Genomic DNA, 57,671 nt, shown 5'->3' with positions numbered 1-57,671 from the left:
CCTTAAACCAGTCGGGATGCGATTCTCTTGTTACGTCAAGCACTTCACCCGTGCCAGCTACGATCTTTACCCCAACCACCTGTGTCGAGATGTTGCCAAAGCTGATTCCCGTCCCATGCGTGCCGGTGCTGACCGCTCCCGCAATCGACTGCACGTCGATGTCGCCCAAATTTTCCTGCGACAGACCATTCTCGAACAGCAGCTCGCCAAGCAGCTTCAGCTTCGTTCCAGCCCATACCGTGGCAGTGAAGCCTTCCGGATCGACGCCAACGATTCCTTGCAGCCCATCCAACGAGATTAACAGTTCATCCGTGGCTGCGATCGGCGTAAAAGAATGGCCCGAGCCGACGATCCGCAGCCGCCGGCCCTCCCGTCTGCATACGCGCACCGCCTCCGCCACTTCGTCGACGGAACGCGGCATCCGGATTTCCTGCGGGCGGGCCGTTACCGAGCCCGACCAGTTCGACCAGAGCTTCCCGTTTGCCGGACTACTCGTCACTGTGACGTTTTTTGCAGCGGTTCTCTTATCGCTTCGCGCATCGATACTCATAAGAAGCACTCTCCCATTCCGCGATACGTTGCGTACTCGTCGACGACACGCCCTTGCGAGACCGCGTACAACTTCGTAAAACGCTCGCAAAGCTCGCCTGCCTTCGCATGGCGGAAGAAGACCGGATCACCCGGCTCCAACTGCAGACCGGGCGGCACTAGCAGCGGCGTCTGCACCTCTCCGGCGCCTTCCAGCGAGAACAGCTTTAGCCCTTCCGGCAAGTAAGGCTTCACCTGCTTATCGGCCGCAATCGGACCGGAAGCGGTATAACCGCCCCCCATGCAGGTGACGATATCAGCTCGCGGCCGACGTATGACTTCGACCGCGTAGCCGGCCGCCGGCTTGTATCGGAATTTCTTATAATTATCGAACAGCCCCGGCGAATAGAAGCCCGAACCAGCCGTTATTTCCGTCACCCAAGGCTCCAGCCGCGAACTGTCCATGCTGCCAGTCCCTCCTGCATTGACGAAGCGAAGCGTTTCGCCCTTCAGCGCCTCGTTCAGCTGCTCGACCGCATCGCCGCGCCGTCTGGCGGACAGTCGTACAGAACGCTTTTGAAGCATGCGAACGATACCGTTCTTAAGCGCATTACCAGGCGCGTTGTCTCCAACGCCGGCAATTTGCGCCTCGTAGCCCATCAGTCCGTCGAGCTTGAGCCAAGGCGATCGAATGATATAGTCGGCAACCGGCAATAGCTGGTGGGCCGACTGCAACGGCGAGCGCCAGACGCCGAAATGCAAGCCCGGGTAATCGGATGACATATCAAGATCGAGACAGAGCGGAATGGGGACATGCACCTTTCTCTCTTCCGCAAGCCGTTCAATTTGCCGCACATGAGTGATGGAATCGACCATAAACACAATCGTCCGTCCCTCTTGAATCAACGTGATCAGCTCGGCGATCGCCCCCGGTTCCCATTGGGGATAGCCGAGCAGCAGATCGTCGAAGCCTTGCTTGGCGAGAAATGCCGCTTCTCCAGCCGTGTAGCACATGATTCCTTGGAATGCGGGATCGATGTTCAGCAGCCGGCGCAGTACATCAACGGAACGGATCGACTTGCTCGCCAGCCGCACTTTTTTATCCCCGGCCGCCTTGGCGATCGCCCGCGCGTTATCGTCCAGCTTATCCAAATCGACGAACGCAAACGGTTTCGGTATGCCTGTAAACGCTTCCTTATATTTGTCGTAAGTCGCCATTGCCTCAAGCTCCTTCCTGTATTAAACAACATATTCTGGCAATGGACGAAATATCCTGCAACAGATTTAAAGCGGACAACGACAAAATATACCGTCGCTCGACCTCTGCGTCCCCGTTCAATGCTTACCCTCGGTAGAAAAAGCAAACAGCCCGGCGAATCATCCATTCACCGGGCTGTTTCTATATGGAAGTCTCGGGCTGCTGCGCCGCTTGGCCGCAGGCTCTCGAGAGCCTCAGACTTATCGCTGGCATTGGCGTGCAGGCTATTTCTGCACAATCCGCAAGGCGGCGTCCATAGCGCCAATCACCTTGTCGGTCCAAACGTCGAATTCTTCGTCAACCGTTTGCAGCTCTGGATGAGCCAAAATATGATCGATTGTCCGCTTCATCCCTTGGTCCAGACGAACCGTTGCAACGAAATCGGGCACGAGCCGCTTCAGCTTGCTATTGTCGAACACGACCGTATTCGATTTGTCGCCAAGCAAGCCTCCACGGTAATCATCCAAGCCGCATGCAGCCAAAAACTCGGAGGCTACGTGCACCGCTTTCAGCTCCACGCCAAGCGAGTCAGCTATAATTTCGTAAATTTGATTCCACGTTACCGACTCGTCGGACGTAATGTGCACCGTCTCTCCTAGCGCGTGAATATTACCCATCAGGCCGATAAAGCCTTTGGCGAAGTCGCTGTTATGCGTCATCGTCCACAATGAAGTGCCGTCGCCGTGAATAATGACCGGTTTGCCCTCCAGCATCCGCTTCGCAACCTGCCACGTTCCGTTCCTGCCGTGCACGCCCATCGGAATCGTGCGCTCGTCGTACGTATGGCTCGGACGAACGATTGTGACCGGGAAGCCGTGATCGCGATACAGCTTGTTCAAATAATTCTCGCAGTCAATTTTGTTGCGGGAATATTGCCAATACGGATTGGATAACGGTGTCGATTCCGTAATCCGGTAATCAGACAGCGGCGTTTGGTAAGCGGAAGCCGAGCTGATGAAGATGAACTGCTTCGTCTTGCCGTTAAACAGCCGGTAATCGCGCTCTAAATGAGGCTGCTCGAAGGCAATAAAATCAGCAATGACGTCAAATTTCAAATCGGCGATTAGCTCAGCTACGCGAGCCTCGTCGTTAATATCAGCTTGCAGGATGCGCGCGCCTTCTGGCAGCTCGGCATTGCGGCTGCCCCGGTTAAGCAAGTACAGCTCAGCGCCCTGCTCGATCAATTGTCTCGTTATGGCCGAACTGATCGTGCCCGTTCCGCCGATAAACAATACTTTCATTTCATCCACCTCCGCACATAGTCAATGGCAGCGTGTACACGCTATCCTCTTAACGATAGCACGGATGAACGCCTATTGCCACAGACCTCAAGGACCCTGCTGCCACATCTCGGATCAAGCTTCCTTAAGCAGCAACCAGCTACCCCGCTTCGAAGCCGAGATTGACCGGCGCTTTCGGCAGCGATTCTTGATTAGAACTGTCGGTTGTCGGCGTCTTCTCATCCACTTCCACAAAAGCGAAATTATCGGCCCACACTTTGCCGCTGCCGCTCAGCAGCACGCCGAAGGCGATGGCATGACTGTTCTCCGGCACGTCGAGCACGACCGCATACTGGTTCCAATCGGCCGTTCCCCGTATAGGACGATCTTGCATATTATCGAATTTCAAAGAATCGCCGTTCCGGTTGTCTACGCGCATCCATATCCCAGCCCAGCCGGACTCGACGCCCTCCGCCTTCGCAAACGCCGTTAGCTTCAGCCGCTTCCCGGCGTACGCCTCAGCGCTGAACAACTGCATGAGCGTCACAAAGCCGCTTGTCTGCTTGCCATTCGCCTGCAGCAGCACCGATGCTGTTCCCATATGCGCTTCCTTCGCGTCCACCGAGACCGAATATCCCTCCACCTGTTGCCCGGTTACCATCCACCCTTGCGGCACTTGTCTTTGATCCATCTTTGTAGGCTCTCCCTTCGTTTTCGCCAGAGATCTCGAGTAGCTGCGATATTGCCCCGGTGTCAGCTGGAACACTTTCTTAAATGCTCTCGTGAACGCCTCTTGCGACTGAAAATGGTAGTTGAACGCAATGTCCAAAATGCGCTCGTTCGTATGCGCCAAATCGGCGGCTGCCTTCGTCAGCCTACGGTTGCGGACATATTCCGCCACGGTATGGCCGACAAGACGGTAAAACAGCCGATAAAAATGCTGTTTCGAAAACAATCCCGCCTTCGACACCTGCGGAAGGCCGATCGGCTGCGACAAATGCCGTTCGATATACGCAAGCGACGCCTGCACCTGCCGCCTATGCCGTTCTTCGTTCGTCCCCATGTCCGCTCCCTCCCCGTTTCATTTCCCGCCTTAACCTTACCATGGATGGAAAAGTTCTCTTTTGATTTATTTTCTCATCTTTCGGCTCAAAACCGAAATCAGTGCTTGACTATAAGTGAGGGGAAATACTGCGGGTCAGAGGGTTCTTCCGATCGCCATTAAAGCCTGATTCCTTTATTTAATAGAGGTTTGAGGTAGGAATCATGCTTTAAAAGCGACCACTGCCGTTTCTCCAGAATCCCTCTGTCCCTTCGCTACTCTCATCTTTGCCGTCAAGAACTGATTTTGATGTAGAACCCATCTTTCGTTCATTCCTTTCTTGTTTGTACGTTCGGCTTTCGCCAACGGATGCACCCGAGCATAAAAAAAAACGGCCCCGCGCTCAGGGGCGCAGAACCGTTTCAATCATTATGGAAGACAGCAGTCGCTATCGTGTTGGCACGCAGCTCAGGCGCCAGACGCTTGTCGCGAGATGCGTTCTTCTTAAGCGGCCGCCTCTTCGGCTGCCTCCTCTTTCTTTTTAGAAAGGAGCAGATTCAGTACAATCGCTGTCACTGAGCCGGACACGATGCCGTTTTGCAGCAGCATTTTCGCAAAATCGGGCAGCTGATTGAAAATTTGCGGCATGGCCGCGGAGCCGAGACCGACGGCAATGCTCGTTGCGGCGATGAGCAGGTTGCGCTCCTTACGCAGGTTCACTTCCGACAGAATCGCAATGCCCGAAGCGGCGACGGAACCGAACATGACGATCATTGCGCCGCCGAGAACCGCGCTTGGAATAATAGTCGTGATCGTTGCAAGCTTAGGCAACAGACCGAGAATGACCATAATACCGCCAGCCGCAAAAATAACGTCGCGCGACTTCACGCGAGTGAGCGAAATGAGGCCGACGTTTTGCGAGAACGCGGTGTAAGGAAAGGCGTTGAAAATACCGCCGAGCATAATCGCCGCGCCTTCCGAGCGAAGGCCGTTCACGATTTGCCGCTGTTCAACCTTCTGATCGGTCGCCTTGCCGACAGCAAGGTAGACGCCGGTCGACTCGACCATGCTGACAATATTGACGATAATCATCGTCACAATCGCCGTTATGCTCAACTGAGGCGTACCGAAGTAGAACGGCTGAGCCACGCTGAACCACGATGCTTCGCCTACCGGAGCAAAGCTGATCATCCCCATTGCATAGGCGACAACCGTACCTGCCACGAGTCCAACAAGAACGGAAACAGCGCGCAGAAACCCTTTGGCAAAACGATTGACCAGCAAAATAACGACTAGCGTGATGAGCGCCAGCAGCAGATTCTCAGCACTGCCGTACGATGGCGATTTATCATCGCCGCCCGCCACGTTGTTCATCGCCACTGGAATAAGCGACAGACCAATGATGGTCACAACAGAGCCGGTTACAATCGTGGGGAAAAACTTAAGCAGCTTGCCGTATAGCGGCGCGGCCAGGACGACGAATATACCCGATATAATGATAGCTCCGTAAACCGTCGCCAGATTGGTTGCGGATGCGATCGCAATAATCGGACCTACCGCCGTAAACGTACAGCCCAGAATAACCGGCAGTCCGCTGCCGAAATATTTCGTGCCCATTACCTGCAAGATCGTCGCAAGTCCGCATGTAAACAAATCGGCCGCGATCAAATACGCCATTTGCGTAGGGGTCAGGTTGAGCGCGCCGCCGACAATCAAAGGTACGACTACCGCGCCCGCGTACATCGCCAGCACATGTTGAAAACCTAGTGTAACAACTCTCTGTTTGCTTAACATCCGACTAAACCTTCTCCTTTATGGCTGCAGGGCTGTCCGCCTCTGCAAAATGAATCTCGCCCGGCGACATTTTAGTGATTCGGGCCAGCGAATGAACCTCCACACCCATCTCCTCAAGCAGTCCCCGGCCTTCTTGGAATCCTTTCTCGATCACGCAGCCTACGCCGGAAAGCGTTGCTCCCGACTCGCGCACGATGTTGACTAGGCCAACCAACGCAGCGCCCGTAGCGAGAAAATCGTCGACGATCAGCACATTATCGTCCGGTCCCAAGTATTTTTGCGAGATGCTTACCTGATACGTTTCTTGACGGGTAAACGAATGAACCGGAGCCGTATACACCTGCTCCGCCAGCGTCACCGCTTTTTTCTTTTTCGCATAAATGAACGGTACGTCAAGCGCAATGCCCGTCGCCATCGCGAATTGGATGCCGCTCGCTTCAATCGTCAATACCTTTGTGATTGGCTTGCCTGCGAAAATCCGCTTGAACTCCTGGCCGATTTCAAGCGCCAGCGCCGTATCAACCTGATGATTCAGAAACGAATCGACCTTCAGCACCGTGTCGGACAAAATTAATCCTTCCCGGCGAATTCTTTCTTCCAATGCTCTCATTTTTCGTGCCGTCCTCCTTTTTCTTCAAACAAAAAAAGGACAAACTCCTCGAGCCTGCCGCTCAAGATAAGCCTGTCCCTACAAATACTATTCTTCATGAAGCACACATTCCCGCTTCTCGCACCCGGTTTTCGAGCCGAAAAAGAACGGTGGCCTAAGCCAGAACGCGTACTCACTCATAGTCGGACAATTGCATTGGTTATCCGGTAGAAACTCATGGGCCATATTCCCAAAATTATATGAGAGCCGCGCCGTTCCAACGAACGGCCGCGAAAACACATTCTTTATACTACACACTCTTTCCATTGCTTACAAGTGGAATTTATTATTTTTCGACATTTTTCGCCGATCGTCATCGTTATTGTGCTTTTAAGTAGTCCAGTAATATTCTTTTCATTAAAGCGAGCTGTCTGTCCGCCTCCACATCAGGCTCCAATTGCATGATGCTGCGCTGCTGCGACAGCTTTTTTGCAAAAATAGCGTAGTTGTTGACGACGGTCGTGAGTGTCTCGTACACTGCAATATCAGAACGAATCGAGCCGTCCTTTATTCCCGCTTCAATAATACCGGAATAGGCGGCCGACACTTTTCTGTAAATGACATTGAATTGCTCCATGCCTTCCAACGCTTGTCCCGCATGCGCGGCATAGCTGTCGAAGTTCTCCAGAAATTTCGTATAACGGTCTGTTCCGCCAGAAAGCGGCGCGGCAAAGTAGTCAAACAGCTTTTCCAATTTCTCCAGGCAGGTCAGCTCCAGCTCGTTGATCGACTGAAATTGCTCGTAGACCGTTTCCAGCATGCCGGTCGCTACGGCAACGATCAGCTTCTCCTTTTTCGGAAAATAACGGAACAGCGTCGCAATGCCAATACCAGCCTCTTCCGCAATATGATGCATGGTCGTTTTCTCAATGCCTTTATCGGTAAATAAACGCTCGGCCGTCTCGAGAATCCACGTCTCCCGCTGCTGTCTATTCTCGCTTAACTCTCGTTCATATCTTTCTCTCGGCTCCAACGCCACCCTACCTTCCTGTATCCAATTGGAAATTGCCCACCTATTATATCCTCTTATTCTTTCGGTTTGCAACATTTCGGTAAATTGGGAAAATGTAAATAATATGCTTATTATCGACACGATACGTCTTATATCAAAGTGTTTTCCAAGTGATTCATTTCATATAGAAAAGAGATGTTGATATCGCCGTATCAAACCGGACTGTGCTGGATTTCGTGCAATTCTAAATCATTATCCGATTAAAAATGCCACCGACCTGCTGCTTCTGCTGGTCGGTGGCATCCTTCGTTTAAAGAGTCTGATTTCACTGCTAGCTGCGGTGATAACGTTTAAGGAGCAGATTTAGCCAAGGCGAACAACCTCATCGCCTGCTCGGCCGTTTTCTCCAGCAATTCGGCCGTTCGTTCCATCGCTTCCGCAAGCGGCATCGGCTGGTCGAGAATGCCAAACACAGCGGTAATACCCCGCTCGTGCAGCTCTGAAATCCCTTCGCCGACCGATCCTGCCAATACGATGGCCGGTACACCGTGAGTCGCAGCTATGCCAGCAACGCCAAGCGGCGTCTTTCCTCCGGCGGTTTGCGCGTCGATTCGCCCTTCGCCAGTGATGACCAGATCGGCGTTTGCGATTGCTTCCTTCAAGCCGATGCTGCGGGCGACAAGCGGCGCTCCCGGCTCCAGACGCGCCTTCAGAAATGCAAGGACGCCTCCCGCCGTTCCTCCAGCTGCGCCGGAACCCGGTATGGCGTGAACGGATACACCTGCCGTTGCTGCAATAATGTCTGCAAAGCGAGTTAATGCGCGGTCAAGCTCCGTCACCATCTCCGGCGTTGCGCCTTTCTGCGGCCCAAAGACAGCCGACGCTCCATTCGGTCCAACAAATGGATGATCGACGTCACAGGCGACTGCAAATTCGCATTCCGCCAGCCTGGCATCGAGATTTTCGGAGCGGATTTCAGCCAGCTTGTTCAGCTCGCCGCCGCCATAGCCAATCTCTCGGCCTTCATCGTCCAGCAATTGCAGGCCAAGCACCTGCAGCATGCCCGCGCCGCCATCATTCGTTGCACTTCCGCCTAGCGCTAATATAAACCGGCGAACGCCATCGTCAAGAGCTTGGCGAATCAGTTGTCCAAAGCCGAATGTGGTTGTACGAAGCGGATTGCGGTCCTCTGGATCCAACAAATACAAGCCAGACGCTGCCGCCAGCTCTACGACCGCCGTCTCCCCGTCTCCCAGCAACCCGTAGTGCGATTCCGTCGGCGCGCCTAGCGGGCCCGACACTCTTACCGGAACCAGCTTTCCATTGGTAGCTGCGATAAGGCACTGCATCGTCCCTTCGCCGCCGTCAGCCATCGGCAGAATGATCGTCTCGCTGTGCGGGGCTGCCCGCCTTACTCCCTTTGCGATGGCTTCGCCCGCTTGAGGAGCGTCCAAGCTTCCTTTGAAGGAATCGGGAGCGATTACGATACGCACCATTTAATTATAGCCCCTCTCCTCTGCGCTGTTGACGATAGCATACCCATTACATGTCAATTCCTCTATCATTTCCGTTAACTATTACAGCTCAGTTGCTGCAGCGCGACCGGCGGAGCGGCCGGAGAACAGGCAACCGCCAAGGAAGGTGCCCTCCAGCGCGCGATAGCCGTGCACTCCGCCGCCGCCGAAGCCGGATGCTTCGCCCGCGGCATACAGGCCCGAGATCGGCTGCCCTTCCGCGTTCAGCACACGTCCGGACAAATCGGTTTGCAAGCCGCCCAATGTTTTGCGGCTGACGATATTTAGACGGACAGCGATAAGCGGCCCGTTTTTCGGATCGAGTAATTTATGCGGCTTGGCGGTACGAATAAGTTTATCTCCGATATAATGGCGGGCACCGCGAATGGCGGTCACCTGCAAATCCTTCGTGAACTTGTTGTCCATCTCGCGGTCTCTCGCGATCAGCTGTCGTTCAATGGCCGCCGGATCGAGCAAAGACTGGCCGCTCAGCTTGTTCATCCCTGCTACAAGCTCCCCAATGTTCCGGGCAATGACAAAATCCTCACCCTTATCCATGAACGCCTGAACCGGACCAGGTGCGCCAGGCAATACCCGCGACAGCACCTTGCGCACGCTTTTGCCCGTCAAATCGGGATTTTGCTCGGAGCCGGACAACGCAAACTCTTTTTCGATAATTTTCTGCGTTAAAATAAACCAAGAGTAGTCATATCCGGTCCTCTGAATCGCCTCCAGCGTTCCGAGTGTATCGAAGCCTGGGAAGTTGGGAGCCGGGAAGCGGTTGCCATTGGCGTCCAGCCAGATGGAGGAAGGTCCCGGTAAAATGCGAATGCCGTGATTGCTCCAAATCGGATTCCAGTTGGCCAGCCCTTCGGTATAATGCCACATCCGGTCGCGGTTGACGATTCGGCCTCCCGCCTCCTCCGCAATGCCGAGCATCCTCCCGTCTACGTGAGCAGGCACGCCGGACAGCATACGGGCGGGCGGCTGGCCTAACCGGCTAGGCCAGTTGCGCCGCACCAGATCGTGATTGCCGCCGATACCGCCGCTCGTAATGAGCACAGCTCCGGCCTCGTACTCAAACTGTCCAATTACCTCCCGCGAGCTTGCCTCACCGCGCGCCGCATCGCTCGGTTCCAGAATGGAACCGCTTGCACCAATGATCGCGCCATTGTGCTCCGTCAAGCTGTCGACCCGGTGCCGCGGACGGTATTCAATTCGCCCAGTCTCCATATGGCTGCGCACACGCCGTTCGAACGGCGCCACCAGTCCCGGTCCCGTTCCCCAGACGATATGAAAGCGAGGAACGGAATTGCCGTGGCCTTCAGCCAAATAACCGCCTCTTTCCGCCCAGCCGACAACCGGAAAAAACCGGACGCCCATCCCGTGCAGCCAAGCCCGCTTCTCTCCCGAGGCGAAATCGACGTACGCCTCGGCCCATTTCCGGCCCCAGAAGTCTTCATCCTCCTCCCGGTCGAAGCCGGCCGAACCGAGCCAGTCCTGCAGCGCCAGCTCCTTCGAATCCTTCACGCCCATCCGCCGCTGCTCCGGCGAATCGACAAGGAACAGCCCGCCGAACGACCACCACGCCTGGCCGCCAAGAGATGCTTCCGGCTCTTGATCGAGCAGCAGCACCTTTTTACCCGCGTCGGCGATTTCAGCTGCTGCCGCGAGGCCTGCAAGTCCTGCTCCGATTACGATCGCATCTGCACGAGCCGATACATTTGTCTGCGCCACCTGAACTCCCCCTCATTCATCTTCTGACGTTCTCCAAATTCAGCCTTATTATACCTAAATTTCTCCAACCGGATAAGCCTTTTTACTTTCTTTCCGCCTAGCAGGACATATACCCAACCCATTCCCGCAACCGCAACATAGTCTAATGTGTACTCAACATGCAAGGAGGTGCATTTCATGTCCGGTTTCGTTGGCGGCGCTTTTACAAACACTGGTGTTATTCTCGTTCTGTTCATCCTCTTAGTCATCATCGCATGCAGCTGTGGCATCTTTGGCGGTGGCTTCGGCTACTAATTTCATACGCTTAATGCCTCCGTGCGCAGGAATCGCCTTTTTGCCCCTGTCATAAAATAAGCAGAAAGCCCATCCCGAAATCGATTCTCCGTTCGTCTTGAAGCGCATCTATTGATTGCGCTTCAAGCCTGCAGAGGAACGCCTAGGGGTGGGCTTTTTGTGTCGTGCGCAGCCCCTTCCTCCGCATTATATTCGGTGACTCGAGCATGATAACTTAATAACCCATTAGGAATATGCTTACTTTTATTGAGAAACATTAATTTATATAGTATAATAAAATCAATCATAAAGGAGGCGACCTAACATGACCGAATCGACACCAACTTTTGAAATAGGAATCAGTACTTTTTTAGAGGCGCTGCCTCATCCGGCTACAGGCCAAACCATTTCTCATGCCGAGCGATTGCGCAACGCCGTCGAAGAGATTAAGCTAGCCGACGAAGTCGGCCTCGACGTCTACGCGATCGGCGAGCATCATCGTCCCGATTATGCAGCATCGGCTCCCGCTGTCATTCTGGCCGCGGCCGCTTCCGTCACGAAACGCATCCGGCTCTCCAGCGCGGTGACGGTATTGTCGTCTGACGATCCCGTACGCGTCTATCAGCAGTTCTCGACTGTAGACGCACTGTCCAACGGGCGAGCCGAAATTATGGCTGGCCGGGGCTCTTTTATCGAATCATTCCCTCTGTTCGGCTACAATTTGAACGACTACGACGAGCTGTTCGAAGAGAAGCTGGAGCTGCTGCTTAAAATAAGAGAGACGGAACGCGTATCATGGCGAGGCGGCCATCGTCCCGCTATCGACAACCTTGGCGTCTACCCGCGCTCCGTTCAAGAGCCTCTGCCGGTCTGGGTCGGCACAGGCGGCAATCCGGAATCGGCGGTGCGCGCAGGTATGCTAGGCCTGCCGGTTGTATTCGCTATTATTGGAGGTATGCCGGAACGATTCGCTTCGCTGGTTCAGCTCTATAAAGAAGCGGCGGCGAAAGCCGGTCATGACCCCAGCAAGCTGCAAATTGCGACTCACTCGCACGGCTTTCTAGCTGATACAACCGAACAGGCAGCATCGACCTTCTTCCCTTATACGTCGGCGCAAATGAATAAAATCGGCCGTGAGCGGGGCTGGCCTCCATACAGTCACGAAGCTTTCGACGCGGCCCGCAGCCTGCGCGGCGCGCTCTATGTCGGCGATCCCGAGTACGTAGCCGAGAAGATCGTCCTGCTTCGCAAAAACTTGGGTATAAGCCGCTTCTTGATGCATTTGGATGTTGGAGCGATGCCTCCTCGCGAGATGCTTCATGCAATCGAGCTGCTCGGCGACAAAGTCGCTCCGCTTGTACGCAAAGAGCTAGCGAGAATCGAATCGACGAAATAAATCGGCGTCGACGAAACGCATTATAAATTAGAAAGACGCACCCGACTTCGTTTAACGCGAAATTGGGATGCGTCTTTCTTTTTATGGTGCTAGCTTGTTTGAACTCTCCATCTGGCTGCGAACAGCATTTGCAGAGACAACCCGCTCGTTCCCCTCATCTAGATTAATATTTAAGCAGCCGGCGCTGCCCCCTCAGAGTTCATTAAAAGGAATAAGATCGAAAAATCATACATAATTTTGCGAAAACCGGAATTTTGGACGATTATATTCGAAAATTCATACATAATCGACGCTTTTGACCAAATCCCGTAAATTATATATGAAATTTCATACATATTGAAAAAACGGCCTCTTTCGTTTCTCCAGAAGCCCTCTGCCCCTTCGCTGCTCTCTCCTACTCAAACAAACACTGATTTTAAGTTTAAGCCAAGAAACCATAATGAAAAAGAAGACCGTCATTATCGTAACCGACGGGTTTTTCTCCAAATTCGAAAAAAGCGAATGCCAATTGCATCCGCTTCTTGCGTTAACCGCCCCCCTTAGGATACGGACGCGCCCACTGATTCGTTTTTCCCGATTAACACATTGTTGATTTCTTCTCGTCCCGCCCTATGCACCGTATTGCGCCCTCCGTCCTTCGAACGGTAAAGCGCCCGGTCCGCCGCTTTCAGCAGCCGATCGATCGCACCCTCCTCTTCATAAGGAAAGTCCGATTCGGCAACGGCAATACCGAAGCTCGCCGTCAAATAGACGGTGTTCATCGGAATTTGCAGCGGTTGTCCGGCAATCCCTGCTCGCAGCCTGTGCGCGGCCGCCTCTGCTTGCTCGCCCGTCAAGCCCGGCATCGCAAGCACGAATTCCTCGCCGCCGTAACGGGCAAATACGTCCTCCGGCCGCAACAGACTGCGGCATACACCGACAATGTGCGTTAGCGCGCGGTCGCCGGCATCATGACCGAATTCGTCGTTAATCCGTTTGAAGTGGTCGATATCGAATAAAACTAGTGCAAGCGGCGTTTGATTAGACGAAGACCGCCACAGAAGCGATTCGCTTAAATGAATGAAATGCATCCGGTTATATACGCCGGTCAGGCCGTCATGATAAGCGAGCTTGCGAAGCTGCTCCTGCAGACGCACCATCTCCGTTACATCGATCAGGACAATCAGACGGCCGATCTGCTGGCCATTGCGATTTCGCACAGCCGAGACGCGCACCTGATAATGCATCGACTTATCTCCGAGCCGCCATGCAATCTCTTCCTGCCCGCCCTCCGTCAAATCGACGGTCTCGACTGGAGTCATATCCAGCGCCACATCAGTGTGCAAGCGCCACAACGGCTCCAACGAACGACCGACTGCTGCAGGCTTCAGCTCCGGCATAATGAGAGCGGCGGCTTTATTATAGTCAACCAGCCGATTGTCGTGATCCAGCACAAATACACCGTCGCTCATGCTCTCAAACAAATAGTCACGGGCAATGGGAGCGACGTTCAGCATCCCCTTCGACGCAAGCGCCCACAAATAGAGCGCAGCCGTAACGGCCATGATAACCGGAATCGGATCCATGCCTTGAGGCGTCAAATTACCCAAATAAGCAAAGTCGCCAATAATCGGAAGCAGCAAACCGAGCATCATCGAAATGTGCTGCGGACGATAGCTTGATTTCATCCGGTTCCAATGGACGAGCAGCAGAACAAGACCGCCAATCATACAACCGAATGTATACGCGCCTTGAATGATGTACCATGGGCCTGCATCCAGTTCCACCCTAAGAAAGGCTACTCCTGGGCTTACCGTCACCGAGCGGTAATAAAAATGATGCCATTCGTTGGTCAGCACGAGCGCTATCGTGATGATCGGCATCACAAACATGCCCTTTTTGAGAGCGGGCTTTAGAAAACGATCCATGCCAAGAAAATGAATAATCAGCAGCAGGCTGAGCGGCGGCAGCAACGGCATGCCTAAATATTCGAACTTGATCCAAAGCATAACCTCGGCGAGCGTATCGGCCGACTTCTCCAGTGCCGAACCAAACGTATATACGGCGGAAAACAAGCTAAGCGCGATAAAAGCTTTCGCCATCGGCTGCTTGGAGCGATTGAACCAAACGTAAATGCCCATGATGAGATTGATAACGCCTGCCGTTACCATGAGCGTAATAACAGCGGAATAAGGGGTTCCCATGCGCAATCACACTTCGCTTTCGAGCCGGACCCGCGCCGTCCGAGGCACTGGGCGGGCTAATCCCGAATCTATTGATTTGATCCTATCACAAAAGGATGGGATTGTGGTAGAACGTTGTCGATTTATGAAAAATAATCCATTAAAAAATACTCATTTCTTTCGCAATGAACAGACACATATCCGTGACAATCTCGGTCTCAAACAGCCTATAAACTTTGATTGTAATCTTCCGTTCACGCTCCGTTCATCTAACAGCCTTACATTCGGAAGGCAAGGGGGAGGGAACGTTATGATAATGGCTTGGAAAGAAATGAAGCGCAGTAAAGCAAAATTTATGATTTTAGGCTCTATCGTGTTTCTCGTCAGTCTGTTGACCTTTCTCATCTCGGGATTGGCCAACGGTTTGTCGCAGGATAATTCGGCACTCATCAAGGATTTGCCGGATGGACGCTTTTATATGGATAAGGATGCGGAAGGGACGTACTCGTTCTCGCGGATCGAGCCCGCTGCGCAAGAAGCGGCAATTAAGGAAGGAAACGGAGCGGCTGCGTTATCGATTCAAATGGGCTTTGTTGTTGATAAAAATGGACGGCAGCACGGAGCCGCTTTTGTCGCCTCGACTGAATCCGAGCAGTTCTTCCGCTCGAAACCGGGCGAGATCGTCCTCGACCGTTCTCTTGAAAAGGAAGGCATTCAAATCGGAGATCGGCTGACTAATCGCCAATCGGATGGGGAATGGACGGTAACAGGGTTTGTGGACGGCAAAAAGTTCAGCCATGCCCCAGTCGCTTATATTGCCGTTGAAGATTACCAAAGCATGTACCGAGCGGAGGGTATGCAGATGCTGTTCGTTCCGGATAAAGACGGGCTGAAGACCGTTCCGGACGGCTTGCAAGCCTACTCGAACAAGCAGTTTTTGGACTCTATTCCGAGCTATAAAGCGGAGCAAATGTCGCTGAATATGATGATCTGGTTTCTTATTGTAATTAGCGGCATGCTGTTCGCTATCTTCTTCTATATGATGAATGTACAAAAAATCGGTCTGTACGGGATTTTGAAAGCAATCGGCGTTCGTACGAGCACGCTGTTCGGCATGATATGGACGCAAATGCTGATTGTGACCGTCGCCGCTCTGGCGCTGTCCATCCTGCTTAGTCAGTTGTTCGATCTGTTTGGCCCTGAAGGAATGCCTTTCCAACTAACGTTGAACGCTACTGTTATGCTATCGCTGCTGTTTCTTGTTATCGGGCTGCTCGGCGCTACGCTTTCCGGCTGGCAAATCCGGAAGGTTGAACCTCTGACAGCTATTCAGCAAGGGGAGGTGTAGACGGATGAACGCATTTTCGATACAAGATGTGACAAAAACGTTTGCCAGCGGCGATACCGAGGAGCAGGTGCTGAAGGGCGTGCGGCTAACGCTGCAGATGTCGGAGGTTACCGCCCTGGTAGGTGCATCAGGATCAGGAAAAAGCACGCTTTTGACCATTGCGGCGGGACTGCAAAAAGCCACCTCCGGCGAGGTTCGCTTCGGAGACCGCAACCTGACGGCAATGACGGAGACAGAGCGCCGGGACGTTCGCGCCCGCGAATTCGGCTTTATTTTTCAATCGGCGCACCTGGTGCCGTTTCTAACCGTTGAGGAACAGCTGCTGCTCATGCTGAACGTCTCCGGCAACCGAAGCGGCAAGCGCGAGCAAAAAGAAGCGGTCGCCCGGATGCTGGAACTGGTCGAGATGACTCATCGCCGCAGCGCCTATCCTTCCTCCCTGTCTGGCGGGGAGAAGCAGCGCGTCGCCGTCGCCCGCGCGTTAATCCACCAACCGAAAATCCTGTTCGCTGACGAGCCGACGGCCAGCCTCGATTCTCGCAGATCACGCGACGTTATGACACTGATTCGCGATTTAACGAAGCGCCTCGGCATCGCAACACTGCTCGTCACCCATGACGAGGAAATGCTCCCATTCGCCGATCGCGTCATCGCGATGAAGGACGGACTAATCGTACGGCAAGACGGGCAATAGCAGGAAGAGAAGGAAGAGAAGGAGGAGGGCTGAGCCCTCCTCCTTCTCCTGTTTTCTGCACCGTGCACACCTTCTGGGCGAGCGATGCTATCGAGGCACGCTGTGCTCAGTCACACTTTAGCGGTCAAATCTGGATTCAGTACATGTTCCATAATGTTCACACACCAACTTTTAGCATGCTCCACCACCACTCCACTCACTCTAGCAACTAAATAAATGCAGTTTGGCAGTTATTCAATTGATTTTCTCTACTCAGTAGCGCAATAACTGCTTTTTTGCAGTTATTTCCTGCCTCGGACCTCCATTTGCGCATATATCCCAACCAATAACTGCCTTTTAGCAGTTATTCCTTCTCTACGGGTCAGAAAAAGAAAAATAACTGCATTTCAGCAGTTATTTCGGTCCATTCCTTTGCCCAGTCGGTGTTACACAACGACCGGCACCTTAGTCGTTCGTCAAGATTGGCGCTGGATGTGACGGCAATGGCAACAGCAACGAAACGGCAGCATTATCAGCTGGAGCTACCTTTACAGCAATCTCAGAGCTCGAGCACCCGCAGAGCACCCTAAGAGAACCCACAGAGCACCGCAGCCCGCCCTCACTGCTTCATCAAACTCTGCTGCGTCGAAGCTTGAATTGGTAGGCGATGTAAGGCATTCCGGTGAAAATGAGTCCAATCAGCGCGACGAAGCCTAGTCCCCAGCCCACTAGATTCACCCAGTCCGGCAGCCAGCCGCTCAATCCGATTTCCCTCACTGGCCAGAATACGAGGACCGCGATCAACAGAGGCAGCGCGGCCTTGCCAACAACGTTTATCTCCCGCTCGTAACGCTCGATCACTGATGCTTTATCCGTATAGATCGGCTGCGTCCCGGTCGGAGCGCGGAAAATATGAAAACTCTCGCCCGCCGAGCATACATGCGTCCAGCCTGCGGCCTCGAAAATGGCATAATATTCTTCGTCCGGCTTTTCGCAATAGTCGACCTCGTACACCACTTCCAGCGCTTCGCTTTTTCTCAACCAATAGCCAAACGGCGCAAAGCTCTCCAGCACCCAGCCCTTTCGAGCATATTTGCCCAGTTTGCGCATATCGCTCTTCTCCGAGAACGCCAAACCCCCGCTCGATACATATTTCCTCGTTCTCATCCTGCCTCTACCGCCCTTCTCCTTTTAATAACTGCTCGGCATGCCGCACCATTTCACGGCGCCGTTCCGTCTCGCTGTGCAGCAGCGCAATGCCTTCCGCCGTAGCACCGTACGTTTTCCTTTTCTCATCGCCGTCCTCCTCCAGCCGGATAAATCCAGCCGCAAGCAGCTTCTTAATCGTCGTATACAACGACGCAGGCCCCACTGTCAGTCGGCCTCCGGTCATCGACTCAATTTCTTGCATAATGAGATAACCGTGCTTGGGAACCACAACGGACAGCAAAATGTAAAAAGCCGTATCCGTCAGCTCGCCCATTTCCAGCGTATCGTTTCTAGGCATCGTCTTTTCCCTTTCTATATCGTTAAATGATATATCGTTAAATGTAATATATCATTTAACGATATATAAAACAATAAAAAAATGCCCATTCCGGTAAACCACAAACCGGAAATAGACATTCTGCTTTTATATAAGAAGGACGGGGGCTGTTAAATCGCTTGTAGCCACACGCACGGGCCAGATCGGCTATCTGGCTCGCCGTTTCAAAACCGCCGGTAAATCCAGCCCTGACCAGCCCCTGTCACAGCGCCAAGAAAGCGCCTTTTCCAACAAGCCGACGCCTGTTTCTAACGATTAAACAAAGCGGCAGCACCGATAATACCAACATCGTCCTTCAAATCGGCCGGAACGATGTCGTACGTGCCGCGATAAGGCTTCATGACGCATTCCTCCGTCTTCTTCCGAAGCGCCGAGAACAGCAACTCGCCCGCCTTACTGACGCCGCCGCCAATGACGATGCGGTCCGGATTAAACGTATGAACCGCGTTCGCCAAGCCGATCGCCATATAATCCGTCGTCTTGTCGATCACTTCAACCGCGACAGCGTCACCGCGCTTCGCAGCTTCGAATACATGACGAGACGAGATCGGCTCCCCGCTTGCGACCGCAAGCTCGGCGATAAGCGAAGACCGTTCGCGCATATGCCGCAGCGCGGCATCACGGATCGCTGTGCCGGACGCAAAAGCTTCCCAGCAGCCCTGTCTGCCGCAGCTGCATACCGGCCCGTCGGGATCGACGGTCAAATGCCCGAGCTCTCCGGCAAACGAATGAGTTCCGAACAGCAGCTTGCCATCCATGACAATGCCCGCTCCGATACCGGTGCTGAACGTCACATAGACCATATTGTCTGCGCCTTTGCCTGCGCCCCTCGCATATTCGCCCCAAGCCGCGGCATTCGCGTCGTTCACGACCTGCACTTCGACGCCGAGATCGGCTTCCATCCACTGCTTGAGCGGCACGTTGTCCCACTCGGGCAGGTTGGTACCGTTAATAACAATCCCGTCACGGCTGTTCACCGCGCCGGGAGAAGCTAGGCCGACACCGATAAGCGGCTTGCCGTCCGCAACGGAACGGACCAAGCCAGCCATTCGTTCAACAACCTCTTGTGCGGTACGGGCTCCTGCCGTTTCCAGCTGCTCCCGCTTCAGCACCATGCCATTGCCGTCGAGCAGCGCCGCGGCGATCTTCGTACCGCCCAAGTCGATGCCGACGACATAGCTTTGTTCGTTTTGCATAGCAATCTTCACCTTTTTCTGTCTATTTCCTCTAGCATGAGCGAAGACTGTCCGCTAAGTCGCGCAAAGCGACGGGATCGATTGGCGATAACGAATCGCCGCCGTATCGAACTGCCGATCCAAAATGTACCTCTTCCACTCCCGTTGTCTCTATAAATGACTCAATACCTTGCCGTTTCAAACCGCTGCCGGCCAATATTTGCACATGCCCGTCTCGCGACGCTTCGACCAGACGGCGCATTGCCGGCATCGATTGCGGCGCGGGAGCCGGACCGGCTGAGGTCAATATCCGCTTAATAGACGGATACTGCCAAAGCGTGCGCAAGCCGGCCAATTGATCCTCCAGCTCGTCGAACGCCCGGTGGAAGGTCACGTCGAGGCTGCCCGCAAGCGGCAGCAGCCGATCCAGCGCGCGCTCATCGATGCGCCCTTCCGCCGTTAAAGCGCCCAGCACAATGCCGGACGCCCCGCTGTCCGCGATCGCCCGAACTTCCGCTTCCATCGTCTGCAAATCCTGCTCCGAGTAAACAAAGGAACGGCTGTGCGGCCGGACCATTGCAAACACGGGAATGCTTACCGTCTTCGCCGCTTGCTGGACGAGTCCGATCCCCGGCGTCAAGCCGCCTTCGGTAAATGCCGTAATCAGCTCGAGCCGGTCGGCACCGTTTGCCTCGGCGACAATAACGTCATCCATGCAAGTTGAGATCACTTCCAGTTTCATCTGCTCTCCATCCTTCCGTTCACACAGTCGTCCGGCTGGCCTCCAGCACGGCGTAATCGGCGAGCAATCGCGCGCCATAGCCGGTCGCGCCCGCTTCCGAATAGCCAGCGTCCTGCTTGTACTGCACGGTATTAGCCATATCGATATGCGTCCACTTCATGCCGCTCGCGACAAAACGGCGAATAAACAACGCCGCGATAATCGCTCCGCCATAAGGCGATGTGCCGACATTTCGCAAATCGGCATAGAGGCTGTGAAGCTCGCTCTCGTATTCGTCCATTAAAGGCATCGGCCATAGCCGTTCCCCGTTACGCTCGCCGATCGATACAAGACCCGCCGCCATGTCCGAATCGCCCCAAATGCCGGCGATGCCAAGACCGAGCGCCGAACCTACGTTGCCGGTCAGCGTAGCGATATCGATGACTTTCTCAGCGCCGATATTGGCAGCGTGAAGCAGCGCGTCAGCAATAATCAATCGCCCTTCGCCGTCCGTGTTCGCGATCTGTACGGTCAAGCCATTCGGATAGCGGATAACGGAGGACGGCAGCGTCGCATTCGCATCGGGCACGTTTTCCACCACCGGAATAAGCGCCGTCACGTTCACCGCAGCGCGCGAACGGATCATAATATCCATAGCCCCGACGACTGCCGCCGCTCCACCCATGTCCATACGGGCATCGCTAATATCGCTCGCTGTCTTCGCGTTCATGCCGCCCATATCAAATGTTACGCCCTTCCCGATCAGAGCGAGCATCGGAAGATCGGCTCCGCCCTCGTAACGGATTTCAACGAGCGCCGGTTCATACTGACTGCCTGCTCCGACTGTCAGCAAGCCGTTCATCTGCCGCTCCTCAAGCTCGCGACCGCGGTAAACATGGACATGCACGCCTTGTCCGAATTGACCGAAATGCTCCTCCATCCATGCCGCAAAACGCTCCGGATGAAGCGTACCCGGCGACTCGTTGACCAGGTCACGGGTCAGCATCGCCCCGGCAGCGCGGATGCGGGCTTTTTCAAGGACACTTGCCATAACATCCTTGCTCAGCTCAGGCCAATCATTCGACTGAAGCCGTAAGGCGACCGTCTCGTCCGAACGCGTCTTATTCCGATAAGGCTGGAAACGGTACAAGCCGAGCTGCCAGCCTTCAATCCATGCTTGCAGCCAGTCAGCGGAAGCCAAGCCTTCGCCGCCACGCCCATAGGCGGCCGCGTCCCGAACCAAAGCAGCTCCGGTCCGTCCTTCTCGCAGCATCGCACGGGCGGCGCGGCCGCCAGCGCGGCGAACCGCCTCCAGCGTCGTTCCGACGCGTACACCCATGCCGATTGCGACGATATCCGGCTCTCCTTCAGATCGCCCGAACAGCCAAGTTACGCCGCCTTCGCGCTTATGCGCTTCAGCCAGCTTATAAGGAAAGCTTTCGCCCTCGTATGCCAAATGAACGAGAACATCCGCCGAGTCGGCGGAATCGATCCAGATCGTCATCCTAAACCCTTCTTTTCGTTAAGTTTCGTATTCCGTCAGGGGCTACTCGTTGTACAAATGGCAGGCAACCTCGTGGCCTGGCTCGACTTCCCGGAAAATCGGCGCTTGCGTCTTGCAAATTTCCATGCAGGACGGACAGCGGGTATGGAACCGGCAGCCTGTAGGCGGATCTACCGGACTCGGGAGATCGCCTTTCAATATGATCCGTTCCTTTTTCAGACTTGGATCGGGTACAGGCACCGAAGACAGCAGCGCCTGCGTATAAGGATGCAGCGGCTTGTCATACAGCGCGTCCTTGTCTGCGGTCTCGACCAGCGAGCCCAAATACATGACGCCGATTCTATCGCTAATATGCTCAACGACGCTGAGGTCGTGGGAGATGAACAGGTAAGTCAGACCGTACTCCTCCTGCAAATCCTGCAGCAGGTTCAGCACCTGAGACTGAATCGATACGTCGAGCGCCGATACCGGCTCGTCCGCTACAATCAGACTCGGGCGTACCGATAGGGCACGAGCGATGCCGATCCGCTGGCGCTGCCCGCCGCTGAATTCATGCGCATAGCGCTCGGCATGCAAGCTGTTCAAGCCAACGGTCTCCAGCAGCTCGCTGGCCAGCTTATCGCGTTCGCCGGGTGTCAGCTTCGTATGAATGAGCAGCGGCTCGGCAACGAGATCCTTTACCTTCATGCGTGGATTAAGCGAGGCGTAAGGGTCCTGGAAAACCATTTGAATATTTCTTCGAATCGGCCGCATCGCGTTGTCGGATAAGCCGCTAATATTTTGACCGTCGTACCATACTTCACCTTCGCTCGGCTTAAGCAGCCGAGTTACAAGTCTTCCAGTCGTAGATTTGCCGCAGCCGCTCTCGCCAACGAGACTGAAGGTCTCGCCTTTGCGGATCGCAAACGAAACGCCGTCGACCGCCTTCAGCAGCTTCTTTTGCCCGAGAAAGCCTTTCTTGATCTCGAATGCTTTCTTCAAGCCTTTCACTTCAATTAGCGGAGTTTCCTTGCCGTTTCCATTCATCCCTTTCTCCCTCCTTCCGAACTTGCTTCCATCGCCTGCTCCTCCGTCAGGAAGCAGCGGCTTTTCCGTCCTTGTCCGCCTTCGATCGCCAGCAGCGCCGGCTCTTCCGTTTGGCAGCGTTCCATTGCAAACTGGCAGCGCGGCGCGAATTTGCAGCCCGCCGGCATTTGCGATAGATCCGGCACGTTTCCTTTAATGGAATCAAGGCGGCGCACCTTCTGGCGCAGCTTCGGAACGGATTGAATCAATCCTTTCGTATACGGATGCTGAGGGTTCTCGAACAGCTCCCGTACTGGCGCTTCCTCTACGACGCGGCCCGCGTACATGACGACCACCCGGTCGCAAAGCTCGGCCACGACGCCAAGATCATGCGTAATGAGCAGCATGCCCATATCCTGCTCTTCCTTCAAACGCTTCATCAAATCGAGAATTTGCGCCTGAATGGTCACGTCGAGCGCCGTCGTAGGCTCGTCGGCAATTAGCAATTTCGGATTGCAGGACATCGCCATCGCAATCATCACCCGCTGCCGCATGCCGCCGGACAGCTGATGCGGATAGTCGTCAAACACCTCATTGGCGCGCGGAATGCCAACCAGCTCCAGCATATGCACCGCATGCTCCCGCGCTTTTTTCCGGTTATAGCCCATATGAAGCATGATCGGCTCGGAAAGCTGCTTGCCTATGCGAAGCACCGGATTCAGCGACGTCATCGGCTCTTGGAAAATCATCGCCATTTCGTTGCCGCGAATGCGCCGCATGTCGCTCTCCGGTATTTTCGTCAAATCAGTTCCTTCGAACGTCACCGAGCCTCCGGCGATTTTACCCGGCGTGTCCTTCAACAGCCGCATGATCGAGAGAGAGGTTACGCTTTTGCCGCAGCCGGATTCGCCGACAAGGCCAAGCACCTCGCCTTTTTTAATATGAAAGTCCACGCCCGCAACGGCCTGAATGCTGCCGCCGCCGCGCTTGAACTCGGTTTTTAACCCTTGCACTTCCAGCAAATGTTGAGCCACGTCTCGTCCCTCCTCAGTTTTTCATTTTGGGATCAAGCGCATCGCGCAATCCATCCCCGACCAGGTTGAAGGCCAGCACCGTCAAAAATATCGTTAAGCCTGGGAAATAGACGATATGAGGAGCAATGCTCAAATAATCGCGTCCCATGCTCAGCATCGCGCCCCAGTCCGGCTCACTCGCCTTCGCGCCCATGCCGAGGAAGCTGAGTGAAGCAGCGGCAAGAATCGCGCTGCCGATCCTCATCGATACGTTAACGATGATACTCGATACCGTCTCCGGGAAAATATGACGCCAAATAATACGACTGTCCTTTGCACCCATCGATTTGGCCGCTTCGACAAACAGCGTCTCCTTGGCGGAAAGCGTTACGCTTCGGATGATGCGGGCAAACGACGGCGTGCCGAATACCGCAACGGCGATGACCACATTGGTCGAGCCGGGACCAAGAATCGCTACAATACCGATCGCCAGCAGCAAATCAGGGAATGAGAACAACACGTCGCTGCCACGCATAATTAGCCGATCCAGCCAGCCGCCATAATAGCCGCTGAGCAAACCGAGAATCGTGCCGAGAACAGCAGCGATCAGAACGGCGCTCAAGCTGACGGCGAGCGTCAGGCGTGTACCGTCCATTAAGCGGCTTAGAATATCCCGTCCGTATTCATCCGTGCCGGCCCAATGCTTGGCAGAAGGCCCTGCCATAAGCACGTCGTAATTAGGCTCTTCCGGGTTGTACGGTGTCAAGAAAGGTCCGATCAGCCCCACGATGAAAAGCAATATGATAAAGCAAGCCGCTACGACGGCCATTCGTTGTTTGCAAAATTTGCGGAAAAACTGTTTAAATCGGCCCTTTTGTCGCTCCGGGGCCGTCGCTTCTGCGGCTAAGGGAGAACCTGCTCCCATTGCCTGCGAATTGTCGCTCATGCTATCCCTCCTAAGCAAATCCGGCAGCCTTCATCAGGAGTACCTGATTTTCGGGTTAAGTACGCCGTACAGCAAATCGACGATCAAGTTAATTAGAATGAATTGCGTTGAGAAAATAAGCAGCAAGGCTTGAATAACGGTATAGTCTCTGAACAAAATGGAATCGACAAGCAGTCGGCCAATTCCCGGAACACTGAATACCGTCTCGACCATTACAGAGCCGCCAAGCAGGAAGCCAAATTGCAAGCCGGCTACCGTCACGACTTGAATGAGCGAGTTACGCAACGCGTGACTGCCGATAACGATAAACTCGCGCAAACCCTTCGCACGGCCGGTCCGAATATAGTCCTCACGCATCGTCTCGAGCATCGACGCTCGCGAATAGCGCGCCAGCATCGACATAATGCCCGCTCCAAGCGTAATGGACGGCAAAATGTAAGATTTCCACGAATCAACGCCGCCGGTCGGGAACCAGCCCAGTTCGACGGAGAACAGCTGAATGAGCACAAGCCCTAGCCAAAAGCCTGGAACCGACATCCCTGAAATGGCAGTCAGCGTGCCGACGTAATCCGGCCAGCGGTTGCGGTACACGGCCGAAATAATGCCGATCGCGAGACCCAGCACCGTCGCCCATACCATGCTAAGCAGCGTAAGCCAGATTGTCGGCATAATGCGGCTCGCCAGCATTTCGGTAACCGGCAGACCCGAACGGATCGACTGACCCAAATCACCTTTTAGCAAGTCGCCCATATAGTTGATATATTGCTGCCAAAGCGGCAAATTAAGGCCGAGCTGTTCCTGGATGCCTTGGATTTCTTCCAACGTAGCATCCTTGCCGGCAATCAAGCGCGCCGGGTCGCCCGGAATTAAGTGGATGAACATGAAGACGAGAACGGATACGACGAACAACAGCGGAATGACCCCGAGAAGTCTTTGCAAAGCATATCTACCCAACCCTATTAGCCTCCTTCCGTTTCGACCGATGATATAGCGGGGCCGCTCCCGATGTCCGGGAAGCGGCCCCTTTTTTTAAAGCCTGTTTGACGTAGACGATTATTTCACTTCTGCCTGACGAATGTTGATGGAACCGTCTGGATAAACCTTCACGCCGTTCAAATAATCGCGGCTGCCGGATACGATTTGATCGACGCCCATGAACGCCCAAGGCGCGTCTTCCCAAATCGTTTTTTGAATGTTCGCGTAGATATCTTTCGCTACTTTCGGATCAATCGACTTGTTCGCTTCAGCGATCCATTTATCTACGTTCTCGTTTTTGTAGTAAGCGGTGTTAGCGCCTGCTGGCGGCCACATTTCACTGCTGAACAGACCTCTTGTTGCACCATCGGCATCGCCGGAAGACGGCGACCAGCTAACGTACCACATTTGAATTTTTGCTTCTTCAGGCGTTTTTGCAGAGTTGATCATGTCGGACAGCGTGCCGCCCTCCATCGATTTCACTTCTACTTTGATGCCGACTTGAGCAAGCTGTTGTGAGATGAACTGCATGCCTTTAATGGTCTCGGAATCGTTCTCGCCCCAGATTTCCGCTTCAAAGCCGTTCGGATAACCCGCTTCGGCAAGCAGCGATTTCGCTTTCTCCAGGTCGAAGTCATAGCCGTTTTGCTGCGAGTAGTGCTGCGTTTTCGAAGACATGGTCGAGTCCAGCTTTTTGCCGAGGCCCGATTTTACAACTTTAATGTAAGCTTCTTTGTTGATTGCATAGTTGATCGCTTGACGTACCTTCAGGTCGTCGTACGGTTTCTTAGTTGTGTTCAGCGTTACGTAGCGAACGATTGTGGAATCGACTTTGTTGATTTTGATGCCTTCCACGCCTTCAACCTCGGATACTTGCTCCGTAGGCATCGGATAGATGAAGTCAGCTTCGCTCGTCTTCAGCATAGCGATACGGGAACCGTTCTCTGGCACCGGACGGAACGTTACGCTGTCCACTTTAGGAACGCCAACTTGCCAGTACTCTTCATTCTTTACAACGACCAGACGGTCGCCTTGTACCCACTCTTTAAATTTGAAAGCGCCTGTGCCAACTGGCTCTTTGACGATATTCTCGCCTTTCTCTTCCAGTGCTTTCGGGCTGATCATACCAGCCATCGCCACTTTGTTCAGGAACGCGTTGTACGGCTCAGTAAGCGTGAATACAACAGTTTTCGCGTCAGGCGTTTCGACTTTTGCTACTTTCGCAAAGCTTTTGCGCAGGCGCAGGTTGTTCTTCTCATCTTGAATGCGGGCAATGTTGATTGCTACCGCTTCGGAGTTGAAATCAGTGCCGTCATGGAATTTCACGCCTTCACGCAACGTGAATGTATAAGTCAGGCCGTCGTCGCTGATTTTATATTCTGTAGCGAGTGCCGGCGAGAGGCCCATATTCTCGTCAAAACCGAGCAGACCCTCGTACATCGTTCTTGCGCCGCTGATCGAATTGGTGTCGCTCGCATTGTGCGGATCAAGCGTAATAAAGTTGGCGTTAACCGCGATCACGACGTCTTTATTGTCTTTGGTCGACGTCTTTGTTGTTCCTGCGGAGTTGCCAGGTTGCGCATTGCCGCCAGTGTTCTTGCCGTTGCCGCCGCCACAGCCCGCCGCAATAACGGCGATAATGAGCGTCAGCATCAGTACGGACCATACTTTTCTTCCTGCTTTCATGTTCTCCACTCCCCGATGTAAATTGATGTATTAGAACAGCCCGCCGTATGGTCATATACCTAACCTTAACGTCGAGATTATTCTCGTCTCTGCTGCCTTTAGGACTGCAATTGGAAAACCGCTTTGCGTTCGCCGACGACAGTTCCGCCGTCATTGACGATAACATTCGGCACAAGCGCATACAGCCGGTCGATCGTTTCCTTGTTCTCGTAGCCAATCCGCTCCAGAATCGAAGCGATGATGCATGGCCACACCAGCTCGGAGCCATCAGATACTTTGAGCGAGATACCGATCCGTTCCTTGCGGAGACCGATTCCGTAGACACCTTTCGCTCCGCCTTTGGCCGACAGATTGTCGTCCTTCAGCAGCGCCGAGCAGACGAACTGCCGGTCAGCGATCATATCCGGATTCTCGTTCATCACCCTGCCCGTCAAAGCGAGCGCCTTCCGCACTTCTTCATCCGGCACTAGGTCCGGACAAGCCAGTTTCAGGTAGGAATACGCAATTTTATGAAGCGGCAGCGCAAAAATCGGCAGTCCGCATCCGTCAATGCCTTGCGGAATCGACGACTGAGGCACTTCAGCAATGTAAGCCATCGCCTCCATAATTTCTTGCTGGACCGGATGCTCCGGTTTGTAGTACGACTCCACGTCCCAGCCCATTTGCTTGCTCAGTCCCATGAGACCTGCGTGCTTGCCGGAGCAGTTATGGAAAATCCGGCGTTTCGCCTCCTGGTTGCGGTGACGCTCCGCTTTCGCATCCTCGTTCAAAGGATAGGTAGCGCAGCAGTGCAGCTGCTCCTCGCTTAGCCCCATCTTCTGAAACATCGATTCGAGTGCTTCAATATGGTACGACTCTCCGCGGTGAGAAGCGGCGAACATTGCCGTCTCGGCTCCCGTCAGCCCGTATGTCCGGTCAACTCTTCTCTTCATGACCGGCAGAGCCTGAAAAGGCTTTGCTGCCGAGCGCAGGAAGGTCATATGCTCCGGGTTGCCCGCTTTATACAGAATGCGTCCCGTTTCGTCGACGACGCTGACTGCGCCGTAATGAACATTTTCCAGCACGCCCCCGCGATATTCTTCCACCAATGTTGTAAATGACATTTGGGTATGCCTCCTAATCATTCGTTCGTTTGTTTCTAATCCAGTGCGAAAAACCGGTTTTGCGACAACAGTCCGGAGCCGATCATAACGCCTCGCTCGTTCAGCTTGGAACGGTGAAAGGCGTAAGATCCGCTAAGCGGCGCCCATATATAGCGAGATAGGTAAAGCCGCTCCACTTCTTCGTAAATCTCAGGGAACTTGTCTACCAGCTCACCGCTTAAAATGACGCTGTCCGGGTTGTACATGCAGACGATGTTGTTGACCGTTATGGCCATATACATGAGCGCTCGATCGATCAAATGCACAGCCCAATGCTCGCCCGCTTTTCTCGCTTCGAACAGTTCCTCGATCGTGGCGACCGGGCGGATGCGATTGGCTTCCGAAAGCAACGAGCTGATGTTGATATAGGTCTGCAAGCAGCCTGCCTTTCCGCACTCGCACATCATGCCGCTTGGGTCGACCGTCGTATGCCCAATCTCGCCGGCGCTGTTCATCACGCCTCGGTAAATCTCGCCCTCGAGGATAACCGCTGAACCTACACCGTGACCGAAGCCCAGCAGAGCCGTTCGGCTGGCGCCGACCGCTGCGCCCTTCAAATGCTCAGCCAGCGCTCTTACCTTCAATTCATTGTCGACCGTTATCTCGTAGCCGGTCAGTTCCTTGAGCTTTTCAGCCAGCTGGACGTTTTTCCAGCCTAGCTGCACGGAGAAGACGACGACGCCCTCTTCGTTGTTCACAATGCCCGGAAGTCCGACGCCGATGCCGACTATACGACTGTTGTCGATAGCATACTGACGGGTCAGTTCCTCAACTGCTTCGCTAATCCGAATGATCGTCCGTTCGGGACTTTCGTCCGGCAAACGCGAATAGCTGCCGCTGCACAAGAGCTTGCCTTGCAGATCGACAATACCGACGCTCATCACGCTGCGATCCAGCTCTACGCCGACGGAAAGTACTGAAGCGTTGACTATGCCAAGCAGTGTCGACTTGCGGCCAAGTCCCTCGGATACTTGATCGGAATGGAGAAGATAGCCCTCTTCCGTCAGTTCCCCGACGATACGGCTGACAGTCGTCGGACTCATACCGGTTTGCTTGGCAATCGATGCGCGCGAAATCGGATGCTGATCTTTGATGATTTCGAATACAGTTCGCTTATTCTGCTTCTTCATAAAATCTTGATCATGCTTTTTCACGGGCAAGTCTCCCTATTATTTTCACCAGTGGATTAATTGTAGTTCAATTCGACTAGTTTAACGAATTTTTCCTTGGAATTTTCATCATAATCAAGTAATCTTGTAATTAGTTTCTCCAATGATGGTATTAATAATATATGGAGATTAAAAGGGTGTCAATATAAATAACATATATTTTTGTGATCTTTTTGCATTTGAAATTTGTAAGCGGTTAACCCTTTTTATATATGACACACACCTTACATGTTTAGTAGGACATTTGTTTTTTCGGTCATTTATACTTTGAAAACTGCATAAAAACGGTATTTTTGAGCTTCTGTGTCTTTCGACCAATACAGTGGTTGGTAATAGGATATCTGTTCACACCGGAACTTTTCTCTTTTTCCAGCCGTTTTGCATTACTCCAGTGGTGGGAATAATAGCTTCTCGAAACCATTTGATAGTAAATCGAAGAAATGCGAGCCTGATATTCACCACAAATAAAAAGAGACCCGCCCCCGCTTTACAGCGGAATGCAAGGTCCCTTCACGCAACATGATCTCATTAAAAGTAAGGGTGGATCGATCACTTCTCTCAAGTAGGATCAAAGTTCCTCATTTCGTTCACTAGTCTTGTGTTTGTTTGTTCTGCTCCAAATAGCGGCTCAACAATTCGTCGATTCGGACGCCGTCGATGGTCAGACCAGTAATGTCGCAGTCCGACAGCGCTAAATGGCTTAAGTTGCAATTTTCAAGCTTTCCGTTGCTCAGATCGCAATCGGTTAGGCGCACGCCGACTGAATGAGGCTTCGACTCCGGGTCTCCCGGATTGTAGTAACCAATGTGCTGAAAATGTGCGCCGCCCCATTGTGCTCCACTCACCTCGAACTCACTCATATTCGCGTCGATAATTTTCATGCCCGTCAAATTAACATTATTGAAAGTAGCCTGTGCGAGATTGCAGCATTCGAAGCTCATTTTTCCCGCATTGACGTTGTTAAAGCTCGATCCCGCCACGTTTGATTCGGACACTTCAAGCACTTTCATTTCTCTTACGATCTTCATCATTATTCCTCCTTGTCATTTTGAGGGTCTAGCACTGGAATCATTCATAGGTAATTCGCTGCCTGCCGGTTAGCAAGTACCATCCCAATTAAACCGCCTTCCAAGACATGATGAGGCCGATTCATGATGCCATCTTTAAAAACTAGTAATTTTTTACTTCTATTCTATCTTAAACCTTAAAGTCGCTTTGCTGTCAACATTCCGTTTCGGAGCAATTCAATGGAATCCAACGCCGCCTCAAGCAAAGGGCAGGATTAACGGATCTCCTATCGAATACACTGTATAGGCGAGGGGCTCGAAACGAGGGCTACCATCCGCTTACGAAATTTGATAAAGGCAGGTGCGCAACGTGAAATTTACCGAATACCCTTATGCACGTCCCGATGTAAAACAATTCGAACAACAGTTTAAAGAGCAGCTTGGCGTTTTTGAATCGGCGAACAACGCCGATGAACAAGACCGCGCAATGACCGGCATCAATAAGCTGCGAAGCGAATTCGATACGATGCAGCAAATCGCAAGCATTCGCCATTCCATTGATACGAATGATGAATTTTACAAAGCCGAACAGGATTTCTTTGACGAAAACGGACCTATTGTGCAAGAGTACATAACCGACTACTATAAAGCGCTTGTTGGTTCGGCTTTCCGTACCGAGCTGGAAGCTAAGTGGGGCCGTCAGCTGTTCCGGCTGGCCGAGCTGTCGCTTAAGACGTTCAGCCCCGAAATTATCGAAGACCTGCAGCAGGAAAATAAGCTTTCTACCGAGTATTCCAAGCTGATCGCCTCGGCCAAAATTATGTTTGAAGGCGAAGAGCGAACACTGCCGCAGCTGTCGCCATTCCAGCAATCGACTGATCGCGATGTACGCAAACGGGCCTCCGAAGCCTCCTCCGGCTTTATGGCCGAGCATGAAGAGGAATTCGACCGCATCTACGACGAGCTCGTTCAAGTCAGAACGAGAATGGCGAAGAAGCTTGGCTATGCCAATTTTGTCGAGCTCGGATACGCCCGTATGAGCCGCACCGACTACACCGCCGAGATGGTTGCTAACTTCCGCAACCAAGTGCTGGAGCACATCGTTCCCGCGGCTACGAAGCTGAAAGAGCGCCAGCGCGAGCGGATCGGCGTCGACCAGCTGTTCTACTATGACGAAAACCTTGCCTTCCTGTCCGGCAATGCGAAGCCGAAAGGCGATCCGGAATGGATTGTCAGTAATGGCGCCAAAATGTACAGCGAGCTCTCGCCGGAGACAGATGCGTTTTTCCGTTTCATGCAGTCCAACGAGCTGATGGATCTGGTCGCGAAAAAAGGTAAGCAAGGCGGCGGATACTGTACCTATATCAGCGAATATCAGGCGCCTTATATTTTCTCCAACTTTAACGGTACTTCCGGCGATATCGACGTGCTGACTCACGAAGCCGGACACGCGTTCCAGGTGTACGAGAGCCGCAGCTTCGCCGTTCCGGAATATAGCTTCCCAACGTACGAAGCATGCGAAATTCATTCGATGAGCATGGAGTTTTTCACTTGGCCGTGGATGGACCTGTTCTTCAAAGAGGATGCCGACAAATATCGGTTCCATCACTTGGCTGGTGCGCTCCTCTTCCTGCCGTACGGCGTCACCGTCGACGAATTCCAGCATTACATCTATGAGAATCCGGACGCTTCACCAGCAGAGCGGAAACGGGCATGGCGCGAAATCGAAGCCAAATATCTTCCGCATCGCAATTACGAAAGCAACGTTTACTTGGAGCAAGGCGGCTTCTGGCATAAGCAGGGCCATATTTTCGGCTCGCCGTTCTACTATATCGACTACACGCTGGCGCAAATTTGCGCTTTTCAGTTCTGGAAAAAGATGCACGAGGATCGCGACGCCGCCTGGGCCGCTTATCTGCATCTGTGCAAGCAGGGCGGCAGCCTCAGCTTTACAGAGCTCGTTCGCGAAGCCGGTCTCATCTCGCCGTTCGAGGACGGCTGCGTCACGTCGGTTATTGGCAGCATCGAAGGCTGGCTGAACAGCGTGGACGATAAAGCGCTGTAAGCAGTCCGCTGGCTTGTCCGGCTCTGGCTTGGACAGATCACCTCATTCATGCAGGCTCATAGTGTGTGCGGCTTCCGTCGCCACGTGCTGCGTCCTGATGCATGGCGTCTTCGGGCGCTATAACACGCGCTGGTAAGCAGTGCGCTGCACAAGCGAGAACGAGAGCTGAGCCCTATGCTTGCCTTCGTCAAGGAAAAGAAATCCCCTTTGCCTAATTCGGCAAAGGGGATTTTTAGGAGAAGTTTGACCGCCGAAGTGTGACCGAGCACCTCACTCCGGGAGGCGCACGGCGGGTATGCTGCTGCTTTACTATTACTTACCCTTGCCCGAAACCGGAACCGCGTTCCAGTATTCCTCCAGCGTAATATTCTCTTTATAGATTTCGGCAGCGACTTCCGTTCCGACGTAACGGAGATGCCACGGCTCGTATTTGTAACCGGTAATTTTCTCTTTACCCTTCGGATAACGAATAATAAAGCCGTATTTATGGGCGTTTTTAGCGAGCCATTTCGCTTCCGGCTTATCGGCGAAGCAGTCGGTTGCACTGCATTTTCCGTCTGCACCGGCAACGTCGATCGCAAGTCCCGTCTCATGCTCGCTCGTTCCTGGGAACGCGCTGTACGTCATCGCTTTCTCCAGTCCATCTTTCTTCACGTACGAGTTAAACAGCTGCTTTTGCCGCTCATGCGAGCGATAAGCGGAAACGCCAGCCAACGGCTTTCCGTCTTTTTTTGCTGCCGCAAACAACTTCTCCAGCGCTTCTGCAGCTTCCTTGCGCATCTTCCGTTTATCAATTTTCTCGTTGAACGTAAATTTAACGTCAGGATAAACCAAATCTTTTGGCACATATTTTTCCGGCAGTTTGTTCTGCTTATTCACCAGTGCAGTAATCGATTCCGGCTTCGCTACGGTTGCACGTTCATTGGAGGAGGCTTGTCCTTTAGAATCCGACGATTTTGAAGTTGACGATGAAGAAGATGAAGATGATTTCGTATTTGAATTGGAAGCAATCTTTACGTCAGGCTTATCCGTAGCCTTTACTGGCGGATTGGTCGGCGCCTGCGCCTCAAATTTACCTACGACTTCGCTGCCTTGAATCGTTGCGGGCTCCCCCGCCCCGCATGCCGTCAAAGCAAGGCAGCCCACAAGCAGAATGCCCGTCCACAGCTTTTTATTCATTTTGATTTCCCCTCTCTCTCGATGCAGTCCGGCTCTAGCTGCCGAACTATTTTCTAAACCTATTCTATCTACTAGATGTTTCGAGAAAGAAATAGGTTGCGTCTATTTTACAAAAAACTTGTTTCTATCTTGTAAAATGACAGCGCCCTTCGACAAAACAGACAAAAAAAACAATCCCCCTCGGCTTCGAGGAGGATTGTTTTACAGCTGTTTATATTAGGCTGTTATAGGCGTCTTACGCTTTGTTCGAGGAACCGAACTCGCGGATTTTACCGATAACTGTTTGTTTGATCGCTTCACGGCCAGGGCCGAGGAATTTGCGCGGATCGTAAACTTCGGAATCAGTCGTCAAAATTTGGCGAGCCACTTTCGTGAACTCGATTTGGTTTTCCGTGTTTACATTGATTTTAGCCGTACCGAGCGAGATCGATTTTTTGATTTGATCGGTAGGGATGCCAGTACCGCCATGCAATACGAGTGGCAATTTGATTGTTTGGCAAATTTCTTCCATTTCTTTGAAACCCAGGTTTGGCTCGCCTTTGTAAGGACCGTGTACGGAACCAAGAGCTGGAGCCAGGCAATCGATGCCTGTGCGTTGAACGAGCTCGAAGCACTCTTTTGGATCAGCATAGATAACGCCGTCAGCGATAACGTCGTCTTCTTGGCCGCCAACCGTACCGAGTTCAGCTTCAACGGAAACGCCTTTTGCATGTGCGTATTCAACGACTTGTTTCGTCGTCGCTACGTTCTCTTCGAACGGATGGTGCGAAGCGTCGATCATAACGGAAGTGAAGCCTGCGTCGATAGCCGCTTTACATTTGTCGAAGCTGGAACCGTGGTCGAGGTGGATTGCAACCGGAACCGTGATTTTCATTTCTTCGATCAACGAGTTCACGATAGCCGTAACGACTTTGAAGCCGCCAATATACTTAGCAGCGCCTTCGGAAACGCCCAGGATAACTGGGGATTGCTCAGTTTGAGCCGCATCCAGGATTGCTTGGGTCCATTCCAGGTTGTTGATGTTGAATTGACCAACCGCGTATCCTTCTTTCAGCGCTTTGTTCAGCATGTCTTTCATCGATTCTAATGCCATAATATATAATCCTCCTTTGAGTGTAACTGCCGATAACCGTATATTGCTTGGACACTTTATTATACTACTAAACGGCCGCCGTTTTCCATACTCTTTCTGGTGCAGCCGGTTGTCCGCATCCTTCCAGCAAGCTCTTGCAGAACCCGGAATTGCATGACAATACTGCTATTAAACCATAGTCGAGAGCCGTTTTCCACTCCATTTTACAACGAACAATCCATTCTAAAGCGAATCGAAACGTTCCGCTTTTCCTATTTTCCTTGCCATTGCTGAAAATGAAAACGCTATACTTTTAAATGAAGCTGCTTATTACGATCTGTCGAATAACAAAAAGCGCACACCTCTGGCGCACGCTTTACATCGTTTTTACCTTTTGCGAAACTGTTTGATCCGAGAGATTTTTTTATCCCCGTCTTCTCCATCTTCGTCGCCTGCCGGCTGCTTAATTAGCGCATAGGCAATGTAGCCGACCAATCCTAGAAATAAACCGGTTCCGACTACAATATAGACCATCGTAAAAACTTTTCCGAGCACGGTTTGCGGCTCAAATGTCGGATGTCCGACTGTGCTCAGAGTCGCTACACAAAAATAAAGCGCATCGATAACCGATAATCCTTCTTGTCTCACATAAAACATCGTTCCGGATAGCAACATAATAAGAACTAAAATAAATAAAGCCTGAAAATTTTTCATTTTAAAAGCTTTCCATAGCGCTTTAATCAAACGCTGCAGAGTGAGTAGAAATGAGACCACGTTGCGCAAGTTCCCTTCTTAGTCGGTGTCGTATGGCGTTCGCTTTCGTTTTACCTGCCGTTAACCACTCGAGGCTAAACGGCCTTTTGTCTTTGCAAGTCCGTACGTCAATTATATCAGAGCGATTTTATTGGAACCAGCCTGCTTGCAGCTGCCGGCAAAACGAGTACTTGACAATAAAAGCGCTCGCCCTTATATTCGTTGTACATACAAAGTTTAAACAATTATTCGATCCGAAAGGAGTCTGCTGTATGACAACCTCATTGCCTGAAAACGGGCAACCGGCGCAGCCCACTCTCACCTATGACGACTCGTTCACCCGAACTTGCCTATACTTCACAACCAATCGGTTAAGCCGAGCGATTACCCGTATGGCAGACGATGCCTTTGCCCCTACCGGATTGACGCCTGCATACGGCTATGTCGTACGGCTTGTGATCGGAAAACCGGGCATTACGCAGAAAGAGCTGTCGGATACGCTTTCGATTGCACCGTCTACGCTGACCCGTTTTATAGATAAGCTTGAAGTAAAGAAGCTCGTGGAGCGCAAAGGACACGGAAAAACAGTGCTCGTGTACCCGACAGACAAAGGAAACGAGCTTGGTCCATCGATCCTAGAGGCTTCCAAGCGGCTGAAAAAAAACTATGAAGAAGTTCTAGGCAAAGACGTCGCCGCTATGCTGACCAGCAATCAGGAACAAATGAGCGATTTAATGGAGCGTTCTTGATCTGGGATGGGATTGCCATTGTCATGAGCCAGTGCTTTTGAGTTGTCATGGTGTTTGCTTCAACGCTCTGTGATTATAGTTGTGAGCGACGTTGGTTAATTACGCTCTGCGATTAGGCTTGCTTGGGCTTGGCGTTTTGGCGCTGAGCTTTCAGAGAGCTTGCGGCTTGAGTATCATATACTGCTCGTCTTTATAGCAGTATTCGTTTTTGCATTATATTTTGTATGTACAAGCAAAATATACAAATAGAGGTGTATCCGATGTATCGTTCGACTTTAACTACCACGGAACAAAAGACTCCGCATTTTCACTATGGATGGATTATTGTTCTATTAACCTTTGCCACCCTGCTCGTTTCGGCGGGAATCCGTTCCCTGCCCAGCGTCCTGCTCGTTCCGTTTCAAAATGAATTCGGTTGGAGCCGTGGCAGCATATCCGGTGTTGTTTCTATCGGTATTTTATTATATGGCTTGGTTGGACCGTTCTCAGCAGCGCTGCTGCTTCGTTATGGCATTCGCAAAGTCGTTATTTTGTCGCTAACAGTGCTGGCGGCAAGTATGGCCATTACTCCTTTTATAACAACTTTTTGGCAGTACCAATTGCTATGGGGCGTCGTATCGGGATTAGCTACAGGAATGATGGCCAACGTGCTCGGAGTTACGGTTAGCAACCTGTGGTTCGTTCATCGAAAAGGATTAGTAATCGGCCTGCTGACGGCGAGTGCTGCGACTGGACAGCTGCTGTTTTTGCCATTGATGGCTAAACTAACAACCGATTTTGGCTGGCGAATTTCGGTCTATACAGCTGTCGCCGCTATTATTGTCATTCTGGCTGCCGTCGCAATTTGGATGCGCAATCACCCGTCAGATGTCGGCGCTGCACCCTACGGCTCAGACGAAATCGTTGCCCCAACTGTTTTCCGAGGAAACATCTTCCTCGCCCCGCTGCAAAGCTTGCGGCATGCCTCCAAAAGCATGACGTTCTGGCTGCTTGCAGGTACCTTTTTCATATGTGGTTTTTCCACAAACGGTCTAATTGGGACCCATCTAATCGCCGCTTGCGGAGATCACGGCATGCTTGAAGTAGCCGCCGCTGGACTGCTCGCCATGATGGGCTTGTTCGACTTGTTCGGCACAACGATTTCCGGTTGGCTATCCGACCGTTTCGACAGCCGGTGGCTGCTGTTCTGGTATTACGGATTGCGCGGGCTGTCGTTGCTGTTTCTGCCATACGCACTTGGCGCAGATCCCATTATGCTTGTCGTCTTCTCTGTCTTCTACGGACTGGACTGGATTGCAACCGTACCGCCGACCGCTAAGCTGTCGAGTCAAAAGTTCGGCGAAAAATCCGGCATGGTGTTTGGCTGGATTCTTGTTGCCCACCAGCTCGGCGCATCCGTCGCGGCTTACGGCGCAGGCTTAATACGGGACCTTTTCGGCAGCTATTCGCAAGCCTTTGTCATCGCCGGATTCACCTGCTTCCTCGCTTCTCTTATGGCAATCCGTATCCGCAAAATGCGATTGGAAAAAGCCTCTGCGGCCGTCTAAGTTAGTGGGCAAAGCATAGCCTCGCCTGCGATTCGAGGTCCAATGCCTCAACCAGTTCACACTTGGTCATTGGTGGTAATGGGAAAACAGTTTTTACGATGGGGTCTACGGTCCCAATAACTGCATATTTCCCCTGTTATCGCCATCATAGAACATCTATAAAAATAGGCCAGCCACAAGTCTCTGGCTGACCTAATAATACGGAATAACTGCCTTTTGGCAGTTATTTTTGCTTTCTTGAGGGCATTTCGGACCAATAACTGCGAAATAGCAGTTATTTCCCAGGAAAGGTATGTATTCGAATACTTGGCTTACCAAATAACTGCATAAATGCAGTTATTGACCCTTCCTCTGCCCAAAACCGAGCAAATAACTGCAAAACGGCAGTTATTTCACAAAAAACCACTTGCTGTCTGCTAAGACTAAGAACCAAGGCAGCTGCCGTATTAATGTGCTGCATTCTGCTGCGCGACCGCCGCCATGTAGTGAAACACTGCGCCCGGTGCTACGCTCGGTGCGCTTGGGGCTGTGCACGATGCGCTTGGCGCTGCGCGCGGTGCACTTGGTGCTATGGCCCCTACATCCCCTTACCGCGCAGAACGAGTAAGCAGTAGCTTTGTTATCCGTTTTGCGCTTTCCGGTATAGCTCCCGGCTTTTGAAGCCGGCGCGCATAATCGCCTTCATTTCCTCGCGCCGTGCGGCGCGCGTCTCCTCTTGCTTCGCGCTGTACACGTAGCGAGCCCAATCCTTCCGATAGCCGGGGGTCAGCGATTGATAGAATGCAAGCAGTGCAGGCTCATCTCCTAAATCTCGTTCCACGTCGGTTATTTGCTCCGCGTAGTCATCGACCCGCTGGCTCGCTTTGGATGAAGTTTTTCCTTTTCCCGCTGCGTCTTCTTTCAAGCCGACGACTGTAAAGGTTTCATCCAAGCCTACCATTCGGGCAAACTTGATCGAGCTTGTCCCGATATAACCGTCCTCGTCGCTGCCTAAACCTCCAAGCAGCTCATCGCGATGGATAAAGGTTGGATAAACCTTGTTTCCTTTCTTCGGATAAGCGGCATAAAAGTAACCGCTCTTGTTCAATTTTCCGCCCGTTATAATTTCATCGGTTAGCTGTTTCAAGGATGCCATATCGTAGACGAAGGCAAAAATAAGATCGTAAGCGCCCTCCCCCAGCTCCGCATCATATTCTCCCAGTTCTTTCATATAATCTGTATCATTCGGCTGTCGCAGCACCGCAACACGTTCAAACTTGCGCAAGCTTAGCTTTTCTACGATCGTTTTTTCCATGCTGACTTCTACCTCCATCGGCTTCTCGTGCTTCTATTATAACCGATTACAGACGGGGCCATGAACGATTGTTCGCTCTAAACAAAGTCTTCCGAATCCTGTCGAATCTACCAATTGATCTTGTAAAAAACAGAAGATTATCATATACTAGCTTTTGTTGTGTCTTGGTAGATTTTGACGAAATATATCTTGTTTTTTCCTCTTGATTTCTGGGAACGAAACCGTTCCTGAAATAATATAAATAGTCCTAGGATGGTGCAGAATGGTTTCACAACGCAGTATCGCATTAGCAATCGTTTTAAGCCTGATTACCTTCGGAATTTACGGCATCTACTGGTTCATCGTGCTGACCAACGAGGTCGGCAGGCTGAGCGGAGACCGCGAATTTACCGGAGGCAAGCATTTCCTCCTGACGCTCATTACATGCGGCATCTGGGGCTTTATCTGGGCCTATCAAATCGGCCAACGCGTGGCAGGCGCTCAATACAACCGCGGCATGCGCGTGAATGATAATTCCGTGCTCTATCTGATTCTTCAGTTTTTCGGTTTGGGCATTGTGACTTACGCTCTCGTGCAGTCCGATGTTAACAACATGGCTGATGCTTAAAAGATACGCAAAACAGAACCCCAAACTTGTTTGGGGTTCTGTGCTAGGTATTGGCGGATTAATTTATATCAAAGCATGGCTGCCTCTAACCGGCATCGGCATTCCTTGTCCCTTTCATGCGGTAACAGGCCTCTTTTGTCCCGGCTGCGGCATTACAAGAACCGCCACTTCACTGCTGAAGTTGGATTTCGAACAGGCGTACCGGAATAACGCTTTAATCTTCTTTCTAGTTCCTCTCTATCTAGCTTATCTCTTTTCCCGTCGAAAAAAGTGGACATTGCCCAGCAATGCGCTTATGACCGTTATGGTTGCGGCAACGCTATTATTCGGCGTTCTAAGAAATGTTCCAGCCATTTCCTGGCTGGCTCCCGAAAGCGGCTGAACGGTCTGCGCAAGCAGCCGATATCAGTCGCTTTCTGTTTTCTTACAACCTTCTCAGTTCCATCGGTCTTCTCGAGATGCGCCATGCCACAATCATCAACACAAAAGCGACTAAAATGCCCGATTCTCCCGTCCAGAGCAGCGTATTCTCTCCTTTGGAGAATCCATCGAATATTTCCTGTATTATCGCATTCCAAGAGGCATGCAGGAATACCGCAGGCCATACACTGCCGGTTGTCAGCCGTAGACGACTAATGATATAGCCAAAAGAGGTGATGGAAATCATTAATAAAACGACGGAAAGGGCAGGGTAAGGACCGGAATAGTAATTGCCGGCAATCAGTAAAGGAAGATGCCATACGCCCCAGATGAGCCCGCTGGTCAGTATCGGATATGGAACGCGGGCGTCAATCAGCCGAGTGAGCATATACCCCCGCCAGCCAATCTCCTCTCCCACGCTGCTGAGCACGCCTAAGCCGGTGCCAGCCACCATTTGTGCAAGCAAAAGTCCAATAAATACAACCACTGGCGGAGCCTTAATGTACGTTTCTGGTGCGGCGAATTGGACAAGCCCCGTGACCCATGCAAAACCATATGCAATCAGGCCGATAAAGACTGGAAACAGTAGTATAAAAGGCAGCTTCTTCAGCGTACGTCGCCCCCCGACCCGCAGGGAAATATCGGATATGCCTTCACGCAGCATCAATCGGGTAAAGATAGAAGCCAGACCCGGCGTCCACATCAGATACAGGACGAAAATCTCAGATTTCAGCGACAGCACATAGCCAAGGATAGATAGCGGGATGAGCCATGCGAAGAATACGAAAAGTCCCTTTCTAGCGAAACGTATACGTTCCTTATCCCCGTCTGACCCTAGAGCAGCTGAGGGATTATTATAGCTTGTTAACATGATGTTGTAGCCCCTTTGGTCAAAATATGTAATTCCTTTTGAAGTATAGCAATTGTCCTGTAATGGTCGTAACAAGCTGAAGTCCAGACTTTGTGCCAGACTAAGGCCTAGTACTAACGCCACTTCAGTAGGGATTGCAAGCTACAAAAACGACTCAATTCCGAAATCAGTGCTTGAAAAAAAGACTCAACCCGAAGGTTGAGCCCCTTTGACAAATCAATTCCACTCACTGACATACGCACAGCGCGCGTCTGCATAGGCACATACAAACTGCCATAAGGCCAGCCATACAACCATTCAGCTGCATCGTTAAACCGCCGCTGTCGCTGCACGCTTCTTCCGTTTAACCGGAAATTGCAGCCACAGAATGCCCGCAATAAATACGGCCGCTCCGATTAGTACGTATTTCGTAATCGGCTCGTCGAAGAATAGCAGCGACCATACCATCGTAAACAGCGCTTGAAAATTGCCCAAAATCGCCACCGCAGCCAGAGGCACCCGCTTCAGCCCTTCCGCAAACCAGACGAAGCTGAGGCCCGTTATGACGCCTAGAGCGATGATAGCGGCCCAGGCCGCCCATGTCGTCTCTCCAACGATGCCGTAAGTAGGATGGACCGGAACGGTAGGCGACAGCAGCATAGCGCTGACGGCGAAGATGGACAGGTTCATGCTGCCCGAATCGAGCTTGCTGACGAGAAAGCGAGAACTAATGACATGAAGACCCGCGCCGATACCAGCCAATACGAACAGCAGCGTAATAAAACCTCCGCCCGATAGCAGTTGATCGGGAGGCGCGCCATTCCAGCCGATGACAAGCACGCCCAGCATACACAACGCAGCTGCAAACCAGCCGCGACCGGACACCCGTTCCTTCAGCAGCAAGCCCGACAGCACTAGAATAGCCGTCGTCTGCACGGGTGGAATCAGAATGTTCGAGTAGGAATACCCAAGCGTAATCGCCCAGTTTTCGAATAGATAGTTGGCTGCCTTGGCGACTCCGCCAATCCACACCCATTTTAAGGCCAGCCGGAAATTCAGCTTCCTCTCTTTAATCAGCAGGAAGATAGCAAGAAAAATGACCCCAAAGAAAAACCGATAAAACGATATCGCAAAGCTGTCCATCATCGGCGCAGCCGTCTTGACCAAAGTCCCCACAAAGCTCCATGCCAGCGTGGCCAGCAGAACCAGCACATATCCCATCATTACACCCCGTTGTCTGTTCGCACAAAAATGACCGGCCCGCCGATTCGCATCGGCAGGCCGGGGGTCTCTCGCTTACACGCTATATCGATTCGCGGGTATGCCGAGGCCTAAATTCTCTCTTAGTGTACCATGCTCATATTCGGTACGGAATAGCCCGCGCGCTTGCAGTACCGGCACAACCTGCTCGACGAAATCCTTCAAGCCTTCCAGATAAGGCGGCCAAACGAAAAATCCGTCCACCGCTTCTGCTTCGAACCAGGTTTGAATCTCATCGGCGATTTTTTCCGGTGTGCCGACGAAGGTCAGGCTTGGCGAAGCGAAACGGATCGCTGTTTCTCTCAGCGTCAACTTATCCTCACCCGCTACCCGAACAATTCGCTCGGCCAGACTGCGGTAGCTGTTGCCGATCACGATGTCCGCCGGGAACGGCGCATCTGGATCATATTGCGAGAAATCAACGCCGCTGAAGAAAAATCCGAGCTGCTGCAGCCCTTCCTCCAGGCTAATAAACGCCGTTGCTTTGCGGTATTTTTGCAGCGCCTCTTCCTCCGTTTTGCCGACAACCGGCTGAATGCCCGGGAAGATCATAATCTCTTCCGGTTCTCTGCCATAGGTCGCCGCCAACCCTTTTATATCCTTATAAAAAGCTTTCGCTTCCTCGATCGTCTCCGGCAGCGTGTAAATAGCGTCCGCGCTCTTCGCCGCCAGCTCGCGTCCCGACTTAGAGCCGCCCGCCTGGAAAACAACCGGCTGCCCCTGCTCTGAACGGGCGATGTTGAGCGGCCCTTTTACCGAGAAATACTCGCCTTTATGATCCAGCGTATGAAGCTTGGACTGGTCGAAGAAAACGTTGTTCTCTTTGTCATAGACGAAGGCGTCATCCTCCCATGAATCCCACAAGCCACGCACGACCTTCAAATGCTCTTCGGCCCGCTGGTAGCGAATGGAATGGTCGAAATGCTGGTCTCGCCCGTAATTTTGCGCCGCCCCTTCCAATCCGGTCGTCACGACGTTCCATGCCGCGCGGCCGCCGCTGATCTGATCGAGCGAGGCAAACTGCCGCGCCACCGTAAACGGCTCGGAATATGACGTCGTTACCGTGCCTACGAGGCCGATGTTCGAGGTGACCGAAGCAAGCGCCGACAACAGCGTCAGCGGCTCGAAGCGGTTCAGCATACGAGGCGCGGAGCCCTCGTTAATATAGACATGGTCGGCGAAGAAAACAAAATCAAATTTCCCTGCCTCCGCCTGCAGTACTTGCTCCTTATGATGCGTGAAGCTGATTGCCGCGTTGGAGGGCACATCGCTCTGCCGCCAACCGGAACGGTACTGGCCTAATCCGAACACGCGCGCGCCTAGCTTCAAAGTCCGGTTTTTACTCATTTCGCATCGTCCTCCTGTTTGTCACGTCGTTAGTCGATCGTGAGTGAGTAAGTGAGTGAGTGAATGACCCATCGATTACTTCGATTGTCTGAATTTGTACCCTTCGTTCACGCTGTCCACGTCCTTGAAGAAGTCAACGCCCAGCCACTTATCGGCGAGCTTGGACAAGGTGCCATCCTGCAGCAGCTCTTCCGTCGCTTTGTCGAACTCGGCGGCCAACTCCGTTTGCTGCTTGTTGTACATGAGGAAGATGGGCTCTTTCGATACAATGCCTCCAACCTTTAGATCGAGCTGCATTTTCTTATTCGCTTCCTCGAATTGGTTCACGTTAAGAAGCGCCGCGTCCACTTTTCCGTTCGCCACGACTTTCAGGCTGTCGCCAACGACGAACTTCTCAATGTCTTCAATCTGCACTTCTTTGCCCGGATGGGCCTTGTTGTAATCGTTAATGATCGAGCGCAGTGCGTCGGCGATCGGCAGCGGCGCCAGCTTTTTGCCGCCCATATCATCCAGCGAGTGAATGTCATCGCGATTTTTATCTACAACCAGCGCCGTAATGTAATAGCCGAATTCCTTACCGGCAAAATGGAACTTTTTCTCCCGCTCCGGGTTTTTGAACAGATTGCCGGTCAGTGTATATTTGCCCGTATCGACGCCCAAAATTTGCGCTTCTTTATCGACCAGATCGTATTCGAACTTGTATTCCGGGAATTTTTTCTCCAGCTCTTTGAAATAATCGACCGTGTAGCCAACCGAATTGTCTTTGTCGTCCTTAAAAATAAACGGAGGATTCGGCACGTTGTTGAGCGCCACCTTGATGACCGTTTGCTTGCTGTCCTTCCCGCCGGCGGGCGCTTCCTCGGCTTTGCCGCCGCAGCCGGCCAAAACCGCCAATAATACCGATGCCATAATAATCGCGATGCTCTTCTTTTTCATGTTCTTATCCTCCGTTTGCCTCTATAATGTCAGATCGATTCGCTAACCGATGCGGCTTGCGCTTAAGCTTGTTTGAACCGTTCCTGCGCCTGTTTCCTTGGCGGATAGTTGCTGTGTGAGCTTCTTCCTCGTATCCAGTAAAGCGGCGAACGCTTCCGGACAAGCTGATTTTCTGGAAATCAGATTGGTCGACAGCGACAGCTTGGACAACGAGGCGATTTCAACCGGGAACAGCTTTCCATCGTTTACTTCCTGATGCGTGCAAAGCGTAGGCAAAAACCCGATACCCAGCTTCTGCAAAATAAGCTTCTTGGCCGCCTCCATATTATCGATGTGAAAATCGATTCGAGGCGGACTGTCGAGCGATTCGAACAGCCGATGGATGCGAATCCAATTGAGCGAGCCGCATTCGTAGAACACGAGCGGCGTTTTCTCCAGCTCCTTAATTGTTGCCGACTCCTGCTGCAGCAGCGGATGTCCCTCGTAAACGTACAGCTTGATCGGGTCTTCGAAAAACTTCGAGGAATCCAGAGCCGGGTGCGCTACGCTGCGCACAAGACCCATCTCAAGTTCCTTCGCCAGCACTTTCTCGGTAATATCGTCACTGCTGCCAGTCACGATTCGCAGCCTCACACTCGGAAATCGCTGCTTGAATGCAGGGAGAATGATCGGAATGATGTAATTGGATACCGATTCCGTGCAGCCGATTCGAATTTCGGTAGCCGGTGCGGCCTCCGTTTGAATGAACTCCTTGCCTTTCTGATAAGATTGCAGCGTCTTCTGCGCGTAAGGCAGAAATTGCTTGCCCTTCTCCGTCAGCGTAAACTGCTTGCCGTTGCGGTCAAGCAGATGAACCATGAGCTCCCGCTCCAGCATTTGAATGCGGTGAGAGATGGCCGGCTGCGACAAGTAGAGCGCATCGGCCGCTTTATGGAAGCTGTTGAAATGGACGACATACACGAACGCTTCCAAATACTCGATATTCATTCGCCGCCTACGGCGATCTCACCGTCCTCGTAGGAGATCCAGTCGCTCCAGCTGCCGGCGTACAGCCTAACGCCCGCAAAACCAGCCTCGTTCAGCGAGAGGACGTTCGGGCAAGCCGAAACGCCAGAGCCGCAGTACACGATAATTTCTTTATCCGCAGGTACGCCGCTGAATTGCTCCTTCAGCCCGTCGGCATTCTTCCACCGTCCGTCTGCGGCCAGCACGTCCTTCCAGAAATAGTTGGCCGCTCCTGGGACGTGACCTGCTGCTTTATCGATCGGCTCTTCCTCGCCGCGATACCGTTTCGGCTCGCGGGAGTCGATCAAGAAGACACTCGGGTCGTGAAGACGCGCTTTCACTTCCTCGCGGCTGACGAGCAGTTCAGTAAGCGGCTTAGCTTCGAACGCGACCAGTTCGGTCGGCGCCGTCGTCCGTTCACCCTGCTCGACCGGAAGTCCTTGGACTGCCCAATCGGCAAAGCCGCCGTTCAGTACATAGACCTGCTCATGGCCCAAATAGTGCAGCACCCACCACAAACGCGATGCAAACATGCCGCCCTGATCGTCGTATGCGACAACCGGCGTTTCCCGGTCGATGCCGAGAAGACCAAGCCGTTGTGCCAGCACTTCTGGCTCGGGAAGCGGATGGCGTCCGCCATGCTGGGTAACGGGTCCAGAAAGGTGTTTTTCGAGATCAATATATACAGCACCCGGCAGATGCCCTTCAAGATAGGCGCGCTTGCCGCTTTCGGGATCGGAGAGCAGGAACCGGCAGTCTGCTATGAACGTTTTCTCCGCACTGCCGCCGTTTAATCCAAGTCTATCGGCCAGCCAGCTCGTTTCTACTATATAAGCCATCTTCAAATCACTACTTTCTATATAGGAATAGTGTGTTATTAGAACGAAAAAACCCATTTTCGCGTAAAAGGCTGGTTTTGTCAGCCATTAGTAGTCCAGCTCTTAAACAGCCAGCCTTCTTTCGTGGCGGCTTAGTCTTTTCTCCAGCCAAGCCAGCAAACGTTCGATCGCAAAGCAGATGATCCAGTATACCAGCGCCGCGTCGACATACATCTCGATGTAGTTGTAGCCTTCGCTGGCCGATATTTTGGCCGCAGCCATAATCTCGATCACCTTGACCGTGAAAGCCAAAGACGTGCCTTTAATTAGATTGAGAAAAATGTTGCCGAGATTGGGCAGCGAGACGAGCAGCGCTTGATGCAAAATGATTCTTCGCAGCGCCTGCGGCGTCGTCATGCCAACCGAGTAGGCGGCTTCCATTTGCCCGTAATCGATAGCCTGAAAGCCGGCGCGGACCACTTCCGATTGATAGGCGGCCGAATTGATCGTGAAAGCGAGCAGCGCGACCAGCAGCGGCGGAAGATAATCCGATGTGAGCGGAAAGCCCCATCTTGCGTGCAGCAGGTCGACCAGGTCAGGCAGACCGAAGTAGATGATATAAATTTGCACCAGAATCGGCGTGCCTCTGATAAACGAAACGTACAGCTGCGCAAGCCGGTGAAGCACAGGCACTTTATAAATGCGTATGAGCGCGATTGCCGAGCCGAGCAAACAACCGAGTACCATGGCGACGACGGCGATCAGCATCGTCATCGGCACTGCTTTCAATACCTCCGGAAATTGCCGGATCGCGTAGTCGAGGTCGAATATCCCCACCGCTAGTCACTTCCTCTGTCTGGGATGAGCATGGAACGAGCATCCGCTATTTGCTGCGGGCAAGACCTCCGTAGCCGCTCCTGATCTGCTTTTTCTCCAAATAAGCCGTGCCTCTGCCGATCAGGATGCTCAGCAGCCAGTATAGAATGGAGATTACAATGTAAACCGTCATGACATTCGTCCCGTAATTGTTGCCGACAATAATATTGACCTGCCCCATCATATCGGTAATGCCGATCGAGAACACAAGCGAGGTTTCTTTCAGCAGCGATATGATGTTATTGCTGAGCACCGGCAGCGAGATGCCGAATGCTTGCGGCAAAATGACTCTCCGGAGCGCCTGAAAATAGCTCATCCCAACGCTGTACGCCGCCTCCATCTGTCCCGATCCGACCGCCATATATGAGGAACGAATGACTTCGGAAAAATACGCCGCGCTGTGCATCGACAATGCGATAACGGCGAACACGAACGGGCTCCAATCATTAACGTCGAGGTTTATCAACGTCAGCAGCTGAGGCAAGCCGTAAAAGATCAGAAACAGCTGCACAATCGTCGGCGTACACCGCATAAACGAAATATATAGGGTAGCCAGCGCGTACGGAATCGGACTTTTCTTGATGCGGACGATGGCGAGCAGCAAACCCAGCAGCAGGCCGGCTGCCGCCGACAGCGCCATTATCCAGATCGTAATGGGCAATCGCTCCAATATTTGCAGGGCGATATCGATAATTTCTTTTAGGTTAGACGACATGACTGCTTGTCCCCTCTTCCCCTGGAGTCGGTACAGATGATGTATGGCCGCCACCATGCGGCCGCGCTGTGGAGCACGACCCGCTTTAGAAGCTGACGCCGGCCGGGAGAGGCGGCGTTAAATGTCATAGCTCCACGACTGGGCGAACCGTTTGAAGAACGCCTTTGTCCGCTCTTCCTTCGGATGATCGAAAATAAGCTCTGGCGGCCCTTCCTCGATCACTCGTCCTTGATCCATGAAGACGACGCGGTTCGATACCTCTCTCGCGAATGCCATCTCATGCGTGACGACAATCATCGTTACGCCTTCTTCGGCGATTTTACGAATGACCGAGAGCACCTCGCCTACAAGCTCGGGATCGAGCGCGGAGGTCGGCTCATCAAACAGAATGACCTCGGGATTCAGCGCCAACGCCCGGGCAATGCCAGTACGCTGCTGCTGGCCGCCGGACAGCTCGCTCGGGTAGGCGTCAGCCTTTTGCGCTAGACCGACCTTTTCCAATACCTCGCGGGCGATTTTCTCAGCCTCCGCTTTCGGCTTCTTCTGGACGACGACAAGCGCCTCCATGACGTTTTGCAGAACGGTTTTATGCTTGAACAGATTGTATTGCTGGAACACCATTGCCGTTTTTCTGCGAATTTGCACAATTTGCTTCTTCGAGACCGATTCGCAATCGACCTGGCAATCATCGATATGCACCTTCCCGGCGTTTGGACGCTCCAAAAAGTTGATGCAGCGAAGCAGCGTTGTCTTGCCGGAACCGCTAGGTCCGAGAATGGCGACGACCTCTCCTTTATTCACTTGAAGATCGATGCCGTGAAGAACCGGCGTCTTCTGAAACGATTTTCTAATATTAATTAGAGAAATCATACTGCACCCCCTGAAACCGTTTATTTCTTAGTTATTTTATCGGGTTAGTATTTAATTAGGTTGAAGATAGATTAACACCCTTGCATTTTCCAGTCAATCAGTATCCCGATAGATATATTCGGATTATTGATAAATAACTTCGATCAATCCGGTCTGATATGGAGATATTGATAGAAATTTTCGGCTCAAAACTATGACTTTCAGTGAGAGGGAACACTGCAGGGCAGATGGTTCATTCGATTGCTGTTAAAGTCTTAGGCGAGAAAGAAGAGGAGATGGTGGATAAGGAGAGGTCAAGGAATTGCTGGGACTCAGTTGGGTAACCATGGGTCAAAGCAGAGATTGTAGCCGGAGTGTGAAGTAGGGTAGTCCGCTGCGTTCTTTTAATGAAATGCTGCGCAATTGGCAAATTCGTTCATTAGTGAGTGATTACATTCACCGCTTTATACATTGCATCTGATAAATCATATACAATTGGCTGTAAAATAAGAAATTTTGCGAATATATATGAAATTTCATACATAATATGACCTAAAGAGAACAAAAGCCACAAATATATATGAAATTTCGAATATATTCTGCTCAGAAAGGGTAAAAACGAAAATTATATATGAAATTTCATACATAATTTCTCTTTGGGCCTTTAGCGATGACCCTGTTCGAGAAATCATATGGTGTCCGCACCATTTTTCAACTTATTTTCTACCGTGTTAATAGGCCGCTTCTAATAAAAATAATAAAGCCGGTTTCCCGGCTTGTTGCGTTACATTTTCGTTATGTTCGCTCGTATCCAACTCTCAAGCTCGCCGCTTTGAATGCGGAACGCCTTTTGCCGCTCACTTGGATGAAGCTCAATGCCTCCGGAAGGGCCAAACAATACAAGCTCTACCTTATCTCCATTTACGAACGTGATCTCCCCACGACCGGATGAGCCATAAGCGTCGCCGGTGTCAAACGGTTCAAGCTTCGCCTCCTGAATCATTCTGACAACCTCCTGCTTCTCTGCCCCGGTCAGAATGATGTTCTCAGGTATAACAAATGAAATCCGTTCCACCTCGCCCTCAGATAGTCGCTGCTGAAAGCTGCTCGCCCATTTTCCGTCCGCACCCCCACTAAAATTCGCGGCACAGCTCGATACGAGCAGAATTAATCCGAAGACGACCCCGATAATGCCGCCTACCCTATGCATGAAGAGCGCTGCATCGCTAGGCTCGGCGTCCTTGAACTTCCAGCCAATCGATAGATACCATGCCGTATTCGGTGAAAGGACCGCGACAATTCCTAAAATGAATAAAATGAATCCGAATAGTCCATTCATTGCATAACCCCCCTTTATTTTCTATATGAGTTATACGCATTGCGATTCAACCAAGTTGCAGAGGCCTATTGGACTGTATGGAGGATGCGCTGGGGCGCATGAGCCTGAGTCTGCCCTCGTAAGCGGATAAACAAAAAAGAGGCGCCCTTCTGCAAGGGTCGCCTCTTTTAACAAACAATAGTGATTTATAGCTTACACAACGCCTTGAGCGATCATAGCGTCAGCAACGCGTACGAAGCCAGCAATGTTGGCGCCTACAACCAGGTTGCCTGGGTAGCCGGCTTTAGTCGCTTCCGCTTCGCTGTTGCGGTAAATGTTGCGCATAATGTCATGCAGCTTCGCGTCAACTTCTTCGAACGTCCACGACAGACGCATGCTGTTTTGTGCCATTTCGAGCGCGGATACGGCAACGCCGCCAGCGTTCGCTGCTTTGGCTGGTCCGAACAATACGCCGTTATTCAAGAACACGTCGATTGCCGCCAAAGTTGAAGGCATGTTCGCGCCTTCGCCTACTGCGATTACGCCGTTAGCAACCAGCTTCTTAGCCGAATCCTCGTCGATTTCGTTTTGCGTCGCGCAAGGAAGCGCGATTTCGCAAGGAATCGACCAGATACCTTCGCAGCCTTCTGTGAACGTCGCATTTGGACGCGATTTTACATATTCGCTAATCCGTTTGCGTTCTACTTCTTTCAGTTGCTTCACGAGCGCCAGATCAATACCTTCTGGGTCGTGAATATAGCCGTTGGAATCGCTACAAGCAACTACTTTCGCACCAAGCTGCTGCAGCTTCTCAATCGCATAGATCGATACGTTGCCGGAGCCGGAAACGACCACTGTACGTCCGTTGTAGTCGAGGCCTTTCGACTGCAGCATCTCGTTTACGAAATAAACGCAGCCGTAGCCAGTCGCTTCCTTACGTGCCAAGCTTCCGCCGTAGCCCAGGCCTTTGCCTGTCAGAACGCCGGCTTCGTTGCCGCTGCGGATACGCTTGTATTGACCGAACATATAACCGATCTCGCGAGCGCCGACGCCGATGTCGCCTGCAGGCACGTCAATGTCAGGACCGATGTAACGGTAAAGCTCAGTCATGAAGCTTTGCGTAAAGCGCATAATCTCTTGATCCGATTTACCTTTCGGATCGAAGTCGGAACCGCCTTTGCCGCCGCCGATTGGCTGGCCTGTCAGCGAGTTTTTGAAAATTTGCTCAAAGCCCAAGAACTTAATAATGCTCGCATTAACCGAAGGGTGGAAACGAAGGCCGCCCTTGTATGGTCCGAGTGCACTGTTGAATTGCACGCGGAAGCCGCGATTCACTTGCGCTTTACCGTTATCGTCAACCCATGGCACGCGGAAAGATACAACGCGCTCAGGCTCGACCATTCTTTCCAAAATGCTGTGCTCGATGTAGTGCGGGTTCGCTTCAATAACAGGGATAAGCGAATCCAAAATTTCTTTTACTGCTTGAAAAAACTCTTTTTCACCTTGGTTGCGGCTAATGACCGTCTCGTAAACCGATTGCACGTATTCTTTTGCAGTTTGCTGCTTAACTAATACTTCAGTCACTGGAATGGACGCTCCTTTTGCGCAAAACGACGGAGGATGAATGCGAGACGATAACTGTCGCTTGCGTGAATGAATGGGATATAAAAAGGTGAAACGTAAAGCTTACAGCAGTTCGCGGCGAAGTTCTTCAGCCGACTTTGGCGACAGATAGGAGAATGGAACGTCGAACACGGTTCTAGCGCCGGTCTGTCCTTCTTTGCTCATCCGGTTAACTGCTCTGGCATAAGCCACAAGCACGCTTGCCGTAAATTCCGGGTTGCTTTCCAGCTTCAAGCCGAATTCGATGATTTGCTTTGTGCCTTCGCCGGTTTGACCGCTGCGGATAACAAAACCGCCGTGAGGCATGCCTTGGTGCTCGGCTTTCAACTGCTCTTCCGAAATGAACGTTACCGTTGTGTCGTAATCGGCAAAGTAGTTCGGCATGGAGACGATCGTTTCGCGGATTGCGTCGAGATCAGCGTTCTCCTCAGCAACGACGAAGCATTCACGAAGATGTTTCTCACGTGTCGTCAGCTCAGGCGTTTCACCCGAACGAATGCGCTCGATAACCGACTGGACAGGCACAGTGTATTGCACACCGGCTTTAACGCCTGGTACACGACGAATAGCGTCGGAGTGGCCTTGGCTGACGCCTTTGCCCCAGAACGTGTAGTCAGTGCCTTGCGGCAAAATCGATTGGGCAAGCAGACGGTTCAGCGAGAACAAGCCCGGATCCCAGCCAGTCGAAATAACGCTGAGTTTATCGCTTTGCTTCGCTGCAGCATCAACTTGGTCGAAGAACGCCGGGATTTTGGCATGCGTATCAAAGCTGTCTACCGTGTTGAACATGCTCGCGATGAACGGCGTTTGCTCCGGCAGATCCGTCGCCGAACCACCGCAAAGAATCATGACGTCGATTTTACCGATGTACTGCTCGGCAGCCGAGATATGTTCGAACTTAGCGCCGTCCGAAGCAAGCTGCTCCGGTTGTCTGCGAGTAAAAATCGCCACCAGTTCCATATCCGGATTTTGCGCAATCGCCTTTTCGACTCCTTTGCCCAGGTTGCCGTAACCGACGATGCCCACTTTCAAAATTGCCATTTCCATCCTCCTAAACTGAGGCTAAAACCTCTGTATGCCAAGATTTTGCCATTTGTCGAAACCTATCCGAATATTAAAGTCGTAATATCGGTTTATTTTAATGAATTCATCAGAATAATGCAAACAACTAATGATATAGTACAAACGTAAGTAATCTAACATGAAAAATAGTATACAGAAATTATGCATTTATCCTATTATGTCCATAAAATGACGCCCTTAAAAACGGACAAACAGAAGCCCGAAAACAACAAATAAACTGGAAATTAACGAAAGGCATTTTTCGCAAATAACCTATGTTTTTACAACAAATTCGACTGGAAATTAGAACGGTATTTCTAAACCCAAATGATCGATTTGGGATTGACCGTTTTGTTTCCATTTCTTCAATCTCTCTTCTCTCCTTCATTCAAATTAAAGAAAATTTATTCCATTTTTGACTGTTAATTCTGAGTTAAACTTATTTACTTTTACAGTTAGCAAGTATAACGCGCTTCATTTTTTTACTTGTAATTCAATTAAGGAATCAGATGTTTTTGAATAACCTGACATGATTTGTTCACTTACTGTCGGGTTTAATTTTCTTAAAAACTTATAAAAAATTTTAAAAAAACGGAGATAAAACGCTTTCATTCCAAGAAAAAAAGCCATTGACGAACATTCGGTCGTCAGCGGCCTCTTATTTTTTTCGAAATCCTGCTTGGAGTCAAGAAACTATTTGATCGTATACGTGTTGGCAGACCCCTCTGGGGCCGCGTTGAAATAGGCGCTGTTGCCGACTGCCCCAGGGAACTTAATTCCGTATGTAATACCGCCTCCGCCATCTTTCACGCCTATCACTTCAACCACGCTAGGTACCGAAATATTCACAGAAACCGGCTTGTGATAAATTTGTACGTTTTCGGCAACTACTGCTCCATTCACCTTTATCGTTACAACGTCCCCGTCTTCTGCCGCATAATCCCACACAAGAGCTCTTCCATCCCCAGTCCCTTGCTTCATTTCGATATTAAAATCACGGGCTGCCATTCCGGCATCGTCCGTTGTAGCGAGTATAGTTCCAGCGCTTACGCCTAAGCCTACGCCGCCATTCGCCTTTACTGCATCGATTTTAACCCTAGATCCCGACGATCCTGAGGTAATAATAAATCCTGCAACGGCACCCAATGCCACCAAGCCTATCACAAATCGATGCAAGTTTTTTTTCTTAACCAATGGGTTGGAGTCTATATGGCCCGTATCAACATCTTCTCTTTTGACATTGTTCTTAGGAATCCGATTGCCTCTTCTACTCTGATCAGTCGACTGTTTTCTAAAATCTTGATTGTTCATCTTTTCCTCCTATCGATATCCTTTATTCTGTCTATGAACTGGAAACTTCCAATAAAATAGCGACATCAGTAACCGTATAACGATGATCGACGAAATAGCCAAGACGATTGCCCACGTTTTCGAGTAAGGCTCTTGCTCTGCCCATTTGTTCAAGAAAAACATAGCTAAATGAATCCCTAAATTAGTGTAGACTACCATCTGAAGCAACGGAAGAAGGAACGTAATTTTACGATACGGTATACCCAAAAAGCGATTTTTCATGGCTAAATAAAGTAAAACTGCGGTCAATCCTGTCATGAACATCATGCTCGCCTTCGGCACTTCATAATCCAGAACCGACTTCAGGTCACTGTAGGCCGATAAAGTCACTATAAAACTAGAAAAGATACAAGCAAAGAATAGAATATGGAAGAAAACGATCGCCAGTACCCACTGGATAAATTTTTTCAAAATACCTCACCCTCCTTCCGTACTAAAAATCTTCCGGTGTCAAAGTCGACAGCTCTTCTGCGGTAGCATTCGGATTTTGGCTTATTCGCAAAGCGTGACTGCGAATCGCTTTTTCAATTAAATTGCGCACGAGACGGCCATTACCTGCGGTTATGTCGCCAATATAAGATACAAAAATAGCTTCAAGCTTTCTTTCTGCTTCCCTCGTCAATACATACCCTTGAGCTCTCACTTGTCGGCGTGCGATTTCCAGCATCTCTTCTACCGAATAATCAGGGAACGTAATGAGATTCGGGAATCTCGAACGAAGTCCGGCATTACGGGTCAGGAATCGCTCCATATCGTTCTCGTAACCTGCCAACACGACGATTAAACGATCGCGGTAATCATCCATCGCTTTTACAAGCGTATCGATCGCTTCCTGCCCGTAGTGGTCGCCTTCCGCGAGAGCGTAAGCCTCGTCAACAAACAGAACGCCGCCCAGTGCACTTTCGATGACCTCTCTCGTTTTCAACGCCGTCTGTCCCAAATAACCAGCTACCAAACCGGAGCGATCCGTCTCAACAAGTGTATCGGACTTAATCACTCCGAGCTCTTTAAACCTTTGTGCCAATATGCGAGCAATCGTCGTTTTGCCGGTTCCCGGATTGCCTTTAAACACCATATGAAGCGTCTGTGCAGAAGCTTTCGGCAAACCCAGCGCTTCCCGTTTTCTGGACACTTCAATTTGCGCCGAAAGACTCCGTACAAACTCTTTCACATTGTTTAAGCCAACGATTTGATCGAGCATCGCCAAGGCGGAATGCTGTCCATTTAATCGTTCCGATTGCGGAAGCAAATTAAAATCGGCCGCCGTCAGTTCGTTCAATTTATCGTTGTCATCAACAGGATAATCGGCCAGTCTTTCCGCCTGTCTGCGAATCGCTTCCTCCAATGTATTGCGAACCAAACGACCGTTGCCGCCATCTTTCCTGCCTGGAATTTGTTTTTCGTCAAAGTAACCCCGCAGAAGCTGCGATACATCTTGTCCGAATTTAAATCCTCTCGTTTTCACCATTAATGTTGCAATCCGCTGCATTTCATCCGCTGAATAATCCGGGAACTCAATTTGCAGCGGGAAGCGTGACGACAATCCCGGATTCACTTTCAGAAACTGCTGCATATCATCTGTATAACCGGCCAAAATCACAACTAAATTATCTTTATGCAACTCTACCAAGCGCACCAGCGTATCGATCGATTCCTTGCCATAGCCTCCGCCTCGCACTCCGTCTTGCGCCAGCGCGTAGGCCTCGTCGATAAATAGAACGCCGCCCAACGCCGACTCCACAACTTGTTTCGTCTTCTTGGCCGTCGAGCCCACATATTCCCCTACCAAATCGGAGCGGTCCACCTCGATCAAATGTCCCTTCTTCAAGTAGCCCATGGAACGAAGCATATTTGCCACCAGACGCGCCATCGTTGTTTTCCCCGTGCCCGGATTTCCTGAAAAAATCATATTCAGCATCTGCCCGGAGTCTACTTGAACGCCTGCTTCCTTCCTTCTTCGATCGACGATTAGCTGTTTCTCCAGCGTCCGCACAAAAGCTTTCACTTTATCGAGACCGACGACTGCTGCCAGCTCATTCTCAATGTTGAAGGCTTCTTTTTCTCCAATGCCGAAATCGGCTGTGGTCAAAAGCTGCAGGTCAGGCTGTCCATTCTCAAGCTGTCCACCGATTCGCGTTGACTGCTTGCGTACCGCTTCTTCAAACAAATTGCGTACCAGCCGGCCGTTGCCGCTGTCGTTTCTGCCTGGTATTTGCCGTTGTTCGAAAAGCTCCTCCAGCCCTCCCAGCGCACTTTCTTCTATGCGGAAGCCGTTATTCTTCGTAATCAGCTGCATGATCTCAAGCATATTCGCCGGCGTATAGTCAGGGAATTCCACAATGAACGGAAAGCGAGAGCGAAGACCCGGATTGGAACGAAGGAAATCTTCTATCTCCGCAGTATATCCCGCAATGACTACGACTAAGTTATCCCGATGATCCTCCATCGCTTTCACAATCGTATCAATCGCTTCCCGACCGAACGTATCGTGGTCATGACGAGCAAGCGTATAGGCCTCATCTATAAAGAGCACGCCGCCTAACGCTTCTGTAATTTTAGCCATCGTCTTCGGTGCCGTCGAGCCAACGTACTGACCAACCAAATCCTGTCTTGCAACCTCAACGAGCTGCCCTTGTTTAAGCAGTCCCAATCCTTTCAAAATCCGTCCTACCAAACGAGCCACTGTCGTCTTACCAGTACCCGGATTGCCCGTAAACACCATGTGCAGCGCCATTGCAACCGCCCGTTCGCCCTCTGTGGCTCTCAGCTTATTCACCTGTACGGTCTTCACAAGCTCTTGGACAAATTTCTTCACGCTCTCCAATCCGATTAAAGCGTTCAGCTCGCCTAATATATCTTCCAGCGATTCCTGGGACACAAACGTCAGCTCTTGAATAGGCACTCGCAAAGCTCTGTTCTCTACGTAAAAGCCTTCATTCTCGAAACCGATTATTATATTGTCGCCTCTTCGAATCTCATTCCTCGCCCACAGACTTGAAACGACCGGGGACAATTCTTTTTCAATCCATTGTTCAATGGCCTCTCCGAATGATTTATTGGCGGTAGCTAGACCCGCCAACGCTCCCGGCACCTCAGAATTGACGGAAATTTTCAATTGCATTTCCTGAGACAACTCAGCTACACCTTGCGCAAGCAGCGAGGTAACAACCTGTTTCATGGATGCCATATCCAGCGGCGAAGAGATCGCCGTCGCACTAACGCTTTTCAACAAAACCGCTGGAAGGTGGTCCATAAGCGACGCAGGTATGCGCCCATACTCCTCTCGGTTAGCCATTTCATCGATATAAAAAATTAAGAAATAATCTTCGGCACTAATACGGGTGCCTTCTTTTGTACGAAATTGACCCTCTGAGGCTAATTGAGCGATTAATTGTATAATGGAAGCATCGGCGCCTTTAATATCTGTAAAAAGGACAGTGCCTTCCGTCTCTGCGAAAGCTTTCGCCATATCCTCAATGAAGTTGCCCGCTATTTCGTCACTCTCATAACGGTTCAATTCAATCTCAGATGCCGCCATGCT

51 protein-coding genes and 1 riboswitch (2 of these 52 cut by a window edge) are annotated in these 57,671 nt (G+C 51.7%); of the genes, 9 read left to right on the top strand and 42 right to left on the bottom strand.

From position 1 onward, the window contains the following. The 9 genes from ACFVTB_RS08720 to ACFVTB_RS08680 all read right to left on the bottom strand — a co-directional run. A protein-coding gene (locus ACFVTB_RS08720; RefSeq protein WP_387747505.1) for a D-arabinono-1,4-lactone oxidase crosses the window boundary here: on the bottom strand, positions 1 to 550 show its beginning. Its footprint begins 812 nt before the window's first position; only the first 550 of its 1,362 coding nucleotides appear in the window; the start codon lies at positions 548 to 550; its stop codon lies beyond the left edge, outside the window. Beyond that, positions 547 to 1,746, bottom strand: a complete 1,200-nt coding sequence (locus ACFVTB_RS08715) for an amino acid deaminase/aldolase (RefSeq protein WP_387747503.1) — start codon at positions 1,744 to 1,746, stop codon at positions 547 to 549. The genes ACFVTB_RS08720 and ACFVTB_RS08715 overlap by 4 nt, the downstream gene beginning before the upstream one ends. Positions 1,747 to 2,010: 264 nt before the next feature. Continuing rightward, positions 2,011 to 3,027: an SDR family oxidoreductase gene (locus tag ACFVTB_RS08710; protein WP_387747501.1), complete on the bottom strand. Its 1,017-nt coding sequence runs from the start codon at positions 3,025 to 3,027 to the stop codon at positions 2,011 to 2,013. Between the two features lie 139 nt (positions 3,028 to 3,166). Then, positions 3,167 to 4,069, bottom strand: coding sequence for a helix-turn-helix domain-containing protein (locus ACFVTB_RS08705; protein ID WP_387747499.1), 903 nt, complete (start codon positions 4,067 to 4,069; stop codon positions 3,167 to 3,169). Between the two features lie 483 nt (positions 4,070 to 4,552). Next, on the bottom strand, positions 4,553 to 5,842 hold the full coding sequence (locus tag ACFVTB_RS08700; protein WP_387747497.1) for a nucleobase:cation symporter-2 family protein: 1,290 nt from the start codon (positions 5,840 to 5,842) through the stop codon (positions 4,553 to 4,555). A gap of 4 nt (positions 5,843 to 5,846) precedes the next feature. Next, entirely contained in the window at positions 5,847 to 6,452 is a 606-nt protein-coding gene (locus ACFVTB_RS08695; protein WP_387747495.1) for a xanthine phosphoribosyltransferase, read from the bottom strand. A 159-nt stretch (positions 6,453 to 6,611) separates the two neighbouring features. Next, positions 6,612 to 6,715, bottom strand: a riboswitch (purine riboswitch). Between the two features lie 95 nt (positions 6,716 to 6,810). After that, entirely contained in the window at positions 6,811 to 7,464 is a 654-nt protein-coding gene (locus tag ACFVTB_RS08690) for a TetR/AcrR family transcriptional regulator (protein ID WP_387747493.1), read from the bottom strand. Positions 7,465 to 7,793: 329 nt separating this feature from the next. Beyond that, entirely contained in the window at positions 7,794 to 8,936 is a 1,143-nt protein-coding gene (locus tag ACFVTB_RS08685) for a glycerate kinase (protein WP_387747911.1), read from the bottom strand. Between the two features lie 84 nt (positions 8,937 to 9,020). Further along, positions 9,021 to 10,694 (bottom strand): FAD-binding dehydrogenase, encoded by a 1,674-nt coding sequence (locus ACFVTB_RS08680; RefSeq protein ID WP_387747491.1) that lies wholly within the window; start codon positions 10,692 to 10,694, stop codon positions 9,021 to 9,023. Positions 10,695 to 10,871: 177 nt separating this feature from the next. Between ACFVTB_RS08680 and ACFVTB_RS08675 the strand changes: the two genes are divergently transcribed. Beyond that, positions 10,872 to 10,988: a YjcZ family sporulation protein gene (locus tag ACFVTB_RS08675; RefSeq protein WP_387747489.1), complete on the top strand. Its 117-nt coding sequence runs from the start codon at positions 10,872 to 10,874 to the stop codon at positions 10,986 to 10,988. 304 nt (positions 10,989 to 11,292) lie between these two features. After that, positions 11,293 to 12,363 carry an LLM class flavin-dependent oxidoreductase gene (locus ACFVTB_RS08670; protein ID WP_387747487.1) on the top strand — a complete coding sequence of 357 codons (1,071 nt, stop codon included), beginning with the start codon at positions 11,293 to 11,295 and terminating at the stop codon, positions 12,361 to 12,363. 539 nt (positions 12,364 to 12,902) lie between these two features. On the opposite strand, the gene ACFVTB_RS08665 is transcribed toward ACFVTB_RS08670, so the two are convergent. Then, on the bottom strand, positions 12,903 to 14,546 hold the full coding sequence (locus tag ACFVTB_RS08665) for a histidine kinase N-terminal 7TM domain-containing diguanylate cyclase (protein WP_387747485.1): 1,644 nt from the start codon (positions 14,544 to 14,546) through the stop codon (positions 12,903 to 12,905). A 289-nt stretch (positions 14,547 to 14,835) separates the two neighbouring features. Here ACFVTB_RS08665 and ACFVTB_RS08660 point away from each other — a divergent pair, with 289 nt between their 5' ends. Both ACFVTB_RS08660 and ACFVTB_RS08655 read left to right on the top strand, forming a co-directional pair. Then, on the top strand, positions 14,836 to 15,873 hold the full coding sequence (locus ACFVTB_RS08660; RefSeq protein WP_387747483.1) for an ABC transporter permease: 1,038 nt from the start codon (positions 14,836 to 14,838) through the stop codon (positions 15,871 to 15,873). 4 nt (positions 15,874 to 15,877) lie between these two features. Further along, on the top strand, positions 15,878 to 16,567 hold the full coding sequence (locus tag ACFVTB_RS08655; RefSeq protein ID WP_387747481.1) for an ABC transporter ATP-binding protein: 690 nt from the start codon (positions 15,878 to 15,880) through the stop codon (positions 16,565 to 16,567). Positions 16,568 to 17,176: 609 nt separating this feature from the next. Here the strand turns inward: ACFVTB_RS08655 and ACFVTB_RS08650 are convergent. The 13 genes from ACFVTB_RS08650 to ACFVTB_RS08590 form a co-directional block, all read right to left on the bottom strand. Continuing rightward, the gene (locus ACFVTB_RS08650; RefSeq protein WP_387747479.1) at positions 17,177 to 17,713 is read right to left on the bottom strand and encodes a DUF2812 domain-containing protein; all 537 of its coding nucleotides are present in this window, start codon (positions 17,711 to 17,713) and stop codon (positions 17,177 to 17,179) included. A gap of 7 nt (positions 17,714 to 17,720) precedes the next feature. Continuing rightward, positions 17,721 to 18,053 (bottom strand): PadR family transcriptional regulator, encoded by a 333-nt coding sequence (locus tag ACFVTB_RS08645; protein ID WP_387747477.1) that lies wholly within the window; start codon positions 18,051 to 18,053, stop codon positions 17,721 to 17,723. Positions 18,054 to 18,340: 287 nt separating this feature from the next. Continuing rightward, a complete protein-coding gene (locus ACFVTB_RS08640; RefSeq protein WP_387747475.1) occupies positions 18,341 to 19,288 on the bottom strand; it encodes an ROK family protein in 948 nt (315 codons plus the stop codon). Positions 19,289 to 19,319: 31 nt separating this feature from the next. Continuing rightward, positions 19,320 to 20,009 carry a copper homeostasis protein CutC gene (locus ACFVTB_RS08635; RefSeq protein ID WP_387747473.1) on the bottom strand — a complete coding sequence of 230 codons (690 nt, stop codon included), beginning with the start codon at positions 20,007 to 20,009 and terminating at the stop codon, positions 19,320 to 19,322. Between the two features lie 19 nt (positions 20,010 to 20,028). Continuing rightward, positions 20,029 to 21,492 (bottom strand): M17 family metallopeptidase, encoded by a 1,464-nt coding sequence (locus tag ACFVTB_RS08630; protein WP_387747471.1) that lies wholly within the window; start codon positions 21,490 to 21,492, stop codon positions 20,029 to 20,031. A gap of 42 nt (positions 21,493 to 21,534) precedes the next feature. Further along, complete coding sequence (locus tag ACFVTB_RS08625) at positions 21,535 to 22,518, bottom strand: ABC transporter ATP-binding protein (RefSeq protein WP_387747469.1); 984 nt, start codon at positions 22,516 to 22,518, stop codon at positions 21,535 to 21,537. Continuing rightward, a complete protein-coding gene (locus ACFVTB_RS08620) occupies positions 22,515 to 23,531 on the bottom strand; it encodes an ABC transporter ATP-binding protein (protein ID WP_387747467.1) in 1,017 nt (338 codons plus the stop codon). The genes ACFVTB_RS08625 and ACFVTB_RS08620 overlap by 4 nt, the downstream gene beginning before the upstream one ends. A 13-nt stretch (positions 23,532 to 23,544) precedes the next feature. Continuing rightward, the gene (locus ACFVTB_RS08615; RefSeq protein ID WP_387747465.1) at positions 23,545 to 24,456 is read right to left on the bottom strand and encodes an ABC transporter permease; all 912 of its coding nucleotides are present in this window, start codon (positions 24,454 to 24,456) and stop codon (positions 23,545 to 23,547) included. A 33-nt stretch (positions 24,457 to 24,489) separates the two neighbouring features. Next, a complete protein-coding gene (locus tag ACFVTB_RS08610) occupies positions 24,490 to 25,410 on the bottom strand; it encodes an ABC transporter permease subunit (RefSeq protein ID WP_387747463.1) in 921 nt (306 codons plus the stop codon). Between the two features lie 99 nt (positions 25,411 to 25,509). Continuing rightward, entirely contained in the window at positions 25,510 to 27,117 is a 1,608-nt protein-coding gene (locus tag ACFVTB_RS08605) for a glutathione ABC transporter substrate-binding protein (protein WP_387747461.1), read from the bottom strand. 98 nt (positions 27,118 to 27,215) lie between these two features. Further along, positions 27,216 to 28,220: an asparaginase gene (locus ACFVTB_RS08600; protein WP_387747459.1), complete on the bottom strand. Its 1,005-nt coding sequence runs from the start codon at positions 28,218 to 28,220 to the stop codon at positions 27,216 to 27,218. 35 nt (positions 28,221 to 28,255) lie between these two features. Further along, a complete protein-coding gene (locus ACFVTB_RS08595; RefSeq protein ID WP_387747457.1) occupies positions 28,256 to 29,413 on the bottom strand; it encodes an ROK family transcriptional regulator in 1,158 nt (385 codons plus the stop codon). 605 nt (positions 29,414 to 30,018) lie between these two features. After that, the gene (locus ACFVTB_RS08590; RefSeq protein WP_387747455.1) at positions 30,019 to 30,459 is read right to left on the bottom strand and encodes a pentapeptide repeat-containing protein; all 441 of its coding nucleotides are present in this window, start codon (positions 30,457 to 30,459) and stop codon (positions 30,019 to 30,021) included. A 346-nt stretch (positions 30,460 to 30,805) separates the two neighbouring features. Here ACFVTB_RS08590 and ACFVTB_RS08585 point away from each other — a divergent pair, with 346 nt between their 5' ends. Beyond that, entirely contained in the window at positions 30,806 to 32,500 is a 1,695-nt protein-coding gene (locus ACFVTB_RS08585; RefSeq protein WP_387747453.1) for a M3 family oligoendopeptidase, read from the top strand. A 312-nt stretch (positions 32,501 to 32,812) separates the two neighbouring features. Here ACFVTB_RS08585 and ACFVTB_RS08580 read toward each other — a convergent pair whose 3' ends face one another. The 3 genes from ACFVTB_RS08580 to ACFVTB_RS08570 form a co-directional block, all read right to left on the bottom strand. Next, positions 32,813 to 33,679 (bottom strand): M15 family metallopeptidase, encoded by an 867-nt coding sequence (locus tag ACFVTB_RS08580; protein WP_387747451.1) that lies wholly within the window; start codon positions 33,677 to 33,679, stop codon positions 32,813 to 32,815. A 235-nt stretch (positions 33,680 to 33,914) separates the two neighbouring features. Beyond that, entirely contained in the window at positions 33,915 to 34,772 is an 858-nt protein-coding gene (locus ACFVTB_RS08575) for a class II fructose-bisphosphate aldolase (protein WP_387747449.1), read from the bottom strand. Between the two features lie 366 nt (positions 34,773 to 35,138). After that, positions 35,139 to 35,525, bottom strand: coding sequence for a potassium channel family protein (locus ACFVTB_RS08570; protein ID WP_387747909.1), 387 nt, complete (start codon positions 35,523 to 35,525; stop codon positions 35,139 to 35,141). A gap of 251 nt (positions 35,526 to 35,776) precedes the next feature. Here ACFVTB_RS08570 and ACFVTB_RS08565 point away from each other — a divergent pair, with 251 nt between their 5' ends. Both ACFVTB_RS08565 and ACFVTB_RS08560 read left to right on the top strand, forming a co-directional pair. Beyond that, on the top strand, positions 35,777 to 36,253 hold the full coding sequence (locus ACFVTB_RS08565; protein ID WP_387747447.1) for a MarR family winged helix-turn-helix transcriptional regulator: 477 nt from the start codon (positions 35,777 to 35,779) through the stop codon (positions 36,251 to 36,253). A gap of 260 nt (positions 36,254 to 36,513) precedes the next feature. Next, positions 36,514 to 37,800 carry an MFS transporter gene (locus ACFVTB_RS08560; RefSeq protein ID WP_387747445.1) on the top strand — a complete coding sequence of 429 codons (1,287 nt, stop codon included), beginning with the start codon at positions 36,514 to 36,516 and terminating at the stop codon, positions 37,798 to 37,800. Between the two features lie 619 nt (positions 37,801 to 38,419). Here ACFVTB_RS08560 and ACFVTB_RS08555 read toward each other — a convergent pair. Further along, a complete protein-coding gene (locus ACFVTB_RS08555) occupies positions 38,420 to 39,094 on the bottom strand; it encodes a YdeI/OmpD-associated family protein (RefSeq protein ID WP_387747443.1) in 675 nt (224 codons plus the stop codon). A gap of 262 nt (positions 39,095 to 39,356) precedes the next feature. Here ACFVTB_RS08555 and ACFVTB_RS08550 point away from each other — a divergent pair, with 262 nt between their 5' ends. Further along, positions 39,357 to 39,701: a DUF4234 domain-containing protein gene (locus ACFVTB_RS08550; RefSeq protein ID WP_387747441.1), complete on the top strand. Its 345-nt coding sequence runs from the start codon at positions 39,357 to 39,359 to the stop codon at positions 39,699 to 39,701. After that, entirely contained in the window at positions 39,676 to 40,083 is a 408-nt protein-coding gene (locus tag ACFVTB_RS08545) for a DUF2752 domain-containing protein (protein ID WP_387747439.1), read from the top strand. Before ACFVTB_RS08550 ends, ACFVTB_RS08545 begins: the two co-directional genes overlap by 26 nt. 42 nt (positions 40,084 to 40,125) lie before the next feature. On the opposite strand, the gene ACFVTB_RS08540 is transcribed toward ACFVTB_RS08545, so the two are convergent. The 15 genes from ACFVTB_RS08540 to ACFVTB_RS08470 form a co-directional block, all read right to left on the bottom strand. Continuing rightward, positions 40,126 to 40,992 (bottom strand): CPBP family glutamic-type intramembrane protease, encoded by an 867-nt coding sequence (locus ACFVTB_RS08540; RefSeq protein ID WP_387747437.1) that lies wholly within the window; start codon positions 40,990 to 40,992, stop codon positions 40,126 to 40,128. Positions 40,993 to 41,301: 309 nt separating this feature from the next. Continuing rightward, entirely contained in the window at positions 41,302 to 42,195 is an 894-nt protein-coding gene (locus tag ACFVTB_RS08535; protein ID WP_387747435.1) for a DMT family transporter, read from the bottom strand. 72 nt (positions 42,196 to 42,267) lie between these two features. After that, a complete protein-coding gene (locus tag ACFVTB_RS08530; protein WP_387747433.1) occupies positions 42,268 to 43,578 on the bottom strand; it encodes an LLM class flavin-dependent oxidoreductase in 1,311 nt (436 codons plus the stop codon). A 75-nt stretch (positions 43,579 to 43,653) separates the two neighbouring features. Further along, complete coding sequence (locus tag ACFVTB_RS08525) at positions 43,654 to 44,514, bottom strand: transporter substrate-binding domain-containing protein (protein WP_387747431.1); 861 nt, start codon at positions 44,512 to 44,514, stop codon at positions 43,654 to 43,656. Positions 44,515 to 44,556: 42 nt separating this feature from the next. Next, positions 44,557 to 45,501 carry a LysR family transcriptional regulator gene (locus ACFVTB_RS08520; protein WP_387747429.1) on the bottom strand — a complete coding sequence of 315 codons (945 nt, stop codon included), beginning with the start codon at positions 45,499 to 45,501 and terminating at the stop codon, positions 44,557 to 44,559. Continuing rightward, positions 45,498 to 46,358, bottom strand: coding sequence for a sulfurtransferase (locus ACFVTB_RS08515; RefSeq protein ID WP_387747427.1), 861 nt, complete (start codon positions 46,356 to 46,358; stop codon positions 45,498 to 45,500). Before ACFVTB_RS08515 ends, ACFVTB_RS08520 begins: the two co-directional genes overlap by 4 nt. Positions 46,359 to 46,460: 102 nt before the next feature. Further along, positions 46,461 to 47,174, bottom strand: coding sequence for an amino acid ABC transporter permease (locus ACFVTB_RS08510; protein WP_387747425.1), 714 nt, complete (start codon positions 47,172 to 47,174; stop codon positions 46,461 to 46,463). A 46-nt stretch (positions 47,175 to 47,220) separates the two neighbouring features. After that, positions 47,221 to 47,928, bottom strand: a complete 708-nt coding sequence (locus ACFVTB_RS08505) for an amino acid ABC transporter permease (RefSeq protein ID WP_387747423.1) — start codon at positions 47,926 to 47,928, stop codon at positions 47,221 to 47,223. A 117-nt stretch (positions 47,929 to 48,045) separates the two neighbouring features. After that, positions 48,046 to 48,798, bottom strand: a complete 753-nt coding sequence (locus ACFVTB_RS08500) for an amino acid ABC transporter ATP-binding protein (protein ID WP_387747421.1) — start codon at positions 48,796 to 48,798, stop codon at positions 48,046 to 48,048. A gap of 763 nt (positions 48,799 to 49,561) precedes the next feature. Then, on the bottom strand, positions 49,562 to 50,116 hold the full coding sequence (locus ACFVTB_RS08495) for a DUF6199 family natural product biosynthesis protein (protein ID WP_387747419.1): 555 nt from the start codon (positions 50,114 to 50,116) through the stop codon (positions 49,562 to 49,564). A gap of 192 nt (positions 50,117 to 50,308) precedes the next feature. Then, entirely contained in the window at positions 50,309 to 51,679 is a 1,371-nt protein-coding gene (gdhA, locus tag ACFVTB_RS08490) for an NADP-specific glutamate dehydrogenase (protein WP_387747417.1), read from the bottom strand. A 102-nt stretch (positions 51,680 to 51,781) separates the two neighbouring features. After that, positions 51,782 to 52,759 carry a diaminopimelate dehydrogenase gene (locus tag ACFVTB_RS08485; RefSeq protein WP_387747415.1) on the bottom strand — a complete coding sequence of 326 codons (978 nt, stop codon included), beginning with the start codon at positions 52,757 to 52,759 and terminating at the stop codon, positions 51,782 to 51,784. A 714-nt stretch (positions 52,760 to 53,473) separates the two neighbouring features. Next, on the bottom strand, positions 53,474 to 54,091 hold the full coding sequence (locus ACFVTB_RS08480) for a hypothetical protein (protein ID WP_387747413.1): 618 nt from the start codon (positions 54,089 to 54,091) through the stop codon (positions 53,474 to 53,476). 9 nt (positions 54,092 to 54,100) lie between these two features. Continuing rightward, complete coding sequence (locus ACFVTB_RS08475) at positions 54,101 to 54,541, bottom strand: hypothetical protein (protein ID WP_387747411.1); 441 nt, start codon at positions 54,539 to 54,541, stop codon at positions 54,101 to 54,103. A gap of 22 nt (positions 54,542 to 54,563) precedes the next feature. Next, positions 54,564 to 57,671: the 3' portion of an AAA family ATPase gene (locus tag ACFVTB_RS08470; RefSeq protein ID WP_387747409.1), read on the bottom strand. Its footprint extends 492 nt past the window's final position; the window shows 3,108 of its 3,600 coding nt (coding positions 493-3,600); the start codon falls outside the window, past its right edge; it ends in the stop codon at positions 54,564 to 54,566.

This window comes from Paenibacillus sp. NPDC058071 (assembly GCF_042885235.1).
In the GTDB taxonomy this organism is placed as follows: Bacteria; Bacillota; Bacilli; order Paenibacillales; family Paenibacillaceae; genus Pristimantibacillus.
This window is presented reverse-complemented; position numbering and strand designations above follow the sequence as displayed.

Excerpts from the sequence above, each read along its gene's own strand:
- ACFVTB_RS08715 (WP_387747503.1), bottom strand. The coding sequence starts at position 1,746 with ATGGCGACTTACGACAAATATAAGGAAGCGTTTACAGGCATACCGAAA.
- ACFVTB_RS08710 (WP_387747501.1), bottom strand. The coding sequence starts at position 3,027 with ATGAAAGTATTGTTTATCGGCGGAACGGGCACGATCAGTTCGGCCATA.
- ACFVTB_RS08705 (WP_387747499.1), bottom strand. The coding sequence starts at position 4,069 with ATGGGGACGAACGAAGAACGGCATAGGCGGCAGGTGCAGGCGTCGCTT.
- ACFVTB_RS08700 (WP_387747497.1), bottom strand. The coding sequence starts at position 5,842 with ATGTTAAGCAAACAGAGAGTTGTTACACTAGGTTTTCAACATGTGCTG.
- ACFVTB_RS08695 (WP_387747495.1), bottom strand. The coding sequence starts at position 6,452 with ATGAGAGCATTGGAAGAAAGAATTCGCCGGGAAGGATTAATTTTGTCC.
- ACFVTB_RS08675 (WP_387747489.1), top strand. The coding sequence starts at position 10,872 with ATGTCCGGTTTCGTTGGCGGCGCTTTTACAAACACTGGTGTTATTCTC.
- ACFVTB_RS08670 (WP_387747487.1), top strand. The coding sequence starts at position 11,293 with ATGACCGAATCGACACCAACTTTTGAAATAGGAATCAGTACTTTTTTA.
- ACFVTB_RS08665 (WP_387747485.1), bottom strand. The coding sequence starts at position 14,546 with ATGGGAACCCCTTATTCCGCTGTTATTACGCTCATGGTAACGGCAGGC.
- ACFVTB_RS08660 (WP_387747483.1), top strand. The coding sequence starts at position 14,836 with ATGATAATGGCTTGGAAAGAAATGAAGCGCAGTAAAGCAAAATTTATG.
- ACFVTB_RS08655 (WP_387747481.1), top strand. The coding sequence starts at position 15,878 with ATGAACGCATTTTCGATACAAGATGTGACAAAAACGTTTGCCAGCGGC.
- ACFVTB_RS08650 (WP_387747479.1), bottom strand. The coding sequence starts at position 17,713 with ATGAGAACGAGGAAATATGTATCGAGCGGGGGTTTGGCGTTCTCGGAG.
- ACFVTB_RS08645 (WP_387747477.1), bottom strand. The coding sequence starts at position 18,053 with ATGCCTAGAAACGATACGCTGGAAATGGGCGAGCTGACGGATACGGCT.
- ACFVTB_RS08640 (WP_387747475.1), bottom strand. The coding sequence starts at position 19,288 with ATGCAAAACGAACAAAGCTATGTCGTCGGCATCGACTTGGGCGGTACG.
- ACFVTB_RS08635 (WP_387747473.1), bottom strand. The coding sequence starts at position 20,009 with ATGAAACTGGAAGTGATCTCAACTTGCATGGATGACGTTATTGTCGCC.
- ACFVTB_RS08630 (WP_387747471.1), bottom strand. The coding sequence starts at position 21,492 with ATGACGATCTGGATCGATTCCGCCGACTCGGCGGATGTTCTCGTTCAT.
- ACFVTB_RS08625 (WP_387747469.1), bottom strand. The coding sequence starts at position 22,518 with ATGAATGGAAACGGCAAGGAAACTCCGCTAATTGAAGTGAAAGGCTTG.
- ACFVTB_RS08615 (WP_387747465.1), bottom strand. The coding sequence starts at position 24,456 with ATGAGCGACAATTCGCAGGCAATGGGAGCAGGTTCTCCCTTAGCCGCA.
- ACFVTB_RS08605 (WP_387747461.1), bottom strand. The coding sequence starts at position 27,117 with ATGAAAGCAGGAAGAAAAGTATGGTCCGTACTGATGCTGACGCTCATT.
- ACFVTB_RS08600 (WP_387747459.1), bottom strand. The coding sequence starts at position 28,220 with ATGTCATTTACAACATTGGTGGAAGAATATCGCGGGGGCGTGCTGGAA.
- ACFVTB_RS08590 (WP_387747455.1), bottom strand. The coding sequence starts at position 30,459 with ATGATGAAGATCGTAAGAGAAATGAAAGTGCTTGAAGTGTCCGAATCA.
- ACFVTB_RS08580 (WP_387747451.1), bottom strand. The coding sequence starts at position 33,679 with ATGAATAAAAAGCTGTGGACGGGCATTCTGCTTGTGGGCTGCCTTGCT.
- ACFVTB_RS08575 (WP_387747449.1), bottom strand. The coding sequence starts at position 34,772 with ATGGCATTAGAATCGATGAAAGACATGCTGAACAAAGCGCTGAAAGAA.
- ACFVTB_RS08565 (WP_387747447.1), top strand. The coding sequence starts at position 35,777 with ATGACAACCTCATTGCCTGAAAACGGGCAACCGGCGCAGCCCACTCTC.
- ACFVTB_RS08560 (WP_387747445.1), top strand. The coding sequence starts at position 36,514 with ATGTATCGTTCGACTTTAACTACCACGGAACAAAAGACTCCGCATTTT.
- ACFVTB_RS08555 (WP_387747443.1), bottom strand. The coding sequence starts at position 39,094 with ATGGAAAAAACGATCGTAGAAAAGCTAAGCTTGCGCAAGTTTGAACGT.
- ACFVTB_RS08550 (WP_387747441.1), top strand. The coding sequence starts at position 39,357 with ATGGTTTCACAACGCAGTATCGCATTAGCAATCGTTTTAAGCCTGATT.
- ACFVTB_RS08545 (WP_387747439.1), top strand. The coding sequence starts at position 39,676 with ATGTTAACAACATGGCTGATGCTTAAAAGATACGCAAAACAGAACCCC.
- ACFVTB_RS08540 (WP_387747437.1), bottom strand. The coding sequence starts at position 40,992 with ATGTTAACAAGCTATAATAATCCCTCAGCTGCTCTAGGGTCAGACGGG.
- ACFVTB_RS08535 (WP_387747435.1), bottom strand. The coding sequence starts at position 42,195 with ATGATGGGATATGTGCTGGTTCTGCTGGCCACGCTGGCATGGAGCTTT.
- ACFVTB_RS08530 (WP_387747433.1), bottom strand. The coding sequence starts at position 43,578 with ATGAGTAAAAACCGGACTTTGAAGCTAGGCGCGCGCGTGTTCGGATTA.
- ACFVTB_RS08525 (WP_387747431.1), bottom strand. The coding sequence starts at position 44,514 with ATGAAAAAGAAGAGCATCGCGATTATTATGGCATCGGTATTATTGGCG.
- ACFVTB_RS08520 (WP_387747429.1), bottom strand. The coding sequence starts at position 45,501 with ATGAATATCGAGTATTTGGAAGCGTTCGTGTATGTCGTCCATTTCAAC.
- ACFVTB_RS08515 (WP_387747427.1), bottom strand. The coding sequence starts at position 46,358 with ATGGCTTATATAGTAGAAACGAGCTGGCTGGCCGATAGACTTGGATTA.
- ACFVTB_RS08505 (WP_387747423.1), bottom strand. The coding sequence starts at position 47,928 with ATGTCGTCTAACCTAAAAGAAATTATCGATATCGCCCTGCAAATATTG.
- ACFVTB_RS08500 (WP_387747421.1), bottom strand. The coding sequence starts at position 48,798 with ATGATTTCTCTAATTAATATTAGAAAATCGTTTCAGAAGACGCCGGTT.
- ACFVTB_RS08495 (WP_387747419.1), bottom strand. The coding sequence starts at position 50,116 with ATGAATGGACTATTCGGATTCATTTTATTCATTTTAGGAATTGTCGCG.
- ACFVTB_RS08485 (WP_387747415.1), bottom strand. The coding sequence starts at position 52,759 with ATGGCAATTTTGAAAGTGGGCATCGTCGGTTACGGCAACCTGGGCAAA.
- ACFVTB_RS08480 (WP_387747413.1), bottom strand. The coding sequence starts at position 54,091 with ATGAACAATCAAGATTTTAGAAAACAGTCGACTGATCAGAGTAGAAGA.